The organism is Pseudomonas eutrophicaquae, assembly GCF_023544715.1.
Lineage (GTDB): Bacteria > Pseudomonadota > Gammaproteobacteria > Pseudomonadales > Pseudomonadaceae > Geopseudomonas.
The window spans coordinates 55,932-112,153 of record NZ_JAMJEZ010000004.1 but is presented as its reverse complement, the minus strand read 5'-3'; the positions used below and the strand labels follow the sequence as shown (position 1 = coordinate 112,153).

Sequence of the window (56,222 nt, the reverse complement as noted above, 5' to 3'; positions counted from 1 at the left end):
GGTTGATCCAGCGGTGCTGGAGGGCGAGTTGTTCGGTTATCAGCAGGGTGCATTTGCGGGCGCCCTGCATGAGCGGCCCGGGCGGTTGGAAATGGCCGCCGGGGGCACGCTGTTCCTGGACGAGATCGGCTGCCTGCCGCCCTCGGCGCAGGGACGTCTGCAGCGTCTGCTGCAGGAGGACTGCTTCGAGCGCCTAGGCGACAGCCAGCCGCGGCCCCTGAATGTCCGCATTGTCGCTGCCTCGCAACCCGGGCTTGAGCCGCGGATTGCTGTCGGACAGTTCTCCAGTGATCTCTATTACCGGCTGAGCCGCTTCACCATCGAGCTGCCGCCGCTGCGTGAGCGGGTCGAGGATATTCCGCTGCTGATCAACGAGCTGACCGCCCGTCTGGAGCATGAAAAGCGCGGCTCGATTCGCTTCAACTCCGCAGCGCTGCTCTCGCTGTGCCAGCACGACTGGCGCGGCAACGTGCGCGAGCTGGCCAATCTGGTCGAGCGTCTGGCCATCATGCATCCCTATGGAGTGGTCGGGGTGGGCGAGCTGCCGAAGAAGTATCGCTACCTGTCCGAGGAGCTGGACACGGCGCTTCCGGTGGCGGCCAGCAGTCAGGCCAGCCTGCCGGGGCTGGATTCGCCGGTTTTGCTGCCGGTGGGCGGGCTGGACCTCAAGGCCTATCTGGGCAACCTTGAACAGGTGCTGATCCAGCAGGCGATGGACGATGCCGGTGGGGTCGTGGCCCGGGCGGCCGAGCGGCTGCGCCTGCGGCGTACCACGCTGGTGGAAAAGATGCGCAAATACGGCATGCAGCGCCGTGACGAGGAGGACGAGGCATGAGCAAGCCACTGAGCCCGGTCCAGGTGATTGCGCTGGCCAGTGGCAAGGGCGGCGTCGGCAAGACCCAGGCGGCGATCAACTTGGCCTTCTCGCTGGCCGCCCGTGGCCGGCGGGTGATGCTGGTCGATGCCGCCTTTGCCCTGCCGGAGGTGGCCGTCAGTCTGGGCCTGGCGCCGCCGCGCACCCTGGCGCAAGTGCTGGCCGGTGACTGCACGCTGGCCGAGGCAATCCAGCCGGTTGGCGAGCTGCAGCTTCTGGCCGGCAGCAGCCTGGACCCGCTGCCCGACGCCCGCCAGCTGGCCGGGCTGATTCAGGCCTTCAGCACGCTGGCGCAGCCCCCGCAGGTCTTGCTGATCGACTGCTCGCCGGGGCTCGGGGCGGATGTGCGCTGCCTGCTGCGCGCGGCCAGCGAGGTGCTGCTGGTGGTCAGTGATGAGCCGGCAGCCCGGGCCGCTGCGCTGGCCTTGTTGCGCCGCCTGAACAGCGCTCAGGGGCTGCGCCGGGTGCGCCTGCTGGCCAGCATGACGCAGAACGCTGCCGAGGGCCGGGCGCTGCATGAGCGCCTGCTGCAGCAGATCGATGACCTGGACGGCATCGCGCTGGATTACCTCGGCGCAGTGCCCCAGGACGACACCCTGCGCCGCGCCGTGCAGCGCCAGGGGGCGGTCTGCGAGCTGCAGCCGCGCAGCCGCATCGCCCAGACCTATGCCCGGCTGGCCGAGACCATCGATGGCTGGCCGCTGCCGGCCAATCCGCGCGGGCACCTGGAGTTTTTCATCGAGCATCTGGTGGCGGCCCAATACCAGCCGCGTCCACGGCCGGCCTGAGCCGATTCGGCCCGCAGCGCCGGTCACACACTGTTGAAAAATCCGCGCATCGGGCCGTTGGGTGGCTATGTATAATGCGCGCCGACCCGGCCGGCAGACGGCCGGCCTCCCCGGAGCGCCGACGGATAGCCATGCTGTGACCAGTCCCTTCCTTGAAGCCTGCGAGCTTGCCTGCGAGCGTGACCAGCGGCTGCTGTTCGAGCAGCTCGACATGACTTTGCGCCCGGGCGAAATGGTGCAGATTGCCGGCCCCAATGGCAGCGGCAAGACCAGCCTCTTGCGCCTGCTGGCCGGGCTGATGCAGCCGAGCGCCGGCGAAATCCGCCTGAGCGGGCAGGCGCTGGAGCAGCAGTGCGATACCCTGGCCCGCAATCTGTTGTGGATCGGCCATGCGGCCGGCATCAAGGGACTGCTGAGCCCCGAGGAAAACCTCGCCTGGCTGTGCGCCCTGCAGGTGCCGGCCAGCCGTACCGCCATCTGGCAAGCGCTGGCTGCCGTAGGGCTGCGGGGCTTTGAGGATGTGCCCTGCCACACTCTGTCGGCCGGTCAGCAGCGCCGCGTGGCGCTGGCGCGTCTCTATCTGGATCCGCCGCCGCTGTGGATCCTCGATGAGCCCTTCACCGCCCTCGACAAGCAGGGCGTGGCCCAGCTCGAAGCCCACCTCGCCCGGCACTGCGAAGCCGGCGGCATGGTGGTGCTGACCACTCACCACACCCTCGGGCAGCGCCCGTCCGGTTATCGCGAGCTGGATCTGTCGCGGCGGGGGATGGCCTGTGAGTAACGTCTTCACACAGCTGCTGGTGCGCGAGACGCGCCTGCTGTTTCGCCGTCCGGCCGAGCTACTCAACCCGCTGGTGTTCTTCGCCATCGTCATTGCCCTGTTCCCGCTGGCCGTCGGCCCCGAGAGCCAGCAGCTGCAGACCCTCTCGCCAGGGCTGCTCTGGGTTGCGGCGCTTCTGGCAGTCTTGCTGTCGTTGGATGGACTGTTTCGCAGTGATTTTGAGGACGGCTCGCTTGAGCAGTGGGTCCTTTCGCCGCACCCGCTGCCTCTTCTGGTTCTGGCCAAGGTGCTGGCACACTGGCTGCTCTGTGGCCTGAGCCTGGTACTGCTGGCGCCGCTTTTGGCATTGATGCTGGGCCTGCCCGGACGCTGCCTGCCGGTGCTGCTGGCCACGCTGCTCCTTGGCACGCCGATCCTGAGCCTGCTGGGCGCGGTCGGTGCGGCGCTGACCGTGGGCCTCAAGCGCGGTGGTCTGCTGCTGGCGCTGCTGATCCTGCCGCTGTACATCCCGGTGCTGATCCTTGGCAGCGGCGCGCTGCAGGCAGCCCTGCAAGGCCTGCCGGCCGCAGGCCACCTGCTCTGGCTGGCCAGCCTGACGGCGCTGGCCGTGACCCTGACTCCCCTTGCCATCGCAGCCGGCCTGAAGATCAGCGTCGGCGAATGAAGTGAGCATTCCCATGAACTGGACATGGTTTCACAAGCTGGGTTCGCCCAAGTGGTTCTACGACATCAGCGGTCGCTGGCTGCCCTGGCTGTCGGTGGCGACCGTGCTGCTGCTGGCGGTGGGGCTGGTCTGGGGACTGGCTTTTGCACCGCCGGATTACCAGCAGGGCAACAGTTTCCGCATCATCTATATCCACGTCCCGGCAGCCTTCCTTGCCCAGTCCTGCTACATCATGCTGGCGGTGGCCGGCATCGTTGGCCTAGTGTGGAAGATGAAGCTGGCGGATGTGGCCCTGCAGTGCGCCGCACCGATCGGCGCCTGGATGACCTTCATCGCCCTGTTCACCGGCGCGATCTGGGGCAAGCCGACTTGGGGCTCGTACTGGGTCTGGGATGCCCGCCTGACGTCGATGCTGATCCTGCTGTTTCTGTACTTCGGGGTGATTGCCCTCGGCCAGTCGATCAGCAATCGTGACAGCGCCGCCAAGGCCTGTGCGGTGCTGTCGATTGTTGGGGTGATCAATATCCCGATCATCAAGTACTCGGTGGAGTGGTGGAACACCCTGCACCAGCCGGCCACCTTCACCATCACCGAAAAGCCCGCCATGCCGCCGGAGATGTGGATTCCGCTGCTGATCATGGTGCTGGGGTTCTATGCCTTCTTTGCCGTCAGCCTGCTGCTGCGCATGCGCCTTGAGGTGCTGCGCCGCGAGGCACGAGCCAGCTGGGTCAAAGCCGAAGTGGAGCGCCATCTGTGAGTTTTGAATCCTTTAGCGATTTTCTCGCCATGGGCAAGCATGGCGTGTACGTATGGACCTGCTTTGCCGTCAGCCTGGCGGTCCTGGCACTCAATGTGGTGCTGCCGCTTCTGGCACGCCGCCGCTACCTGCAGCAAGAGGCGCGTCGTCTGCGCCGGGAGGGCAAGCAATGAATCCGCAGCGCAAGAAGCGCCTGTTCATCATCCTCGGCCTGCTCACAGGCCTGGCCGTGGCCGTGGGGCTGGCGCTCAGCGCCCTGCAGCAGAACATCAACCTGTTTTACACGCCCACCCAGATCGCGGCTGGCGAGGTGCCGGACGGTGCGCGGATCCGCGCCGGCGGCATGGTCAAGGAGGGCTCGGTGAGCCGCTCCCGTGATTCGCTGGAGGTGGACTTTGTGGTCACCGACTACGCCGCCGATGTGACCATCCGCTATAGCGGCATCCTCCCGGACCTGTTCCGTGAAGGGCAGGGCATCGTCGCCCTCGGTCGGCTGAACGCGGACGGCGTGCTGATTGCCGACGAGGTGCTGGCCAAGCACGACGAGAACTACATGCCGCCGGAAGTCACCCAGGCCCTGGAGAAAGCCAGCCAGCAAGGCGGGGCCGCTGCGGGCAGCGCCTACGGCAACTACGGTGCCAGCAAACCGTCTGCAGCCGGGCAGGACGCCACCGGTACAAAGGTGCAGGATGCGGCCCAGCAACCGTCCTCCTCGCAAGGAGATGAGCAATGATCCCCGAGCTCGGCCATCTGGCCATGATTCTCGCCCTGTGCCTGGCGGTGGTGCAGGGCACCCTGCCGCTGATCGGTGCCTGGCGCGGTGACCGCCTGTGGATGGGGCTGGCCCAGCCGGCGGCTTGGGGGCAGTTCGGCTTCCTGCTGTTTGCTTTCATCTGCCTGACCCATGCCTTCCTGATCGATGATTTCTCGGTGGCCTATGTGGCCAGCAACTCCAACTCGGCGCTGCCCTGGTTCTACAAGATCAGTGCGGTTTGGGGCGCGCATGAGGGCTCGCTGCTGCTCTGGGCGTTGATCATGGCTGGCTGGACCTTTGCCGTGGCGGTGCTGTCGCGCCAATTGCCGGAGGAGATGCTGGCCCGGGTGCTGGGCGTGATGGGCCTGATCAGTGTCGGCTTCCTGCTGTTCATGATCATCACCTCCAACCCGTTCGAGCGCCTGCTGCCCAATGCCCCGGCCGATGGTCGGGACCTCAACCCGCTGCTGCAGGACTTCGGCCTGATCGTGCATCCGCCGATGCTCTACATGGGTTATGTCGGGTTGTCGGTGGCATTTGCCTTCGCCATCGCGGCGCTGCTGGGTGGGCGTCTGGACGCTGCCTGGGCGCGCTGGTCGCGGCCGTGGACCATCGTGGCTTGGTCGTTCCTCGGCATCGGCATCGTGCTCGGTTCCTGGTGGGCCTATTACGAGCTGGGCTGGGGTGGCTGGTGGTTCTGGGACCCGGTCGAGAATGCCTCGTTCATGCCCTGGCTGGTGGCCACTGCGCTGATCCACTCGCTGGCGGTGACGGAGAAGCGCGGCGTGTTCAAGAGCTGGACCGTGCTGCTGGCGATTGCCGCCTTCTCGCTGAGCCTGCTCGGCACCTTCCTGGTGCGCTCCGGCGTGCTGACTTCGGTGCATGCCTTTGCCAATGACCCTGAGCGTGGCACCTTCATCCTGATCTTCCTGCTCTGCGTGGTCGGCAGCTCGCTGGCGCTGTTTGCCCTGCGCGCGCCGGTGGTCAAGAGTCAGGTGGGCTTTGCCCTGTGGTCGCGGGAGACGCTGCTGCTGGCCAACAACCTGATCCTGGTGGTGTCCTGCGCGACCATCCTGCTCGGCACCCTCTATCCGCTGGCACTCGATGCCCTGACCGGCGCCAAGCTCTCGGTCGGCCCGCCGTACTTCAATGCGCTGTTCCTGCCACTGATGGCCTTGCTGATGCTGACCCTTGGCATCGGCGTGCTGGTGCGCTGGAAGGACACCCCGGTGCGCTGGCTGGGCGGCATGCTCCGTCCGGTGCTGGTACTGGCTGCTGTGCTCGGCTTTGTCGCCGCCTGGCTGCTGGGCGACTTCCACTGGGCCGTCCTGGCCACCACGCTGCTGAGTGCCTGGGTGGTGCTGACCGGTGTGCGTGACATCCTCGACAAGACCCGCCACAAGGGGCTGCTCAAGGGCCTGCCGGTTCTGTCGCGCAGTTACTGGGGCATGCAGATGGCGCATGTCGGAATCGCGGTCTGTGCGCTGGGGGTGGTGCTGTCCAGCCAGTACACCGTCGAACGTGACCTGCGCATGGCGCCGGGCGAATCGGCGGAGCTGGGTGGCTATCAGTTCGTCTTCGAGGGTGCCCGTCCTCATCAAGGCCCCAACTACACCGCTGACAAGGCCACCGTGCGGGTGATCGAGGCGGGCCGCGAGATTGCCGTGCTCTATCCCGAGAAGCGTCTGTACACCGTGCAGCAGATGCCGATGACCGAGGCGGGCATCGATGCCGGTTTCTGGCGTGACCTGTATGTTGCGCTGGGCGAGCCGCTGGATGAGGGGGCGTGGGCCGTGCGCCTGCACGTCAAACCCTATGTGCGCTGGATCTGGCTGGGCGGGCTGATGATGGCCTTCGGTGGTCTGCTGGCCGCGCTGGATCGCCGCTACCGGGTCAAGGTCCGCACGCGGGTCAGCGAAGCGCTGGGCGGCGAGGTGCGCGCATGAACCGTCGCCTGCTGCTGATCCTGCCGCTGCTGGGCTTTCTGGTGCTGGCGGGCCTGCTCTACAAGGGGCTGTTTTTGGATCCCCGTGACATCGGCTCGACGATGATCGGCAAGCCGCTGCCGAGCTTTGCGCTGCCCTCACTGGAAGACCCGCAGCGCACTGTGCGTGCCGAGGATCTGCGGGGCCAGCCGGCGCTGCTCAATGTCTGGGCCACCTGGTGCCCGACCTGCCGCGACGAGCACGAAATGCTCAACCGTCTGGCCGCTCAAGGCGTGCTGGTGTATGGCGTCAACTACAAGGATGACAGCGAGCTGGCGCGGCGCTGGCTGGCCCAGCTGGGCAATCCGTATCGCCTGAACGTTGCGGATCCGCAAGGCAGCCTCGGCATCAACCTGGGTGTCTATGGCGCGCCGGAAACCTTCCTGCTCGACAAGGACGGCATCGTCCGTCACAAGTACGTCGGGGCCATCGATGAGCGCGTCTGGCGTGAACAACTGGCGCCGCTGTACCGCGCATTGCTCGATGAGGCTGGCCAATGAAGCACATCCTGCTGGCTGCCAGTCTGGGGCTGGGCGTGCTGCTCAGCGCCCAGGCGGCAGTGGATACCTACGAGTTTCGGGATGACGCCGAGCGCGCCCGCTATCGCACGCTGGTCGAGGAGCTGCGCTGCCCGAAATGCCAGAACCAGAACATTGCTGATTCGGATGCGCCGATCGCCATGGATCTGCGCCGCGAGATCTTCCGCATGCTCGGCGAGGGGCAGAGCAACGAGCAGATCGTCGATTACCTGGTCGATCGCTACGGTGACTTCGTGCGCTATCGCCCGCCGGTCAATGCGCGCACCTGGCTGCTCTGGTACGGGCCCTGGCTGATGCTGGGCGGTGGCCTGCTGGTGCTGGGCGGCATCGTCCTACGTCGGCGCCGCGCCAGTGCCGCGGGGGCCGCAGCGCCGGCAGCCCATGATCTTTCCGCCGAGGAGCGTGCGCGCCTCGACCACCTGCTCAACCACAAGGCTGATCGCTGATGACCACGTTCTGGCTGGCTGCCGCCGTTCTGCTACTGGCGGCCCTCGCCCTGTTGCTGATTCCTGTACTGCGCGGCCAACGCGCGCAGGCTGAAGAAGACCGCACTGCCCTCAATGTAGCGCTCTATCAGGAGCGCATTACCGAGCTGGATGCCCAGTATGCGGCTGGCGCGCTGGACAGCACCCAGCTGGAGCAGGGCCGCAGCGAGGCGGCCCGCGAGCTGCTGGCTGATACCGAAAAGGGCGGTTTGCAGGTGCGCAGCCCGCTCGGGCGCTGGCTGCCGCTGGCACTGAGCCTGCTATTGCCGGTGGTGGCCGCCGGCCTTTATCTGCAGTGGGGGGCCAGCGCTGCGCTCACGCTGCGTCAGGAGATGGCCCAGGCGCCGCAGACCCTGGAAGAGGCGGTGGCGCGCCTGGAGGCAACGGTCAAGGCGCAGCCGGATAACGCTGAGGCCTGGTACTTCCTTGGGCGCAGTTACATGAGCCAGCAGCGTCCACAGCAGGCCGCGGGTGCCTTTGCCCAGGCCGTTGACAAGGCTGGCCGGCATCCTGAGCTGCTCGCCCAGTGGGCGCAGGCGCTGTACTTTGCCGGCAACCAGCGCCTGACCGCGGAAATCCGTCAGCTGGGTGAGGAAGTGCTCGCGCAGGACCCTCAGGATGTGACCGTGCTCGGCCTGTTCGGCGTGGCTGCCTTTGAGGAGCAGCGCTTTGCCGAGGCCATCGAATACTGGGGGCGGCTGGCGGCGCTGCTGGCGGCCAATGATCCATCCCGCGCCGCCATCGAGGGCGGCATCGCCCGCGCCCGCGAGGAGCTGATTGCCCGTGGTGAGTCTGTACCGGAGCCTGCGGCGGCGGTGCCAGCGGTGGAACTGAAGGTCAAGGTCAGCCTGGCTGCTGAGCTGGCTGACAAGGTGCAGCCGGGCGATACGGTGTTCGTCTTTGCCCGCGCCGCCTCCGGCCCGCCGATGCCGCTGGCAGCCAAGCGCCTGACGGTGGCGGACCTGCCGGCGGAGGTCAGCCTCTCCGACAGTGATGCGATGATGCCGCAGCTCAAGCTCTCCGGCTTCCCCGAAGTGCAGCTGGTCGCGCGCATCTCCCGCGCCGGCAGCCCGACTGAAGGGGAGTGGTTCGGCGACCTGCCACCGGTCAAGACCGCTGAGAGCAGCACCCAGGTGCTGGTGATTGATACGCCTGAGGTGCGGTAGGTTTACGGCAGCGGGTAATGTCCCGGCACAACGTCAGGTCGCTCTGTGGGCGAGCGACCTGGCGTGGTCGTCATGGCAACCACTCATGCCCTGCATAGGCTTTTTCGGAGGAGTCCAGCGGTGATCTATCTGAATACCGAGCACCTTGAGCGCTGTATCCGCACCTTGCGCTCCTCCCTCGACCTGTATGCCCGTGCTGAACCTGGCAGCATCGAGCAGGAGGTTTTCCGCAATGCCATTGTCAAGGGTTACGAGCTGGTTCAGGAAACAGCCTTCAAGCTGTTGCGCAAGGCATTACGCGAATTTGGTCATGGCGCGCGCAAGCTCAATGACTTGCCGATCAAGGATGTCTTGCGGCTGGCTGCCAGCCACGGGCTGATGGGTGTTGAGGCGGTGGAGCGCTGGTTTGCCTACCGCGACAATCGCAACAATACCGCCCACGACTATGGCGAGGGCTTCGCCAAGGAAACACTGGTACTGCTACCGGCCTTTCTCGACGATGTCAGCGAACTGGCCGCGGTGCTAGATGACCGGCTCGGTAAGGACAGCGAGCATGCCCAGGCTTGATCGCAAGCAGCTAGAACTGCCACCGCGCTATTTGGCGATGGTGCAGCAGATTCTGCGCCAGCATGTGGCTGATGCTGAGGTCTGGGCCTATGGCAGCCGGGTGAACGGCGGCAGCTACGAAGCCAGTGACCTTGATCTGGTGCTGAGCCATCCTGCGGCGCCCGATCAGCCAGATACCCGCCTCGGCGCACTTCGTGAAGCCTTCTCCGACAGCAACCTGCCGATCATTGTCCAGGTGGTCGACTGGGCGCAGATTCCTGAGGCTTTCCGCCGCGAGGTCGAAGCGGGGTATGTGGTGGTGCAACGAACGCCTTAGCGACTCAACTCATACGCACACAGGCTGACCGTCGAGGCCAGGTTCAGTGACTCGATGCTGCCGCAGCCGCCAATCGTGAAGGGCCGGGCGCCGAGTGCAGCGAGCTGCTCGCGGGGCACGCCGCGGGCTTCGTTACCGAACAGGTAGCAATCAAAGTCGCGAAATGCCGCGGACTGCACAGGCTCACCCTGCATGTCCAGGCAGGCAATCCGTGGGAAGCGCGCGTGCAGTGCCTCCAGCGTCACCTCCAGCTCCAGCGGGGTGTGGAAGATCGCGCCCATGCTGGCGCGCACTACCTTGGGGTTGTATGGATCGACACTGCCCGGGCTCAGCAGGCAGCGAAAACCGCCGAACCAGGCCAGGCTACGCAGGATGGTGCCAAGGTTGCCGGGGTCCTGGATTTCATGCAGGTAGATGGCGCGCTCACCTGCCGCCGGGGCGCCGGCTGGCGTGCCGGCATCCGGCAGCGGCACCACGGCCAGAATCCCTTGCGGGGTCTGGGTGCCTGCAATCTGCGCCATCTGCCGATCAGTGATCAGGTGACGGCGCAGCGGGCTGGGCCAATGCTCATACGCAGCGGTCACGTACAACTGGCTGCGCAGCAGGCGTGGGTCGTGCGCTGCGGCCTTGTACAACTCCAGCAGCAGGTGCTCGCCTTCGACCAGAAAATGCCCGAACTCGCTCCGGTACTTCTTCTGCTGTAGCTTCTTGATGTCGTCGAGTTTCATCAGATCGGCACTCAATGGCTCTGCACGGGGGCTGCTTCGAGCGCGGCCAGCATCGAGCGGGCGACCGCTTCGGCGACCTTGATGCCGTCTACCCCTGCCGAGAGGATGCCGCCTGCGTAACCGGCCCCTTCGCCGGCCGGGTACAGGCCGCGCAGGTTGAGGCTCTGCAGGGTTTCCGGGTCGCGGGTGATGCGCACCGGCGAGCTGGTGCGGGTCTCAATGCCGGTCAGGACCGCATCGTCACAGTCAAAGCCGCGGATCTGCTTGCCAAATACCGGCAGGGCTTCACGGATCGCCTCGATCGCGTAGTCCGGCAGTGAGGGCGCCAGATCACCGAGGCGCACGCCGGGCTTGTAGGAGGGCTCGACCTCGCCGAACTCGCGCGACGGCACGCCGCGGATAAAGTCGCCGACCAGCTGTGCGGGTGCGCAGTAGTCACGCCCGCCCAGCTCGTAGGCGCGCGACTCCAGGTGCTCCTGGAATTCCACGCCGGCCAGCGGGCCGCCCGGGAAGTCCTGCTCGGGGTTGATGCCGACGACGATGCCCGCGTTGGCATTGCGCTCGTTGCGCGAGTACTGGCTCATGCCGTTGGTCACCACGCGCTCCGGCTCGGAGGTGGCGGCCACCACGGTGCCGCCCGGGCACATGCAGAAGCTGTATACCGCGCGGCCATTGCTGGCCTGGTGCACCAGCTTGTAGTCGGCGGCACCGAGCCCCGGATGACCGGCGTACTTGCCCAGCCGCGCCTGATCGATCATCGACTGCGGGTGCTCGATGCGGAAGCCCACGGCAAACGGCTTGGCTTCGAGGAACACGCCCTGGCGGTGCAGCATGCGGAAGGTGTCGCGCGAGCTGTGGCCGAGCGCCAGCACCACATGGCGGCTGTGCAGCTGCTCGCCGCTTTCCAGCACCACGCCCTCAAGCTGGCCATCCTCGATCAGCAGGTCGCTTACCTTGCTCTCGAAGCGCACCTCGCCGCCCAGGGCGATGATCTCCTCGCGCATGGTGGACACCACACCGGTCAGGCGGAAGGTGCCGATGTGCGGCTTGCTGACATACATGATCTCTTCCGGCGCCCCGGCACGGACGAATTCGTGCATCACCTTGCGGCCGTAGAACTTCGGGTCCTTGATCTGGCTGTAGAGCTTGCCGTCGGAGAACAGGCCGGCACCGCCCTCGCCGAATTGCACGTTGGATTCGGCGGTCAGGGTCTTCTTGCGCCACAGCGCCCAGGTGTCCTTGGTGCGCCGGCGCACGTCCTTGCCGCGCTCCAGCACGATCGGCTTGAAGCCCATCTGCGCCAGCAGCAGGGCGGCAAACAGGCCGCAGGGACCAAAGCCCACCACCAGCGGCCGCTCGCTCAAACCGTCCGGGGCCTGGGCCACCGGGTAGTAGTGGGTGTCCGGGGCCGGGCGGATGTTTCGGTCATCGGCGAGGCGCGCGAGGATCGATGCCTCGTCGCGGGCTTCAAGGTCGATGATGTAGATGAACAGGATGACGCTGTTCTTCTTGCGCGCATCGTAGCTGCGTTTGAAGACGCTGAAGTTCAGCAGGTCGGCATCCGGGATGCCCAGACGCTTGACAATGGCCTGGCGCAGCGCCTCGGGTGAGTGATCGAGGGGCAGGGACAGTTCGGTGATGCGGATCATGACGGTAGGCCTGGCCGGTGACTCCGGCAAAGGAAGAGGGGCGGGGTGAGGCGCGGATTGTAGCGATCGCCGCTGCCCCTGTCAGGCCGCGCGGCAGCGGGCGCTGCCTCGCACCGTCCGCTCGGCGTATACTTGCAGCCATTTTGCGGTCCGCTGCCTGAGGCGCTGGCCGGCTTCTCACCCGATTTTTCTGGTTGATCCCCTCATGAAACGCTCCAAAAGCAGTAGCCGCTGGCTGAAAGAACACGTCAACGATCCCTACGTCAAACAGGCGCAGAAGGACGGCTACCGCTCGCGTGCCGCCTACAAGCTGCTCGAGCTGAGCGAGAAGGACAAGCTGATCCGCCCCGGCATGCTGGTCATGGATCTGGGCTCGGCGCCCGGCGGCTGGTCGCAGGTGGCGGGGCGCGTCGTCGGCGACAAGGGCCGGGTGCTGGCCAGCGATATCCTGCCGATGGACTCGCTGGAGAACGTCGATTTCATCCAGGGCGACTTCACCGATGACAAGGTCTTCCAGCAGCTGCTCGACAAGCTCGATGGCCGCCAGCCGGACCTGATCATCTCCGATATCGCGCCGAACATCAGTGGCGTGGCCGCTGCCGATCAGGCCGCCTCGATGTATCTGGTCGAGCTGGTGCTCGACATGGTGCGCCGGGTGCTCAAGCCGGGCGGCAACTTCGCGGTCAAGGTGTTCCAGGGCGAAGGCTCGGATGCCTACCTGAAAGACGTGCGCAGCTCCTTTGAGAAAGTCGTGGTGCGCAAGCCCGATGCCTCGCGCTCGCGCTCCAGCGAGGTGTACTTCGTCGCCAAGGGCTTCAAGGGCTGACGGGCCTCAGCCCTCGCGCCGATGCCGGGATACCCCGGCCACAAAGGTTTCCTGCACCACCCGGTCATCGCCCAGGGTCAGTAACACCGCAAGACGCTCGGCCAGATCCTGGCACTCCTCCAGCCGAAAACGCAGCAGCGGTGTGGCCTGCACATCCAGCACCACAAAGTCCGCCTCGTGACCGGGCGCCAGGCTGCCCACCTGGCCCTCCATGCCCAGCGCGCGAGCACCGCCCAGGGTAGCCAGGTACAGGGCCTTGAACGGATCGAGGCTACGGCCCTGCAGCTGCTCGACCTTGTAGGCCTCGCCCAGCGTGTGCAGCAGCGAGAAGCTGGTGCCCGCGCCGATATCACTGCCGATGCCGACCTTGAGCTGCAGACGTTCGGCCCGCGCCAGATCAAACAGGCCGCTGCCAAGGAACAGATTGGAGGTCGGGCAGAAGGCCACGGCCGCCCCGCATTGGCCGAGGCGTTGGCAGTCATGCTCGTCGAGGTGGATGGCGTGGGCGAACAGTGAACGCGGGCCAAGCAGGCCGTGGCGGGCGTAGATGTCCAGGTAGCTGTCGCAGTCGGGGAACAGGCTTTCGATCCAGGCAATTTCTGCGCGATTTTCTGCCAGATGGGTGTGCAGGCGCACGCTGGGAAATTCCTCGAGCAACTGCGCGGCGCGGCGCAGCTGTTCGCTGCTGCAGCTGCCGGCAAAGCGCGGGGTGACGGCGTAACCCAGGCGACCATGACCGTGCCAGCGCTCGATCAGCGCACGGCTCTGCGCGTAGCCGCTGTCGGCGCTGTCACACAGCTCGGGCGGTGCGTTGCGGTCCATCAGCACCTTGCCGCAGAGCATGCGCAGGTTCAGTTCGGCGGCGACGGTAAAAAAGGCCTCTACCGACTCGGGATGCACACTGGCGAACACCTGGGCCGTGGTGGTGCCGTTGCGCAGCAGCTCGGCGATAAAGAGCCGCGCCACCCGCTCGGCGTAGGCATAGTCGGCAAAACGCTGCTCGGCGGGGTAGGTGTAACGGGTCAGCCAGTCAAGGAGCTGCTCGCCGGCGGCGCCGATCATCCCGGTCTGCGGGTAATGGATGTGGGTGTCGATGAAGCCGGGCACGATCAGCCCCTCCGGCCAGTGCTGGACCAGGGTGCCGGGCGGCAGACTGGCCAGCAGCTCATCGGCCGGGCCGCAGGCGTGGATCAGGCCGTCCTCGACCAGCAGCAGACCGTCCTCCAGGTAGCGGTAGCTGGCTGCCCGCCCGACCTTGGCCGGATCCTCCAGGCTGTAGAGCAGGGCGCTGCGATAGGCCGTGGGCATGCGGGGCTCCTCGGGGCTTGAGTGCAGAGGGTCGCAGTCTCCATTGCCCGCGGTGGCACTGCAACCTGTTGCAGCCGGCGTGGTCGAATCGTCCAGCATCGTCAGGGCCACGGCCGTGGCGGATGCCCCTTTCAACGCATCAGGCAGGGCAACCTGCCATGGAGCCGGATTCGTGAAGCCCCTAGCCCTTTCCTGCCTGCTGGCGCTGGTCCTGCCGCTGACCGCGTGCACTGTGCCGGCCGCCGATTACCGCATGCATTACGGTGATGACGGTGTCTATTCGAGCGAGCTGCGCCGCAGCTACGCCGGCTACTATCCGCCGCCGCCGAGCGGGCGCTGGATCTGGCAGCCGGATCTGCGTCTGTATACCAGTGCCCGCGAGCCAAGCCTTTATTACCGCGACGATGGCCTGTTCCTGCGCTGGAGCAACGGCCGCTGGGGGCAGGCACCGCGGATGCAGGGACCGTGGCGCAGTCTCGATGCCCGGCACCTGCCCGCGCCGCTGCGCCACCGGCATGGCCAGTACCGCGAAGCCGAGCGCCGCTCGCTGCACGGCCTGCAGCATGAGCGCCAGCGTCTGCATCGTGAGCGGGAATGGCAGCGTCAACAGCAGGATGCCGAACGGCGTCAGTTGGAGCATCAGCGCCGACAGGTTCACCAGCAGCGCCTTGAGATGCAGCGCGAGCGCCAGCGTCTGGAGGAGCGTCAGCGCCAGCTGCGTCAGGTGCAGCATCAGGAGTCCGAACGCTGGCGTGCACAACACACGGACCGGGAGGCCCGCCGTGAAGCTCGGGAGGCTCGCCGCGAGGCCTACCGTGAGCGGCGCCAGCGCGATGAGATGCCGCATCACGAAGGCCGCGAGGAGCGTCGCGGGGAGTGGCGCCGCGACTGAACAGTCCATAACGCTCGGCGGGGCGAGCCGGGCGGCAGTCCGTGATGCCGCCCATCCGGCGTGCGGACTCAGCCGAGCAGCACACCGCCCAGCGCCGTGAGGCCCACCACCAGCCAGGCCGGCAGCTTCCATACCGTCAGCGCCATGAACGCCGCGAGACACAGCGCAAAATCGTGGGCCTCCCGGATGCTGCCGGTCCAGACCGGCTGATAGAGGGCGGCCAGCAGCAGGCCGACCACCGCCGCGTTGATCCCGGACAGCGCCGCCTGCATCCGGGCATGGCGGCGCAGCCCTTCCCAGAACGGCAGCGCGGCGTTGACCAGCAAAAAGCCCGGCAGAAAGATCGCCACCAGACACAGCAGCGCGCCGCGCCAGCCACCGACCTCACCCTCGAGCACCGCGCCAAGGAAAGCGGCAAAGGTGAACAGCGGGCCGGGCACCGCCTGTGCGGCGCCGTAGCCGGCGAGGAAGGTTTCAGCCGCTACCTGTCCACTGGGCACCACCTCGGCCTGCAGCAGCGGCAGCACCACATGCCCGCCGCCAAACACCAGCGAACCGGCGCGGTAGAAGGTGTCGGCGAGCTGCAATGCCGCGCTGTCACTACTCGCGGCCAGCAACGGCAGACCGAGCAACAGGGCGAAAAACAGCAGCAAATTGAACAGCGCATTGCGCCGGCCCAGACGGATCGGCAGCGGCTCATGGAAGCCGTCCCGATCGCTGCGCGGCAGCAGTAGGCCGACAAGTGCGGCGGCGAGGATAATGGCGATCTGCCCGCCGGCATGCGGCCAGAACAGCGCCGCGCAGCAGGCCATCGCCATCAGCGACAGGCGCGGTGCATCCGGGCACAGGCTGCGCCCCATGCCCCAGACCGCCTGCGCCACCACGGCCACCGCGACCACCTTGAGGCCCTGCACCAGCCCGGCGGGCAGCAGGTCGCCCCACAGCGCCAGCCCCTCGGCAAAGGCGATCAGCAGCAGCGCCGAAGGCAGGGTGAAGCCGAGCCAAGCCGCCAGCGCCCCGGCCTGCCCGGCCCGCGACAGCCCAATGGCCATCCCCACCTGACTGCTGGCCGGACCCGGCAGAAACTGGCAGAGGGCGAGCAGATCGGCATAGCTGCGCTCATTGAACCAGCGGCGGCGCTGGACAAATTCCTCGCGAAAATAGCCCAGATGCGCCACCGGGCCGCCAAAGGAAGTGAGTCCAAGACGCAGGAAAATCAGAAAGACCGGCCACGCACGGGTGGCCGAAGAGGAGGGCGTTGACATGCGGGCAGGCTCCTGAAATCACGGGCAGCGACACAGTCTAGGCAGCGTCGATGACAGTCTAAATCGGCCGGCCTGCGCGCAGGCACTTGGCGCCTCGGGCGCTGTGCTAGACTGCAACGCCCGCCGATTCGACCCCTCTGGCCCGATGCTTTCGCCCTCCGTTTCTGCCGCTGCGCTGTCCCTGTCGCCTTGTTGCTGCCCTGCGGCTAGGGAGTTTGCGTGCGCCTGAAATGCATCCGTCTGGCCGGCTTTAAGTCGTTCGTCGATCCGACCACGGTGAGCTTTCCGAGCAACATGGCGGCGGTGGTCGGCCCGAACGGCTGCGGCAAATCCAACATCATCGATGCGGTGCGCTGGGTGATGGGCGAGAGTTCGGCGAAGAACCTGCGTGGCGAGTCGATGACCGATGTGATCTTCAACGGCTCAAGCAGCCGTAAGCCGGTCGGTCAGGCTTCCATCGAGCTGGTGTTCGATAACAGCGACGCCAGCCTGGGCGGTGAATACGCCGCCTGGAGCGAGATTTCCATCCGCCGCCGGGTCACCCGTGATGGGCAGAACACCTATTTTCTCAACGGCACCAAGTGCCGGCGCCGCGACATCACCGACATCTTTCTTGGTACCGGGCTCGGTCCGCGCAGCTACTCGATCATCGAACAGGGGATGATTTCCCGGCTAATCGAGGCCAAGCCGGAGGAGTTGCGGCATTTCATTGAGGAAGCGGCGGGTATCTCCAAGTACAAGGAGCGCCGCCGCGAGACCGAGAACCGCATCCGCCGCACCCAGGAGAATCTGGCGCGGCTCACCGATCTGCGTCAGGAGCTGGAGCGCCAGCTCGAGCGCCTGCAGCGTCAGGCGCAGGCGGCGGAAAAATACCGTGAATACCGCGCCGAGGAGCGTCAGCTGCGTGTCGAGCTGACGGCTCTGCGCTGGCGGGTGCTGGATGCCCAGGTGCTGGCGCGTCAGGCGGTGATCGGCGATCAGGAGGTCGCGCTGGAAGCGCTGGTGGCCGAGCAGCGCAGTGCCGATGCGCACATCGAGCGGCTGCGCGACGGTCATCATGAGCGCGCTGAGGCGTTCCATCAGGTGCAGGCGCGCTTTTATGGCGTCGGCGGCGATATCGCCCGCCTAGAGCAGGCCATCCAGCATGGCCAGCAGCGTCTGCGCCAGTGGCAGGAGGATCTGCGCGAGGCCGAACAGGCCCGTCAAGCCACCGGAGCAGACCTTCGTCACGACCATGAACTGCTGGCTCAATTGGATGAGGAGCTGGCGCTGCTCGAGCCGGAGCAGGCGCTGGCCCAGGCCGCGGCCGAGGAGGGCCATGCCGCGCTTGAGGAGGCCGAGGCAACGATGCAGGCCTGGCAGGAACAGTGGGAGGCGTTCAATCAGCACAGCGCCGCGCCGCGCCGCGAGGCTGAGGTGCAGCAGGCGCGCATCCAGCAGCTTGAGCAGGCGCTGGAGCGGCTGTTGGAGCGGCAGCGCCGGCTGGAGGATGAGCAGCGCCAGCTCAGCGATGATCCGGCCGCCCTGCAGATGGATGAGCTGCGCGAGCTGCTGGCCGAGACGGGGGTGCAGCTGGAAGCCCTGCAGGAGGCCGAGCAGCAGATCGAGGATCTGCAGCAGCTGCGTGAAGCGCTGCAGCAGGCGAGCCGGGCGCAGCAGCAGATCCAGGGCGAGCTGCAGCGCCTCGATGGTCGCGCCGCCTCGCTGCACGCGCTGCAGCAGGCAGCACTTGACCCCGGCAGCGGGGTGGCCGACTGGCTGGGGGCGCAGGGGCTGCTGGAACGCCCCCGGCTGGCCGAGGGGCTGCGGGTGGAGCCTGGCTGGGAGCTGGCGCTGGAAACCGTGCTGGGCAGCGATCTGCAGGCGGTATGGCTGGAGGATTTTGCCGCGCAGGATCTGGCCACCTTCGCCCAGGGTGAGCTGCGTTTGGGCTCTGCTGCGGGCAGCGCCGTCGTGCCGGGCAGTCTGCTGGACAAGGTGCAGGCACCGCGGGATCTGTCGGCCTGGCTGGGCCGGGTACGCACGGTCGAGTCGCTTGATGAAGCGCTGGCGCGGCGCGTGGAGCTGGCCGGGGGCGAGAGTCTGGTCAGTCGTGACGGGTACTGGGTAGGCCGGCATTTTTTGCGGGTGCGCCGTGGCCGTGAGGCCAATGATGGCGTGCTGGCGCGTGCCGAGGAGCTGGCCCGTCTGCAGGATGAGCGTGAGGCCCTGCAGGCGCAGCTGGCCGCGAGCGAGCAGCAGCTGGCCGCCTTGCAGGAGCGCCAGCGTCACGCCGAGCAGCAGCGTGACCAGCTGCGCCGCGAGATTCAGGACGTCTCCCGTTTGCAGGGGGAGCAGCGCGCCCGGCTTTCCGCCCTGCAGGCCCGTCATGAACAGCAGGCGCTGCGTCGCCAGCGACTCGCGCAGGAGCTGGCCGAGCTGAGCGAGCAGCATGCGCTCGAGCGTGAGCTGCTGGGCGAAGCCCGCCTGACGCTGCAGGAAGCGCTGGAGGCGATGGCCAGTGACAGCGAGCGACGTGAGGGACTCTTGGCGCGCCGTGAGGGACTGCGCGAGCAGCTGGAACACCGGCGGGCCGAGGTGCGTCACGCTCAAGAGCAGGCGCAGCAGCGCGCGGTGCGCCTTGGTGCGGTACAGGCCCAGCACGCCTCGACCCGCCAGGCGCTGGAGCGGCTGGCGCTGCAGGAAGCGCGGCTGGTAGAGCGCTGCGAGCAGCTCAGCCTCAACCTGGAGGAGGGCGATGAGCCGCTACAGGAGCTGCGGCTGCGCCTTGAGGAGCTGCTGGAGCGGCGTCTGGCCGTGGATGAGGAGATGCGTCTGGCGCGTCTGGCCCTTGATGACGCGGACCGCGAACTGCGTGATGCCGAGAAGCGCCGCAGCAGTGCCGAACAACAGGCCCAGCTGCTGCGTGGGCAGCTCGAGGCCCAGCGGCTGGACTGGCAGGGCCTGAGCGTCCGGCGCACGGCGCTGGAGGATCAGTTGCAGGAGGAAGGCGCTGAGCTCGCCGAGCTGCTAGCCGGGCTGGCGGAGGAGGCGCACGAGGCAGAATGGGCGCAGCGTCTGGAGCAGCTGGCCACGCGCATCCAGCGCCTCGGGCCGATCAACCTGGCGGCCATCGAGGAGTATCAGCAGCAGTCCGAGCGCAAGCGTTATCTGGATGCGCAGAATGAGGATCTGGTCGAGGCGCTGGAGACGCTGGAAAACGTGATCCGCAAGATCGACCGGGAAACCCGCAGCCGCTTCAAGGACACCTTCGAGCGGATCGACGAGGGGCTGCGTACGCTGTTCCCCAAAGTGTTCGGCGGTGGCCAGGCCTGGCTGGAGCTGACCGGTGAGGATCTTCTGGATACCGGGGTGGCGATCATGGCGCGCCCGCCGGGCAAGAAGAACAGCACCATCCACCTACTCTCCGGTGGCGAAAAGGCGCTGACCGCGATCGCGCTGGTGTTTGCGATCTTCCAGCTCAACCCGGCTCCCTTCTGTATGCTCGATGAAGTGGACGCTCCACTCGACGATGCCAACGTCGGCCGCTATGCGCGGCTGGTCAAGGAGATGTCGCAGACCGTGCAGTTCATCTATATCACCCACAACAAGATCGCCATGGAGATGGCCGATCAGTTGATGGGGGTCACCATGCATGAGCCGGGCTGTTCACGGCTGGTGGCGGTGGACGTCGAGGCCGCCGTGGCATTGGCGGAAAGCTGACGTAACGACCATGCAGGGCCGGCCGTATATAGATTTGTGACGGCGTGTTAATTTATGCCGCAAAAGAAGCATCCGGGTATATAACCCTTGACCAATGAGTCGGGGCTGCCCGCGTTTCAACCCATTGCTGAGTTGGGGGAAAGTGTCTTTCATGGACTTCGGTTTGCGCGAATGGCTGATTGTCGCCGGTATCATCGTGATCTGCGGCATCCTTATCGATGGATGGCGCCGCATGCGCGGCAGTCGCAATCGGCTCACGCTGCGGGTTGACCGCTCGGCCACGAAGCTCTCGGAGAGCAGCGCCGAGCCTGAGCTGCTGGGCCCGTCTCGCGTGGTTGAGCGTGGCCGCGAAAAAGCTGCAGAAAAGCATGAGCCACGGATCGAGCCAGCCCCTCGCCGTGAAGCGCCGGTGCGCCGCGAGCCGCTGGTGCCGGCTGAGCCGGCGCTCGAGGATGACGCACCGAGCGCTGCCGCGCCGCTCAGCGGCGCGGCTCGCCCGCCAGAGCCTGCGCTGGCTGTGCCACCGGCCGAGGCTGCGGTGGCCTCTCCTGCGCCGGTCTCGGCCCGCCCGGTGACCGAGCCGGCACCCCAGGCGCCCACCGCGCCGATGCTGCCGCTGCGTCCCGCTGCCGATGTGTCCGCTCCCGAGCTCGAGCGCGCACGGACAGAAGAGGGGCGTCCGCAACCGCTTGGCAGTGATTTGCCCAGTCGTAGCAGTGCTTTGCGCAGCGATGCGCCTGCAGCGGCCGAGCGGTGTCAGGAGCGCACCCCACGCAGTGAGGCAGCACCAGCTCCGGTCCCGGACGATGTGCTGGTGATCACGGTGGTCTCCCGCGACAGCACAGGCTTCAAGGGGCCGCAGCTGCTGGATAACATCGTTGCCAGTGGCCTGCGTGCCGGTGATCCGCTGGGTGAGCGTGATGTTTTCCATCGCTATGAGAGCTTGGGTGGTACCACGCCGCTGTTCTCGATGGTCAATGCGCTGAAACCCGGCACCTTCGACATGGACAATCTGGAAACCTTCAGTACCCGTGCCGTGACCTTCTACCTCACCCTGCCGGGGCCGCGTCATCCCAAGGAAGCCTTCAACATGATGCTGGAGGCAGCCCGCCGGCTAGCCGAGGGTCTGCAGGGCGACCTCAAGGATGAGCAGCGCAGCGTGCTGACCGGCCAGACCATCGAGCACTACCGCCAGCGCATCGCCGATTATGAGCGACGAGCGCGGATGAACCGGCGCTGAGTCCTCTGCTCCCCGCGACCGCCTGACCAGACAGCCCTGCCCATGCAGGGCTGTGTTCTTTTCTACGGAGGCCTGCCCATGACCACTGCCGCCCAGCGCATCGCCGCCCTGCGAGCCGAACTCGACCAGCATAACCATCGCTATTACGTGCTCGATCAGCCGAGTATTCCGGATGCCGAGTACGATCGGCTGTTCAGCGCACTCAAGGCGCTGGAAGCCGAGCATCCCGAGCTGATCACGGCGGATTCGCCCACGCAGCGGGTGGGTGGGCAGGCGCTTGCCGAGTTTGGTCAGGTGCGTCATGAGGTGCCGATGCTGAGTCTGGGCAACGCCTTTGCCGAGGACGAGCTGCGTGACTTTGACCGTCGGGTGCGCGAAGGACTGGGTGAGCAGCTGCCGGCGGGCGATCTGTTTGGCGCGGGTGCGGAGGTGGCCTATGTCTGTGAGCCCAAGCTCGATGGCCTGGCGGTCAGCTTGCGTTACGAAGATGGCGTGCTGGTGCGCGGCGCGACCCGTGGCGACGGCAGCACCGGTGAAGACATCACCGCCAACGTGCGGACCGTGCGCAACATCCCGCTGCGCCTGCTGGACAGTGGCTGGCCGCGCGTGCTGGAGGTGCGTGGCGAGGTCTATATGAGCCGTGCGGGCTTTGATGCCCTCAATGCACGGGCGCTGGAAAGCGGCGGCAAGACCTTCGCCAATCCGCGCAATGCTGCGGCTGGTAGCCTGCGTCAGCTTGATCCAAAGATTACGGCCAGCCGTCCGCTGAGCTTTTGTGCGTATGGAATTGGTCAGGTGGAGGGCAGCCTGCCGGATACCCAGAGCGGTATCCTCGCGGCGCTGAAAGGCTGGGGGGTGCCGATCAGTGCCGAGCTTCAGCAGGTGCAGGGCATCGAGGCGGCGCTGGCCTACTACCGGCGCATCGGGGAGCAGCGCGATGCGCTGCCCTATGAGATCGACGGGGTGGTGTTCAAGGTCGAGCGTCTCGACTGGCAGCGCGAACTGGGCTTTCGGGCGCGCGAGCCGCGCTGGGCCATCGCCCACAAATTCCCGGCCCGCGAAGAGCTGACCGAACTGCTGGACGTGGAGTTTCAGGTGGGCCGCACCGGCGCGGTGACCCCGGTGGCGCGCTTGAAGCCCGTGCAGGTGGCGGGGGTCACGGTATCGAACGCCACTCTGCACAACATGGACGAGGTGCTGCGCCTTGGGTTGATGATTGGCGACACGGTGATCATTCGCCGCGCCGGTGACGTGATTCCCCAGGTGGTGCAGGTGGTGCGGGAGCGTCGTCCGGCGGATGCGCGGGCGGTGCATATTCCGGAGCAGTGCCCGGTGTGCGGCTCGGCCGTGGAGCGCACCCAGTTGCTCAAGCGCAGCAAGGGGCGCGCGCAGGTCAGCGAGGGAGCGATCTATCGCTGCGTCGGCCGCCTGCGCTGTCAGGCGCAGCTCAAGCAGGCGATCATCCACTTTGTATCGCGGCGGGCCATGGATATCGACGGCCTGGGGGAGCGGATCGTCGAGCAGCTGGTGGAGGCGGAGCTGGTGCAGTCGCCGGCTGATCTCTACACCCTGTCTTTCGAGCAGGTGCTGGCGCTGGAGGGCTTTGCCGAGCTGTCGAGTCGCAACCTGCTGGCGGCGATCGAGGCCAGCAAGCGGCCGACGCTGGCGCGCTTCATTTACGCGCTGGGCATTCCCGATGTCGGTGAGGAAACCGCCAAGCGCCTGGCCCGGGCGCTCGGTTCGCTGGCGCGTCTTGACGTGGCGCTGCCCGAGGTGCTGGCCTGGCTGCCGGACATCGGTCTTGAGGTGGCCCATGAGATTCACAGCTTCTTTGCCGATGCCCACAACCGCACCGTCATCACTCAGCTGCTGGCGCGCGGCGTGCTGCTGCAGGAGGAGGGCGAACTGCAGGCCGAGTTTGCGGCCTGTGCCCGCCTGGCTGAGTTGCTCGCTCGGCTGGAGATTCCCGGCGTAGCGGCCACCGGCGCGAAGCGCCTGGCCGCCGCGGCGGGTGAGGATCTGGAAGCGCTGATCGCGCTCAGTCAGGACTGGCTGAGCCTCAAGGCGATCAAGGGTCTGACGGAAAAGGCCCGCGAGGGGTTGCGCGGCTTCTTTGCTGTGCCCGCCAACACGGCGCGCGCGCGGGCCATCGAGGCGCAGTTGCGTGACTTTGGCATGCACTGGCAGAGCGAGCGGCGCGCAGTGGCGGGTCTGCCGCTGGCCGGGCAGACCTGGGTGCTCACCGGGACCCTGGAGAGCATGAGCCGCGATGAGGGCAAGGCAAAGCTGGAAGCGCTGGGCGCCAAGGTAGCGGGTTCGGTGTCGGCCAAGACCCACTGCGTGGTCGCCGGCCCCGGTGCCGGCTCCAAGCTGGCGCGGGCGAATGAGCTGGGGATTGCCGTGCTCGATGAGGCAGGCTTTATCGCCCGGCTGGCTGAGCTGGGCGGCTGAGTGAGCGGCCGCCAAGGGTACGCACCGCGCGCCTGCGCCGCGGTGCTGCGCTCTTGGGTGAGTCGGATGCGCAGGCGTCTGCCATGCGTAACCTGCTGCCAGCGCAGCGCGAGCGGCGTATAATCGACGGCTTTTCTCCAGTCCTTCCGCGAGTGACGCCTGCCATGGAAATCAATCCGATCCTCAACGCCATCAAGGACCTGACCGAACGTACCCAGGCCATCAGGGGGTATCTTTGACTACGATCTGAAAGCGGATCGTCTGATCGAAGTCAACCGTGAGCTGGAAGATCCGAACGTCTGGAACAATCCGGAGTACGCGCAGAACCTCGGGCGTGAGCGTTCGACCCTGGCGCAGATTGTCGAGACCCTCGATGAGCTGACCGGTGGGCTGGCCGACTGCGGCGACCTGCTGGATATGGCGGTCGAGGAAAGCGACGAAGGCGCGGTGGCCGATGTCGAGGCTGAAGTCGCCCGCCTGCGTGAGAGTCTCGAGAAGCTCGAGTTCCGCCGCATGTTCAGCGGTGACATGGATGCCAGCAACTGCTACCTGGATATCCAGGCCGGCTCCGGCGGCACCGAGGCGCAGGACTGGGCCAATATCCTGCTGCGCATGTACCTGCGCTGGGCCGACAAGCACGGCTTTGATGCCGAGATTGTCGAACTCTCCGAGGGCGAGGTCGCCGGGATCAAGAGCGCGACCGTGCATGTGCGCGGCGAGTATGCCTTTGGCTGGCTGCGTACCGAGATTGGTGTACACCGCCTGGTGCGCAAGAGCCCGTTCGACTCCGGCAACCGTCGCCATACCTCGTTCTGCGCGGTGTTCGCCTCGCCGGAAATCGACGACAACATCGAGATCGAGATCAATCCGGCCGACCTGCGTGTTGATACCTACCGCTCCTCGGGTGCCGGTGGTCAGCACGTCAACACTACCGACTCGGCGGTGCGGATCACTCACGTGCCGACCAACACGGTGGTCAGCTGCCAGAACCAGCGCTCCCAGCACGCCAACCGCGACACCGCGATGAAGATGCTGCGCGCCAAGCTGTACGAGCTGGAGGTGCAGAAGCGCCGCGAGGCCTCGCAGGCGCTGGAGGAGACCAAGTCGGACATCGGCTGGGGCCACCAGATCCGCTCCTACGTGCTGGATCAGTCGCGGATCAAGGATCTGCGCACCGGCGTTGAGCGCAGTGACTGCGACCGCGTGCTGGACGGTGACCTGGACGAGTACCTCGAAGCCAGCCTCAAGCAGGGACTCTGAGTCCCTGCCACCCGTCCGCCTGCGGGCGGGTGCCCCTTGCTATCCGCGCCCGGCGCGGCCACGAATCAGTGATGGAAACCCAACGATCATGAGCGAACAACCGCTGAACGAGCATGCCCTGCGCGAGGAAGAAAACAAGCTGATCGCCCTGCGCAAGGAAAAACTGGCTGCCGTGCGCGAGCGCGAGGCGATTGCCTTCCCCAATGATTTTCGCCGCGACGCCCTGTGCGGTGACCTGCAGCAGCAGTACGCCGAGGCCAGCAAGGAAGCACTCGAAGGCCAGCAGATCAAGGTCAGCGTGGCCGGGCGCATCATGCTCAACCGCGGTGCGTTCATCGTGATTCAAGATTGCAGCGGGCGGATCCAGCTGTATGTCAACCGCAAGACCCTGCCGGCCGAGACGCTGGAAGCGATCAAACATTGGGACATGGGCGACATCATCGCCACCACCGGCGTGCTGGCGCGCTCCGGCAAGGGCGACCTGTATGTGGACATGCAGGAAACCCGCCTGCTGACCAAGTCGCTGCGCCCGCTGCCGGACAAGTTCCACGGCCTGACCGACACCGAGACCCGCTACCGCCAGCGCTACGTTGACCTGATCATGAACGAGGAGGTGCGTCACACCTTCCGCGTGCGCTCGCAGGTGATCGCCCATATCCGCCAGTTCCTCAACCAGCGCGGCTTCCTTGAAGTGGAAACTCCGATGCTGCAGACCATCCCCGGCGGCGCGGCGGCCAAGCCGTTCGAGACCCACCACAACGCGCTGGACATGCCGATGTTCCTGCGTATTGCGCCGGAGCTGTACCTCAAGCGCCTGGTGGTCGGCGGCTTCGAGAAGGTCTTCGAGATCAACCGCAACTTCCGCAACGAGGGCGTGTCGACCCGGCACAACCCCGAGTTCACCATGCTGGAGTTCTACCAGGCCTACGCCGATTACGAAGACAACATGGACCTCACCGAGGAGCTGTTCCGCGAGCTGGCCCAGGCAGTGCTCGGCAGCACCGATGTGCCCTACGGCGACAAGGTGTTCCACTTCGGTGAGCCGTTCGTGCGTCTGTCGGTGTATGACTCGATCCTCAAATACACGGACGTCACCGCCGACGACCTCAATGACGTCGAAAAGGCGCGTGCGATTGCCAAGAAAGCCGGTGCCAAGGTGCTTGGTCACGAAGGGCTGGGCAAGCTGCAGGTGATGATTTTCGAGGAGCTGGTCGAGCACCAGCTGGAGCAGCCGCACTTCATCACCGAGTACCCCTTCGAGGTATCGCCGCTGGCCCGCCGCAACGATCACAACCCGAATGTCACCGACCGCTTCGAGCTGTTCATTGGCGGGCGCGAGATTGCCAATGCCTACTCCGAGCTGAATGACGCGGAAGATCAGACCGAGCGCTTCCACGCCCAGGTGGCGGAGAAGGATGCCGGTGACGATGAGGCGATGCACTTTGATGCCGACTTCGTCCGCGCCCTGGAATACGGCATGCCGCCGACCGCCGGTGAGGGCATCGGCATCGACCGTCTGGTGATGCTGCTGACCAACTCGCCGTCGATCCGTGACGTGATCCTGTTCCCGCACATGCGTCCGGAGCAGTAAGCGTCACACTGCCAGCGCAGCGGCGGGCCTGGCTCGTCGCTGCGCAACCGACCCATGCCGCAGGAGCCGCGTCCATGAGCCGCAAGGCGGATCGCCAGTATCAGCAGACCATCCGTGCGCTGTCCGACCGCCTGGTCGAGGCACAGACGCCCATCCGCGTGCTGGATGCCATCAAGTGGGATGAGGGGGTGCGTCTGCGCTTTCTCGCCGCAGGTGGTCGGGCCTTGCCGGAGGTGGGCCGCGAGTATTATCAGCGCCGGCCCCTGTCCTTTGATGCCGACGAGCGCAAGCAGCGCTTCCAGCAGATCGAGCGTGACATCACCCGTCAGCTGGGGCAATTCAGTCCGGTCGGGCAGATCATGCGGCGCATGTGCCGGGAATACCGCATGGTGATCCGTATGCTGGAAGCGCGCGGGACGGCGGATTTCGGCTTGATCTCCCAGGAGTTGTACGGCTCGGCCTCGGACGCCTTCCATGCCGGTGACCCGACGCTAGCGGATCTTGGCCTGATGTTCTCGACCTTCCTCGACAACATCGCTGGGCGTGGGGATCTGCGTGAAGAGGCGCGCAATCTGTCGGCCAGCGAGGCGGTGGCGTTGCTGCAGGCGCGCCTGAATGGCGTGTTCGGTGAGGCGGATGAGCCGGTGGTGCGGGTCTTTGAGTCCGACGGGATCCTGGCGGATGCGGCGGCTGGCGCCGATTACATTAAGATTCGCGCTGATGCCCGCTTCAGCGAGCGGGATTTGCGCGCGCTGGAGGTGCACGAGGGGCTGGTGCATGTGGCCACCACCCTGAATGGCAAGAACCAGCCGATCTGCACCTTTCTGGCCAAGGGGCCGCCGTCCTCGACCATCACCCAGGAGGGGCTGGCGATCCTCATGGAGGTGATCGCCTTCACCTCTTATCCGACCCGCCTGCGCAAGCTGACCAACCGTACCCGGGCTATTCATATGGCCGAGGAGGGTGCGGACTTCCTGCAGGTGTTCGGCTTCTACCGTGATCAGGGCTATAGCGCCGAGGACAGCTATTCCAACAGCATCCGGGCGTTTCGTGGCTCGACGCCCCAGGGGTTGCCCTTTACCAAGGACCTCTCCTACCTCAAGGGCTTTATTCTCACCTATAACTATATCCAGCTGGCGGTACGCAAGGGACGTCTTGAGATGATCCCGCTGCTGTTCTGTGGCAAGACCACCCTGGAGGATATGCGTACCTTGCGCCAGCTGGTCGATGAGGGGCTGGTGGTGGCGCCGCGCTATCTGCCGCCGCAGTTCAGCGACCTTAATGCCCTGTCGGCCTGGATGTGTTTCTCCAATTTTCTCAACCACCTGAGTCTGGACCGGGTCGAGGCGGATTACGCCAACATCCTCTGAGGGTCCGGACCTTCTGCTGCGGAGTTCATCAATGCGCGAAAGCAATCCCGTTCACCTGATCCTGACCGGTGTCGGCAGCGTACTGGCCACAGTCGCGGCACTGGGTTACTACGGTTATCTGCACATCGCCAAGCCTGAAGATGCCCTGCTGCTGGCAGACTACACCATGCTCAAGACGCTACCGGGCGAGGACTATCGCGTTTCGCTGAAGCCTGCCGAGCAGACCGCGCAGTGTATCGATGGTGTGCTGGTACTGTTCGATATCCGCCAGCCGGGCCTGACCGGTGTGCTGGTGGATAACCGCAAGCGTGCCGTGCGCTGCATGGGGCAGGAAGTCCCCCGCGCCGAATGAGCGGTGAGGGCGGCAGAGAGCATTTTCTGATTCGTTGAAAAGCAGAAACCCCGCCGAAGCGGGGTTTCTGTCAACGCCATGCGGGTGATTAGATCACCTGCACTTCGTCGGCCTGCAGACCTTTCTGGCCTTGAACAACCAGGAAGGACACGTTCTGGCCTTCTTTCAGGCTCTTGAAGCCGTCGGATTTGATGGCGCGGAAGTGAACGAACACGTCCGGACCGCTTTGCGGAGTGATGAAGCCGAAGCCTTTCTCATCGTTGAACCACTTGACGGTGCCAGTTTGACGATTGGACATGGGAGTCTCCTTGAACAGAGTTGACTGCGACGCCGGAACAGCCCGAGGTCGGAACTGAGTGCAAGGAGCCAGGAAAACCGCGATGGGATTGGATCAAGATCTAAACCAGTCGATTACGATGACACTGCAACACAGTGCGCTCACCCTACGCGGTAATGCCGCAACGTGCAAATGCTTTCTGCGTAGCTCGACGAATGTCGAGGACGAACGGTGCCGTCTGCTCTGGGGCACAGACCGGGCGCGCTGCCAGGCTTGTCGGCTAGAATGGCGTTTCATCGCTATTCAGGGTACAGGGCATGGCTCAGGTCGGACGTTTCAATAGGCTGCAGATCGTCAAACATACCGATTTCGGTCTCTATCTGGACGGTGGTGACGAGGAGATCCTGCTACCGCGTCGTTATATTCCGCGCGATCAGCGCTGCGAAGTCGGCGACTGGCTGGAGGTGTTTGTCTACCTGGACAGCGAGGACCGCATCATCGCCACCACCCAGCGGCCCCGGGTGCAGGTCGGCGAGTTTGCCAGCCTCAAGGTGGTAGCGATCAATTCGGTGGGTCTGTTCCTCGACTGGGGGCTGCCCAAGGATCTCTTTATGCCGCATTCCGAAGAGCGTCGGCCGCTGCAGGTCGGCGATTACTGCGTGGTGCATGTCTACCTTGACCCGCGCACCCGGCGTATCACCGCCACGGCGCGTCTTGATCGTTACCTGGATCGCGCCCCCGCTGCCTACCGTGCCGGGCAGCCGGTCGAGCTGCTGCTGGTGGAGCGCACCGATCTTGGCTTCAAGGTGATCATCGAGGGGCGTCACTGGGGCTTGCTGCACAAGAATGAGCTGTTCAAGTTCGTGCGCCCTGGCATGCGCGAGAAGGGCTATATCCGTGAGCAGCGTGCAGACGGCAAGATCAGTCTGAGCCTGCAGCCGATTGGCCGGGAAGCGGGGGATCAGCTGGCCGAGCAGATTCTGGCCCGCCTGCGTGAGGCAGGTGGCCGACTGGCACTGGGCGATCGTAGCCCGCCCGAGGAGATCGGTCGGTTGTTCGGGGTCAGCAAGGGCAACTTCAAGAAGGCGATTGGTGGGCTGTACCGGCAAGGGCTGATCACGCTCGATGAGCAGGGTATTGCACTGACCTGAGTGCCACTCGAATCCTGCTGCGGCCCTCAGTCGGTGGTGTTGTTGCATTCGCCGCTGAAGGTCAGCGCGGTGCGGCAGCGGCGGCACAGGTAGCGTCGTCCCTCGAGCACCAGAGCATGCCGGCGAGCGGTGAACGGGAACTGGCCATCCGGACACGCGCAGCGGTACAGATAATGTACGCGCTGCGGGCGCTTGACCGCGTAGTGGTGGCAGCGCTCGGCCGGCAGGCCATAAACCCGCGTCATGATCGCCTGCCATTGCGGGCCGTGGGGGCGGATGCTGGCGCCATACAGCTGGTGGGCGATCAGGTGGGCGACCTCATGCGCCACCGTCTGCTGCAAGAAGTGCACGCGATTTTCCCGGTACAGCTGGGCGTTGAAGCGCAGATGGTTTTCCTGCAGATGGGCGACTCCGGCCTTGAGTCCGCGCAGGCGCAGGCTCACGCTGGGGCGTGCAAAGGATCGGGTGAAGAAGCGCTCGGCTTGCTGATAGCACGCTTCGACGCGGGCCAGCAGTTGATCAGGCATTTATCGACTCCTTGGGTGGGAGCCGGGATTATGCCAGTGCGGTGCGGCAGCGCGGGGAAGTGAAGGGGCTGCCGATCGGCAGCCCCGGGTGCCCTTGCAAGGATCAGCTGGTGTAGACCGGGCCGATGCCAAAGCCCCACAGCAGTACGGAGATGGCCAGCATCGCGACCAGTACGACCAAGCCAACGGCGAGGATCGAGCTGGAGAACATGAAGCCTTCTTCCTTGGGGATGTTCATGAAGGCCGGTATGCCCACATACAGCAGATAGGCGGCATACCCGAAGGCCGCTGTACCGACCAGCAGGGTCAGCCACAGGTCCGGGTAGAGGGCGACCAGCCCGGCCAAAAGCAGCGGTGTTGCACAGTAACCGGCGAAAATCACGCAGTCACTGAGGCTCGGATTGGCGTCGTAGGTGCGTGACATCCAGTGGATGAATGCGCCCATCACCGCTACACCACTGAGCATGGCTAGGTAGGAGAGTACCGCCATCGGCAGGGCGCTACTCACGGTCAGGCGAACGGCCTCGCCACCGCCGATCGACCAGCCGACCTGGGTCGTACCGATATAAGCAGACAGCACCGGAGTAGCGGCCAGTATCAGCACATGATGCAGGTACAGGTGGCTGATGCTCTCGTGCTCGCCACGAATCTGTTGCCATTCCCGTTCGGGGTGGGCCAGCAGGCCCCAGACATGACTGATCATCTCGTGCACCTCTTTGCGGTGGGTGAGTGACGATCGCGGCGTCGGCCGGTGATGCAGAGTGGTCGGTGCCGCATCTCGAATCACGGCTTCAGTATAGTCAGTGCATGGGGTGCGACAAGCTGTCGCAGAGTGTGGGCTTTGTAACCGGATGTGCTGGTCGGGTGGCGAGTGGTGTGGCGGGTGCGGTGAAAGGGGCTGGGGCCGACCGGTGTTTGTGCGTAAAATCGCCGCCTTTCGCAACTCCCCGGACTCCAACGCTCATGGGCACCCTCTCGGTCAACCAGAACAAGCTGCAAAAGCGCATCCGCCGCCTGGCCGGCGAAGCCATCACCGACTTCAACATGATCGAGGATGGCGACAAGGTCATGGTCTGTCTGTCCGGTGGCAAGGACAGTTACACCATGCTCGACGTGCTGCTTTATCTGCAGAAAGTCGCGCCCATCAAGTTCGAGATCGTGGCGGTGAACATGGATCAGAAGCAGCCAGGCTTCCCCGAGCATGTGCTGCCCGAGTACCTCAAGGCCATCGGCGTCGATTACCACATCATCGAGAAGGATACCTACTCGGTGGTCAAGGAAAAGATTCCCGAGGGCAAGACCACCTGCTCGCTGTGCTCGCGCCTGCGCCGCGGCACCCTGTACACCTATGCCGATGAGATCGGCGCAACCAAGATGGCGCTTGGCCATCACCGCGATGACATCCTCGAAACCTTCTTCCTCAACATGTTCTACGGCGGCACCCTCAAGGCCATGCCGCCCAAGCTGCTCTCCGATGACGGGCGCAATGTGGTGATCCGCCCGCTGGCCTACTGCAGCGAGTCCGATATCGAGGACTACTCACGGCTCAAAGAGTTCCCGATCATCCCCTGCAACCTGTGCGGCTCCCAGGAAAACCTGCAGCGCCAGGTGGTCAAGGAGATGTTGCAGGAATGGGAGCGCAAGTCGCCGGGGCGCACTGAAATCATGTTCCGCGCCCTGCAGAACGTGCATCCCTCGCAGCTGGCTGACCGTAACCTGTTCGACTTCAAGAGCCTGCGGATCGACGACAGCGCCACGCCGCGCTTCATTGATGTGATGAGTCTCTGAGTCTTCAGAGGGGCAGGGCGAGGCACGACGCTGGGGCACGGGCAACAAGTCACACCTTGGTCGATAAAATTTGCAAATGAGGGGTATAGGCGGCATAGTCGCGCTCCATTCATTTTTCAACGACACGGTTGTGCCCATGCTTAAACGCCTAGCACCCCTCGTGCCACTGTCCCTGGCCCTGCTTCTGACTGCCTGCGCCAGCAGCGGTCCACAGCACATCTCCACGTTGCCTCAGGCGACCACCACGACCTCGACCGCTGCGCTGCAGGACTCCCGCTCGGTCTTTGAAGAGGGCGTGCTGATCTACGACGCCCCCCTTGAGGAAGAGGACGAGGCAACCTTCCGGCTCGATGAGCAGCCCTATGAGCTGCCGGCACTGAGTGCAGTGCTCGAGCGCGGTCACAAGCTGATTGGTACCCCCTATCGTGCGGGCGGTAGCAGCCTGAATGGCTTTGACTGCAGCGGATTTGTCAACTTCCTGTTCCGCGAAGAAGCCGGCATTCGTTTGCCGCGCTCGACCCGCGAAATGATCAAGATCGAGGCCCCGCGAGTGGCCCGCCACGACCTGCAGCCGGGCGATCTGATCTTCTTCGGTGATCGTGGTCGGGTGAATCACGCCGGTATCTACGTTGGCGACGGTGAATTTATCCACTCCTCCAGCAAACGCAGTGGCGGTGTGCGCATCGACAAGCTGGCCAGTCGCTACTGGAACAGCCGCTACCTGCTGGCCAAGCGTGTCCTTGAGGGCGATAGCCAGTAAGCCTTCGCGCATCCGCTGACCCTCAAAGCCCATCCCCGTTCGCGGTGATGGGCTTTGTGCATCTGGGCAGGGCCAGATGGTCTTGTCGCTCTGGCGTGGGCTTGCGGTCGGCCAGGCCGCGCGGCAAAGTAGCGACTGATTTTGTGTCCGAGTCCACAGCTGATGCGCCTGCCCGTTCGCCTTTGCCTGATTGCCTGCCTGCTGCTGTTGGGTGCCTGCGCCTCAAAGGCGCCGCCGCAAGCCCCGCAAGCTGTGCGGGCGCTGCCTTCTTCCGGCGTCGCCGAAAATGTCCTGATGCATGCCATCGGTCTGGTGGGCACACCCTATCGCTGGGGCGGAAACACGCCCGACAGTGGTTTTGATTGCAGTGGGCTGATCGGCTATGTGTATCGCAATGCCGCTGACCTGCAGTTGCCCCGCACGACCCGCGAGATGAATGCGCTGCCGGTGCCACCAGTGGCACGTACCCAGCTGCGCTCCGGGGATCTGCTGTTCTTTGCCACCGCTGGTGGGCGTGCGGTCAGCCACGCGGGCATCTACGTCGGCGATGGCCGCTTTGTGCATGCCCCGCGCGCTGGCGGCACCGTGCGCCTTGAGCGGCTGGACAGCCAGTATTGGCAGCGCGCCTACCTGGGCGCGCGCCGGGTACTGGCGGCAGGGCAGCTGGCCAGCAATCCCTGAGACTGGCCAGCGCCGCGATCAGTTGCGTTGCCAGGTGACGTCCAGATACACCTCGCTGTCGTTATAGCGGTAGGTGCAGGTGCCATCCCATGCGGCCTCCAGGGCGTGGCCCATGCGATTGGCCAGGTGCGTACCGGTGGTGGTCACGATCAGCGTCTCACCTTCGTCACGCAGCGCGATCAAGCGCTCCAGCGGATGTTCACTTTTCTCGCGGGCTTCGGTGTGCTGCAGCAGGCTGATGATTTCGCTGCGGTGCGCGCTAACAAAGCCGCCACTGAGCACCAGCCGGCCGGCCTCTGCGCCATCAGCGATCCGGCGACAGGCCGGGCAGGTGTGTGCAGGCAATGCGGCCGCCGTGTCCGCATCCGGCCAGTGCCAGTGGCCGCCGTGGTAGACCGCCGTACAGTGCGGGCACTGCGCAGCGCCTGCCGGACGCTGACTGTCCAGATAAGGGTCATGGGGCGTGCCGTGCAGCAGTTTGTGATCTTTTGTGTGTTCCATGATCGTCTCCTCGGGGTCGCCAAAATAACGGCTCAGCCCGCCATGGGCTGTCACCTCCATCCTTGCCCCTGGCCGCAGCCCGCCCTTGATGTCGATCAAGTCGCCGCCATTCTCTACGCGACATGCTCACAGGCAATGACCCGCGGGAGCACCTCGCGGGCCTGAGTGAGGGAGATCATCATGCGACACGCCTCTTCAGCGACGCGGCTGGCCGATCGCGAGGCGGCCGGAGCGTCTCTGGCCGAGCAGTTGAGCGACTGGCAGGGCCGCGCCAATGTGCAGGTGCTGGCCCTGCCGCGCGGTGGCGTACCGGTCGCCTGGGCAATTGCCCGGCGCTTGCAGCTGCCCTTGGATGTGCTGGTGGTGCGCAAGCTCGGCCTGCCCGGTCACGAGGAATACGCCATGGGCGCGATTGCCGCCGGAGGCGTGCAGGTGCTCGACGAGGCGCTGGTGCGTGCGATGGGCGTCACGCCCGCGCAGCAGGCCGCGGTGCTGGCGCGTGAACAGCGGGAGCTGGAGCGCCGCGAGCAGCTGTACCGAGATCAGCAGCCAGCGCTTTGGCTGCAAGGGCAACAGGTGCTGCTGGTCGATGATGGGCTGGCCACCGGCGCCACGATGCACGCGGCACTGCTGGCGGTACGGCGTCAGCAGCCGGCGAGTATTGTGCTGGTGGTACCGGTCGCCTCGCAGGAAGCGCTGGATCGCCTGCAGCCACTGGTCGATCAAATCGTCTGCCTGCAGATTCCGGCCTGTTTGTCGTCAATCGGCGAGTGGTACGGGGATTTCTCCCAAGTCAGCGATGCCCGGGTGCTGGAAATCCTCGCCGCCGCCCGGGCCCGCTGAGCCGCGTCAGTCCCAGCGTCCCGGCTGGTAGGAGAACACCGGCAGCGACCACGACCAGCGAATCGCGGCCAGGCGCAGCGCCAGACCAAAGCTGAAGGCCGCCAGCAGGTTGAGGTCATGGTTGATGCCGAGCTTTTCCATCAGCAGGTAGAGCATCGCCACCAGCATCGACACGCTGGCATACAGCTCATGGCGCAGCACCACCGGCACGCGCTGGCAGAGAATGTCGCGCAGAATGCCGCCGAAGATGCCGGTGATCATCCCGGCCATGATCACCACCGGGGTCGAGTACTCCAGCGCCAGCGCCACGTTGCAGCCGATCACCGTGAAGGCAATCAGGCCCATGGCATCGAGCACCAGGAAGATCTTGTGCAGATGGTGCATGAAGCGCGCCACCAGCATGGTGAACAGGCCGGCACCGATGGTCAGGTAGATATAAGGCGGGTGCTGGGTCCAGCCGACCGGGTAGTTGCCGAGCAGCATATCGCGCACAGTGCCGCCGCCCAGGGCGGTGATGAAGGCGATCAGCCCGACGCCAAACATGTCCATGTTGCGCCGCCCGGCGGCCAGCGCGCCGGACATGGCCTCCGCCGTGATGGCGATGATGTAGATATAGGTGAGCACAGGGAGACTCCTCGTGTGTGGATCGCCTCTCCCTCTGTCCTCGGTACCTGAGAGTTTTCACGGCTGCTGGGCCGCTTTGCCCCTTCGGTGGGCTGCTCGGGGCAGCCGCTCTCCAGTTGGCGTAATCGGTGCCTTGCAGTTCATGGGCCTGAGCGATTATGGGAGTTTGCGCCTTCGGCGGAGCGGCTGGGATGACCAGCCGACTCGCTCTCCTGCAAAGTGGCCGGATTATACGGTCTGGCGCCAGATTGTGCAGGCGCCGCTCAGCGTGCGGGGCGCAGCAGCTCGATGCCCCATTGCGCCTCGTAGGGCGGGACATGGCACTCGATCACGTCACCGCTGGCCACCTGCAGAGACAGACCGACCACATCCGCCTGTACCGGCTGGCGATGCACTTGCCGGTCGACCAGCACGACCGGGCGGATCTCCCGCGCGCCGATACTCGCCAGCCAGGCGCAGGCGCGCAGCAGCGAATGCCCCTGATAGAGCACATCATCGACCAGTAAGAGGGTGGTGTTAGCCAGATCGAGTGCGGCGATTTCCGGATTTTCAGTGAGGGCCGTTTCGGGGTGCAGCAGGCGCAGATCGTCGCTGTAGCGTTTGAGCTGCAGCGGGTAGCAGGGCCAGTCTGGGACGCCCAGCGCCTTCAGATGCACTTGCAGACGCTGGGCCAGCGGCAGGCCGCGGCGCAGAATGCCGACCAGCACCACAGAGCGCCTATCGGCATAGCGGGCCGCGATCTGCCGGGCCATGCCGGCCAGCACGGCGTCCAGCTCAGGGCCGTCATACAGGCAAAAACGCTCACCCGTCACCGGCTGATCCATACCATCCACCTCTCTGTGTACAAGCCTGCCGGGCGCTCGGTCATCCGGCTCCCCGGTTCTGCCGTTCAGCGTAGACCCTGATGAATGGCGCGATCCAGTGCCACGCGCAGGCGCTCGTCCGCGTGGTAGAGGTCAGGGCGAAAATGCAGGGCATCGTCCTCGACGCTCGCGGTCCAGTAGGCCATCAGGATCGGCAGGGCGCGCGGCAGATTGACGTTGCGGGTCTCGCCACTGTCCTGCCACTGGGCGATGCGTTGCCGCTGTGCGGCGCTGCTGCTGTCCAGCAGCAGATCGGTCAACTGCGCCGCTCGCTCGACCCGCACACAGCCGGAGCTGAAGACCCGTGGCAGCTTGTCGAACAGCGCCTGGCTCGGCGTGTCGTGCAGATAGACCGAAAACGGATTGGCGAAGCGGATCGCCACCCGCCCCAGCGGGTTATGGCTGCCGGCCGTCTGGCGCAGCAGGATCGGCCCGGGGCGTGACCAGTCGATCTGCTGCGGGTCGAGACGATTGCCGGCGTAATCCAGCACCTGCATATGGTTGCGGGTGAGATACCCCGGATCGTTACGGATTTGCGGCAGCTTGTCCTTGGTGAAAATGGTCGGTGGCACGGTCCAGGTCGGGTTGAGGGTCAGGTGACTCAACCGCGATTTGAGCGGCGGTGTCGGGCGCTCCGCCCGACCGACCTGGCTGCGCGCCTGCCAGAGCAGGCGCCCCTCCCGGTACAGCTGCAGCTGGGCGCCGGCGATATCGACCAGCAGCAGATCCGGCTCCAGCTCGCGGGCCAGCCAGCGCCAGCGCTCCAGATTGACGCGCAGCTGATCGCGGCGCTGCAGCGGCGAGACGTTCAGCTCGCGCAGGGTCGCTGGGCCCAGCACCCCATCATCCTGCACGTGATGCGCCCGCTGAAACGCCTTCAATGCCTCGACCAGTGCGCTGCTATACAGCGTCTCCTCTTCAAGGGGATCGCGCTCGGCCAGATAGCCGCCGGCTTGCAGGCGCTGGGCGAGGGCCGGTACCCGTGGGTCGTGCCGCCCCGGCCGCAGTAGCGGTCCTTGTTCCAGCGGCTCCCACTGGGCCAGCGGCTGCTGGCGGACGGCCGCATAGGCCGCGCGCAGCGCCTGGTACTGCGGCGCGGCCGGGCGCGCCTGGGTGAAGGTGGCGGGCAGATCTTCCAGCCCGGCCAGGGCGTGCGCCGGATCGGGGAGCGCGCGCTTGGGTACGGTCACGCTGGGTGCGTGCCAGAGTGGCTCGCTCTGCTGCGGGTCCAGTCGTCCCTGGGCCAGATGCTGCAGAGCGCGCAGGTAAGCACTGCTGGTCAGCAGCTCCTGGCAGGAACGGGCGGTTTGCGCCGGCGCCTCGCGCAGTAGATCCAGGGCATATTCGCGGGGCTCCAGGCCATCATCGGCCAGTGCCGCAAGCTCTGTGTGCAACGCCTGCAGACGCGCCGGCGTCCACTGCGGTTGCTCGCCAGCCGCCTGGTAGAAGCCGCGCAGCGTCTGGTGCAGCGCCTCGTCCAGGCGCAGGGGCAAGGGCTGGCAGGTCGCCGCCAGTTCGGTACTCGGCTGCTTGAGCAGATCCCCCAGCGTGGCCGGATCCGGCGCTGCATGGGCGCTATGCAGATGGCTGATCAGCAGCAGGCTGGCCAGCCAGGGGAGGTATTTTTCGGACAAACGCACCACTCCACAGGCATTTCGCTGAGTAGAATGCCCGAACTTTGCGTCGCGAGCATGTCTTGTCTGCCGCGCCGTAGACTGTCCGGGACGACGCCTTAACGACAGGATGCCCCGCCGCAGCAGCGTCGCCGCGCCATGGCCGCCGCCGCTCTGCCGATCACCGAGGACCGCCCAGCCATGACCCGACGCCTGCTGCGCATGCTTGCGCTGACCGCCGGCCTGTGCACCTTGCTTGCGCCTGCCCTGAACCACGCCGCCGAGCGCCCCCGTATCCCCGCCACCCTCGATCCCACCTTCACACGCCTGGCCCGTGCGGCGCCAGATCTGGATCGCCGGGTCCTGCGCCATGCACTGGCCGCCATGCGCTGCGCGATCAACAACGGCGCTGATCCGGCCGAGCGTCTGGCCGTGATCGACTATTCGCGCCCCTCGACCGAGCGCCGCCTGTGGATCTTCGATCTGGCCAGCCAGCGCCTTTTGCTGCAGGAGCTGGTGGCGCACGGCAAACAGTCCGGCGATAAGCACGCCACGCGCTTCTCCAATACCGAGGGCAGTCACCAGTCGAGCATTGGCCTGTTCCGCACTGCCGAGAGCTATCACGGCCAGCACGGCTACTCACTGCGCATGGACGGCCTTGAGCCCGGCATCAACGACCGCGCCCGCCAGCGGGCCATCGTCATTCATGCGGCTGACTACGTCGATCCGGCCTGGATCAGCCGTCACGGGCGCATCGGCCGCAGCCAGGGTTGTCCGGCGGTGCGCCCGGAAGTCGCGCGTCGGGTGGTCGATAGCCTCAAGGGCGGGCAGTTCATGTTCTCCTGGTACCCCGACCAGCGCTGGCTGCAATCCTCGGCCTATCTGAACTGTCAGCCACAGCGCGTGGCGGGCATCCTCGCCCGATACGGCAACACGTCGGGCTGACGCACCGTGGTTTGCCGGGTCGCGACACGTTTTGTCGTGGCCCGGTGGCACAATGCCTGCCTCTGTCGGTTGAGGGAGCAGGACATGCAGGACAACGAACTGACGCCGGGTCTGATGGTGATCCACGGCAATCGCCTGGAGACGCTGCGCGAACTGGCGGTGGAGTGGATGCGCCGCCATCCGCTGGCGCCGCTGGAAAACGACGTGATGCTGGTGCAGAGCAACGGCATCGCCCAGTGGCTGAAGCTGGCGCTGGCCGGGCAGCAGGGCTTGGGGATCGCCGCCGCCGTGCAGGTCGAGCTGCCGGCACGCTTTCTCTGGCAGAGCTACCGCACGGTACTCGGCAGCGACAGCATTCCCCGCGAGTCGCCGCTGGACAAGGCGCCGCTGACCTGGCGCCTGCTGCGCCTGCTGCCGGATCTGCTGGCCGACGACGCCTTCGCACCGCTGCAGCATTTTCTTGATGGCGACCACGACCTGCGCAAGCGCCACCAGCTGGCCGAACGGCTCGCTGACCTGTTCGATCAGTACCAGGTGTACCGCGCCGACTGGCTGGCCGACTGGTCCGCGGGCCGCGATCAGCTACAAGATGCCCGCGGGCAGGTGCGGCCGCTCGACGAGGCGCTGCGCTGGCAGCCGGCGCTGTGGCGCGCGCTACTGGCCGATGTCGGTCGTGATCAGGCGGCCGAGAGCCGCGCCGGGGTGCATCCGCGCTTTCTGGAGGCGCTGCGCGGCGCCGAGCAGCGGCCACACGGCTTGCCGCGCCGGGTGATCGTGTTTGGCATTTCTTCGCTGCCGGCCCAGGCAGTCGAAGCGCTGGCGGCGATGGCGCGCTTCAGCCAGGTGCTGCTCTGCGTCCACAACCCCTGCCGGCATCACTGGGGCGACATCGTTCCCGATCAGGATCTGCTGCGTCACCAGTACCGTCGCCAGCAGCGCAAGGGCGGCCGGCTGCCGAGCCTGTCGGCTGACGCGCTGCACCAGCATGCCCACCCGCTGCTGGCCGCCTGGGGCAAGCAGGGGCGTGACTACATCAACCTGCTTGATCAGCACGATGATCCTGAGCACTACCGTGAGCGTTTTGCCGCCATCGGTCAGCGTATCGACCTGTTCGACGAGGACGAGGCGCCGGGTCATCTGCTCGGCCAATTGCAGAGCGACATCCTCGAACTGCGCAGCCTTGAGGAAACCCGCACGCAGTGGCCCGCCGTCGATCCGGCCTGCGATCACTCGCTGCGCTTTCACATCGCCCACAGCGCCCAGCGCGAGGTGGAGATTCTCCATGACCAGCTGCTGGAGGCCTTCGCCACCGACCCGGCGCTGCGCCCGCGCGACATCATCGTCATGGTCCCCGACGTCAACACCTACGCGCCGCACATTCAGGCGGTGTTCGGTCAGTATGCTCAGGAGGACTGGCGTTACATCCCCTTCACGCTGTCCGATCAGGGGCAGCGCGGCTGCGAGCCGCTGCTGATTGCGCTTGAGCATCTGCTGAAGCTGCCGGAGAGCCGCCTGAGTGTCAGCGAAGTGCTCGATCTGCTCGATGTGCCGGCGCTGCGCGCACGCTTTGGCATCGATGAGCGCGAGCTGCCGACCTTGCAGCGCTGGATCGAGGGCGCCGGCATTCGCTGGGGGCTGGATGCCGAGCGCCGTGCCGCCCTTGGCCTGCCGGGCGATCTGGAGCAGAACACCTGGCGTTTCGGCCTGCGCCGCATGCTGCTTGGCTACGCGGTGGGGCAGGGCGCGGCCTGGGGCGAAATCGAGCCGTTCGATGAGATCGGCGGTCTGGACGCGGTGCTGATCGGCCCGCTGGTGCGCCTGCTCGATGCGCTCGATGCGCTCTACGCGCGTCTGGCCCAGCCGGCCCCGCCCGCCGCCTGGGGCGAGATCCTACGCGAGTTGCTCGCAGGTTTCTTCAGTGCCGGGGAGGCCCGCGATGAGCTGCTGCTCGGCCAGCTGCAGGAAGCGTTGGACGACTGGCTGGCGCTCTGCGAGGGCGTGAACCTTGAGGAAGCGCTGCCGCTGAATGTGGTGCGCGAGGCCTGGCTGGGCGCACTGGATCAGGGTCGCCTCAGCCAGCGCTTTCTCGCCGGCGCGGTGAACTTCTGCACCCTGATGCCAATGCGCGCCATCCCGTTCCGCATGGTCTGTCTGCTCGGCATGCACGATGGCGAATACCCGCGCAGCGTCACCACGCTGGACTTTGACCTGATGGCCGGCGACTACCGCCCCGGCGACCGCTCACGCCGCGAGGACGACCGCTATCTGCTGCTCGAAGCCCTGCTGGCGGCCCGCAAGCGGCTGTACATCAGCTGGGTGGGGCGCAGCGTGCGCGACAACAGCGAGCGGCCCGCCTCGGTGCTGATCGGCCAGCTGCGCGACCATCTGGCCAGCGGTTGGCAGCTGGTCGAGACCGATCCGGCCTGCCAGCCGGACCCCTTGGACAAGACGCCGCCGCTGCTCAAGGCGCTGACCACCGTGCATCCGCTGCAGCCGTTTGGCCGCGCCTATTTCATGGGCGAGCACTTCATGGACAAGCAGCCGGCGCTGTTCAGCTATGCCCGCGAATGGGCGACGCTGCACGAGGCGCCGCTGGACAGCCCTGCAGCAGCGGCTGACGCGCCGCTACCGCCCTTGCAGGAGGCACTGGCGCTGACCCCGGAAAGCCTGCAGGGTTTTCTGCGCGATCCGGTCAAGTTCTTCTTCACCCGCCGGCTTGGCGTGCATCTCGACGAGGATGCCCGCGCCCAGCTCGACGAGGAGCCGTTCGGCCTCGATGGTCTAGAGCGTCACCAGCTGCGCCAGGAACTCTTGGAAGCCGCCTGTCTGGCGCTGGATGAAAGCGGGGCGCAGGTCGAGCAGGCACTGCAGGCGGCGGCCGCGCGTCTGGCGCGCAGTGGCCGCCTGCCACTGGCCGGCTTTGGCGAGCGCCTCGGCGCGCACCTGCGTCAGCCGCTGTCCGCTCAGTTGCAGCGCCTGCAGGCGCTCAGTGCACAGTGGCCGCAGCGCCTTGACTCACCGCGCCCGCTGCACTGGTCGCAGCGCGTGAGCCTTGGCGCGGATCAAGGCACGGTCGAACTGACCCTGGACGGCTGGCTCGGCCAGCTGCGCCGCAACCCGGCGGACGCACTGGCACGCATCGAGCTGCAGGCCGGTGCGCTGCGCCACGGCAAGGACTGGAAATGGCACCGCCTGCTGCGCCCCTGGGTACTTCATGTGCTGGCCTGTACCTGCGGCGAATCGCTGACCACTTTGCTGGTCGGCGAGGATGTCAGCGTGCAGATCGCCGCACTGAAGCCGGAGGCCGCAAAGCAGGTGCTCAAGTCCTGGCTGGAGAGTTACGCCGCCGGCCTCAACGCACCGCTGCCGGTGGCGCTGAAGAGCGCCTGCGCCTGGCTCGGCGCGCTGGGCAAGGGCGAGGACAAGGCCGCGAGCGCAGCTGGCAAGGCTTATGACGGCGACGAGCATCAGGGCGGCGGCGAGCGCTATGAGAGCGCCAGCCTGCGCCGCCAGTACCCGGACTTTGCCGCGCTGAGTGCTGACGGCGACTTCGCCGAATGGAGCCAGACGCTGTACCAGCCCTTGATCGCCGCCCCTATTACCATCCTCGAGGAGCAGGAGTGCCCATGAGCCAGCCCACCGCCCCTTCGCGCCCGCTGGCGCTACAACTGCCGCTGCAGGGCAGCCGGCTGATCGAGGCCAGCGCCGGCACCGGCAAGACCTACACCATCTCCGCGCTGTACCTGCGTCTGGTGCTCGGCCACGGCGAGGCGGCCGCCTTTGGTCGTGCGCTGCTGCCGCCGCAGATCCTTGTGGTGACCTTTACCGATGCTGCCACCCGCGAGCTGCGCGACCGCATCCGTGCCCGGCTGGTCGAGGCGGCGCGGGTCTTTCGTGGCGAGGAGCCGGGCGATGACCTGCTCCAGCAGCTGCGCGGCGATATCGATCCGGCCGACTGGCCGGCCCGTGCCCGCGATCTGGAGCTGGCTGCGCAGTGGATGGACGAGGCGGCCGTCTCCACCATCCACAGCTGGTGCCAGCGCATGCTGCGCGAACATGCCTTCGACAGCGGCAGCCTGTTCACCCAGACCCTGCAGACCGACCACAGCGAACTGCTCGCCGAGGTGGCCCGCGATTACTGGCGCCAGCACTGCTATGCATTGGACGGCGCGGCGCTGGACTGGGTGATCAAGCAGTGGCAGCACCCCGGCAGTTTGCTGGGCCAGGTGCGCCCGCTGCTCGGCGAAGGGCTGGCTGCGCCCGGTGAGCCGCTGAGCGAGCGGCTCGGGCGCAATCTGGCCGCGTGCGAGGCGGCGCTCGATCGCCTCAAACAGCCCTGGCGCGATTGGCTACCCGAGGTGCGGACGACCTATGAGCAGGCCAGCGCAGCCGGGCAGTTCAACGGTACCAAGCTCTCCGCCAGCAGCCTTGCAGCGCGCCTGCAGATGCTCGACGACTGGTGCAACGGTACGGGTGAGCTGTCATTCAAGGGCGACTATTTCAAGCGCTTTACGCAGCAGGGTTTAAAGGATGCCTGTGCCAACGGAGTGACTCTGGCAGACCTGAGTCTGAGCGAGCGCGTTCTCGCCGCCCTCAACGATATGCAAACCCTCGAGTCGCGCCTCGCCGCCCTGGCCGGGCCGGGCGACAGCGCCCTGCAGCATGCTGCCGGCTGGATTGCCGCGCGCTTTGAGACGGAAAAGCGCCGCCGCGCGGAAATGGGCTTCGACGACATGCTGGTGCGCCTCGATGCCGCCCTGCAAGGCCCCAATGGCGAGCGTCTCGCCGCGGTGATCCGCGAGCAGTTCCCGGTGGCGATGATCGACGAGTTCCAGGACACCGACCCGCTGCAGTACCGCATCTTTGATGCCATTTACCGCATCGAGCGCAATGCGCCGGATACCACGCTGCTGTTGATCGGCGATCCCAAGCAGGCGATCTACGCCTTCCGCGGTGCCGACATCCACACCTACCTGAAGGCCCGCCGCGCCACCGCTGGGCGGCATGCCAACCTCGATACTAACTTTCGCTCCAGCCATGCGCTGGTCGAGGCGGTCAACCAGGTATTCCTGCACGCCGAGCAGCGCCCGACGGGGCGCGGTGCCTTCCTGTTCCGCGAGCCGGATGACAACCCGCTGCCGTACCTTCCGGTACGGGCGGCCGGGCGCAAGGAGGTCTGGCAGGTCGAGGGCTCTGCGCAGCCGGCGCTGACCTTCTGGCACCTGCCCAGCGAGGCGGCGCTGGCCTCCGGCCACTACCGCACCGAGATGGCTGCGCGCAGCGCCAGCGAGATCGTCCGCCTGCTCGAGCGGGGGCAGCGGGGGCAGGCTGGTTTCCAGCGTGCCGACCGCTTTGAGCCTCTGGCCCCCGGCGACATCGCCGTGCTGGTGCGCGATGGCGGCGAGGCGCGGGCGATCCGCGAGGCGCTGGCGCAGCGCGGGGTGCGCAGTGTCTACCTGTCCGACAAGGACTCGGTATTCGCCAGCCAGGAAGCCCACGACCTGCTGCTTTGGCTGCGCGCCTGCGCCGAGCCGGATGTCGATCGTCGCCTGCGCGCTGCGCTGGCCACCCGTACCCTGGGCCTGAGCCTGGCGCAGCTCGATGAGCTGAGCCGCGATGAGCGCCGCTGGGAGCGGTGGGTCATGCAGTTCCGTGACTACCGCCAGCGCTGGCAGCGCCAGGGCGTGCTGCCGATGCTGCATCGCCTGCTCCACGAGTTGAAGCTGCCGCAGCAGCTGATGAGCCGCCGCGACGGCGAGCGCGCGCTGACCAACCTGCTGCATCTGGCGGAGCTGCTGCAGCAGGCCGCCACCACCCTCGACGGTGAACAGGCGCTGATCCGCCATCTGGGCGAGTTGCTGGAAGGCAGCGGCGATGCGGCCGACGAGCAGGTGCTGCGTCTGGAGAGCGATGCGGCGCTGGTGCGGGTGGTGACCATCCATAAATCCAAGGGGCTTGAATACCCGCTGGTGTTTTTGCCCTTCGTCTGCGCCTTCCGCCCGGCCGAGGCGGGGCGGCCGCAGCAGATCCATGATGGTCAGCAGCGCCGCCTGGTGCTACAGCCGGACGCCGAGCAGCTCGCCCAGGCCGAACAGGAGCGCCTCGCTGAAGACCTGCGCCTGCTCTATGTGGGGCTGACCCGCGCCCGGCATGCCTGCTGGCTGGGCGTTGCCGACATCAAGCGCGGCAACGGCAAGAGCTCCCAGCTGCACCGGTCCGCGCTCGGCTATCTGCTCGGCGGCGGCGCGGCATTGACCGACAGCGCCGCGCTGCCCGGCTGGATCGATCCGCTGCTGTTGCCCGCGGCCAGCGTGCGCTGCCCGGCGCCGGCGGCAGATCCCCAGCGCCTGTGCGATGTGGCAGCCGCGCCCGGTGCGGTGCAGTGGCGCACGCCGGCGCGCAAGGCGGCTGAACACTGGTGGATTGCCTCCTACAGCGCCCTGCGTACCGATGAAGCGCCGGCACCGCTGCAGCGCTTCGAGGACGCCGCCCCGGACAGCCCGGCCGCGCAGAAGATCGCCGACGATGAGCGCGAGCACGTTGCCATGCCGCTGGCGGCCAGCGAGGTGCCGAGCCTGCACCGCTTCCCGCGCGGTCCCAATCCCGGCACCTTTCTGCATGGCCTGCTGGAGCTGGCCGGCCGCGAGGGCTTTGCGGCCTGCGCCGCAGACCCGGCGCGGCTGCGTGAGCAGATCGCCCGGCGTTGCCAGCGGCGCGGCCTCAATGTCTGGATCGAGCCGCTCGGCGACTGGCTGCAGGCGCTGATCGCCCAGCCGCTGGCGCTGGACGCGGGCCGCGCCGTGGCGCTGGCTGAGCTGCAGCATTACCAGCCGGAGCTGGAGTTCTGGTTCGAGGCCCGTGCGGTCGATGTGCCGCAGATCGACCGGCTGGTCTGCCAGCATGTGCTGCCCGGTGTGGCGCGTCCGGCGCTGAGCCGCGACACCCTCAACGGCATGTTAAAGGGCTTCATCGACCTGGTGTTCGAGCACGACGGGCGCTACTACCTGATCGACTACAAATCCAACTGGCTGGGCGAGGGCGATGCCGCCTACAGCGCTGAGGCCATGCAGGCCGCCGTGATGGCGCGGCGCTACGATCTGCAGTACGTGCTGTATCTGCTGGCGCTGCACCGTCAGCTGCGCCTGCGTCTGCTGGACTACGACTACGACACTCACATCGGTGGTGCGCTCTACCTGTTCCTGCGCGGCAGCCGCGGGGCAGCGCAGGGTATCCACCATGCCCGTCCGCCACGGGCGCTGATCGAGGCGCTGGATGCGCTGTTTCGTGGAGCTCAACAACCGATGCCGGAGGCCATAGCATGAGCGAATTACCCTCCCTGTCCAGCGGCCTTGGCCGTGCAGAGCCACTGCAGGATGCCGCCAGTCTGCTGGCACTGCTGGAGGCCTGGGTCGACAAGGGCTGGCTGCGGGCCCTCGACCAGGCACTGGTGACCTTTTTCCACGAGCTGGACGAAGGCAGCCCGCCGCTGGTGCTGCTGGCCGCGGCGCTGGCCAGCCACCAGCTCGGCCACGGCCATGTCTGCCTGGATCTGGCCGCCACCCTGGCCAGCCCGGACTTTGCCATGTCGCTACCGCCAGAAGGCGAGGATGCGGCGCGTGCGACCCTGCTGCCCTCACAAATTCTGACCGGCGTGTCGCTGGCCGACTGGCAGGTGGCACTACAAGGCAGCGCACTGGTGAGCGTGGACGGTCTGGCCTCGGCTGCGCCGCTGGTGCTGCGTGGCGAGCGGCTGTACCTGCGCCGTTACTGGGATTACGAGCAGCGCGTGGCAGAGGCCATCGCCACCCGGCTGGGTGAGTCCAGCGCAGCTCCAGCTGATCTGGAAGTCCGGCTTGCGGGTCTGTTCGGCGAGCCGCCGACGCTTGCCGGCCAGGTGCTGATCGACTGGCAGAAACTCGCCTGCGCGCTGGCCGTGCGCGGGCGCTTCAGCCTGATCACCGGCGGCCCCGGCACCGGCAAGACCACCACGGTGGTGCGCCTGCTGGCGCTGCTGCAGGGGCCGGCGCTGACGGCCGGTCAGCCGCTGCGCATCCGCCTGGCCGCGCCGACCGGCAAGGCTGCGGCGCGCCTCACCGAATCCATCGGTGCCCAGGTCGCCTCGCTGCCGGTGGCGGATGCGGTACGGGCGGCGATTCCCAGTGAAGTCACCACCTTGCACCGCCTGCTTGGCAGCCGGCCGGATAGCCGGCACTTCCGCCACCACGCCGGCAATCCGCTGCCGCTCGATGTGCTGGTGATCGATGAAGCCTCGATGATCGACCTGGAAATGATGGCCTGCGTGCTCGACGCGCTGCCGTCCCATGCCCGGCTGATCCTGCTCGGCGACAAGGACCAGTTGGCCTCGGTGGAGGCCGGCGCCCTGCTCGGTGATCTGTGCCGCGATGCCGAGGACGGCTGCTACACGCCGCAGACCCTGGCCTGGATGCAGGCGCTGCTGCCAGAGGGTGCGGGCGATCTGCTGGCGCTGGCCCGCGCCCAGGGCAGTACGCTGCGTAGCGTCCCGGCCGGGAGCCACCCGCTGGCGCAGCGCACGCTGATGCTGCGCCACTCGCGGCGCTTTGGCAGTGATTCGGGGATCGGCCAGCTGGCCCGCGCGGTGAATACCTGCGATGTACCGCGGGCGCGGGCGATTCTTGCCGCCGGGGGAGCGCTGTTGTCGTCTTCGAGTGAGCCGCCCGCCATGCTGCCTGCGGCCCGCCGTGACCTGCATGCCCTGCGCCTGCGCGGCGAGCAGGACGCCGCGCTGGAGCGCCTGCTGCTGGGTGGCCTGCCGGCCCGTGAGGCCGGTACGCCCCACGGTTATGCCCACTATCTGCAGGTGCTGCAGGCACAGCGCCCGGCCGAGGACTGTCCGCCGACCGATGCCGCGTGGTCGGACTGGGCCCGCCAGGTGCTGGCGGCCTTCGACGAATTTCGCCTGCTCTGCGCGCTGCGCAAGGGCGCCTGGGGCGTTGAAGGCCTCAACCCGCGCATTGCCGCGGCGCTGCAGCGCGCGGGGCTGCTGGAAAACGATCAGGGCTGGTACGAGGGCCGCCCGGTGCTGGTGACCCGTAACGACTACAGCCTGGGCCTGATGAACGGCGACATCGGCATCGCCCTGCGCCTGCCTGAGCCTGCAGAGCCCGGCAAGGCGCCGCGCTGCGTGCTGCGGGTCGCCTTCCCGCGTAACGATGGCTCGGGCGAGCTGCGTTATATCCTGCCCAGCCGCCTGGGTGCAGTGGAGACGGTTTTTGCGATGACCGTGCACAAGTCCCAGGGCTCGGAGTTCACCCACACCGCGCTGATTCTCCCCGATCGCCTGAGCCCGGTGCTGACCAAGGAGCTGCTCTATACCGGCATCACCCGGGCCCGTCGGCACTTCAGTCTGATCGAGAGCCGCCCGTCGGTGTTCGATGAGGCCGCACAGCGCCGGGTGCAGCGGCGCAGTGGCTTGCTGGAGCGTTTGCAGGGGGCATAAAAAAGCCCTTGGTTTTCACCAAGGGCTTTTGAATCTGGCTCCGCGACCTGGACTCGAACCAGGGACCCAATGATTAACAGTCATTTGCTCTACCGACTGAGCTATCGCGGAACAACGGCGCGTATCTTACTGATCAGTAACGGGAAGTCAACCCTTGGCGGGCTGGCTTCCCGACTGGCTCAGAGCACCTCGACGATGGCGCGGGTCACCACGTCAAGGTTCTGGCTGTTCAGCGCGGCCACACAGATGCGCCCGGTGCCAACGGCGTAGATCCCGAACTCGTTCTTCAGGTGCTCGACCTGCTCGGGCGTAAGGCCGGAGTAGGAGAACATGCCGCGCTGCTCGTTGACGAAGGCAAAGTCGCGCTTGGCGCCGAGGGCGGCCAGTTGCTCGACCATGCTGCTGCGCAGTTGCTTGATGCGCTGGCGCATCTCACCCAGTTCTTCTTCCCAGAGGGCGCGCAGTTCCGGGCTGTTGAGCACCGCAGCCACCACGCTGGCACCGTGGGTCGGCGGGTTGGAGTAGTTGGTGCGAATCACGCGCTTGACCTGCGACAGCACGCGGCCGGCTTCTTCCTTCGAGGCGGTGACGATCGACAGCGCGCCGACGCGCTCGCCATACAGCGAGAACGACTTGGAGAAGGAGCTGGCGACAAAGAACGCCAGTCCCGAGGCGGCAAACAGGCGCACCGCTTCGGCATCCTCGGCGATGCCATCGCCAAAGCCCTGATAGGCGATATCGAGGAACGGCACGTGGTTGCGCTCGCGCACCACCTCCAGCACCTGTTGCCAGTCGGCCGAGGTCAGGTCGGCACCGGTCGGGTTGTGGCAGCAGGCGTGCAGCAGGACGATGGAGCGCTCTGGCAGGGCACGCAGATCTTCCAGCATGCCGGCAAGATTCAGGCCCTGGGTCGCGGCGTCGTAGTAGCGGTAGTTCTCGACCGTGAAGCCGGCGGACTCGAACAGCGCGCGGTGGTTCTCCCAGCTCGGGTTGCTGATCGCCACCACAGCGTCAGGCAGCAGGCGCTTGAGGAAGTCTGCGCCGGTCTTCAGCGCGCCGGTGCCGCCGAGCGACTGGGTGGTGACCACGCGGCCTTCGGCCAGCAGCGGCGAGTCTTCGCCAAACAGCAGCTTCTGCACGGCGCTGTCGTAGGCGGCGATGCCCTCAATCGGCAGGTAGCCGCGTGGTGCGCGGGCTTCCAGGCGGGCCTGCTCGGCCAGGGTCACGGCGCGCAGCAGCGGGATGCGGCCTTCCTCGGTGAAGTACACGCCCACGCCCAGGTTGACCTTGTGTGGACGAGGGTCGGCATTGAAGGCTTCGTTGAGGCCCAGGATCGGATCACGGGGCGCCATTTCGACGGCAGAGAACAGGCTCATGTACGGCAGCTCGCAGGGGAGAGGGTTGGCGGGATGGCACCCGGCTGCTCGGCAGGCTGGGGGTGCGCAGAATGGGGCGGTATTATAGACAGCCCCATCCCGGTGCGGCGATATGCAGCACCGGCTAAATCCGTGCGCAGGCGGCGGTTGCCGGTCGCCTGCGCATGCCGGTCCCGAGGTGTGCATGTCTTCGTTCAAGCTCGTTACCCGTTTCACGCCGGCAGGCGATCAGCCCGAGGCGATTCGCCAGATGGTCGAGGGTCTGGAGGCGGGGCTGTCGCACCAGACCCTGCTCGGGGTGACCGGCTCGGGCAAGACCTTCAGCATCGCCAACGTGATCGCGAAGGTGCAGCGCCCGACGCTGATCCTCGCCCCGAACAAGACCCTCGCCGCGCAGCTTTACGGCGAGTTCAGAAGTTTCTTCCCCGATAACGCAGTGGAGTATTTCGTCTCCTACTACGACTACTACCAGCCGGAAGCCTACGTGCCGTCCTCGGACACCTATATCGAGAAGGATGCCTCGATCAACGATCACATCGAGCAGATGCGCCTGTCGGCGACCAAGGCGCTGCTCGAGCGCCCGGATGTGATTCTGGTCGCCACCGTGTCCTCGATCTACGGTCTGGGCGATCCGGCCAGCTACCTGAAGATGGTGCTGCACCTGGATCGGGGCGATCGGATCGATCAGCGCACCCTGCTGCGCCGCCTGACCGAGCTGCAGTACACCCGCAACGACATGGATTTTGCCCGCGCGACCTTTCGGGTGCGTGGCGATGTGATCGACATCTACCCGGCCGAATCGGAGCTGGAGGCGATCCGCATCGAGCTGTTCGATGACGAGGTGGAGAGCATCGCGGCGTTTGATCCGTTGACCGGCGAGGTGATCCGCAAGCTGCCGCGCTTCACCTTCTACCCCAAGAGCCACTACGTGACCCCGCGCGAGACGCTCTTGGAGGCGGTCGAGCATATCAAGGTCGAACTCAAGCAGCGCCTGGAATACCTGCGCGCCCACGACAAGCTGGTCGAGGCGCAGCGGCTGGAGCAGCGCACCCGCTTTGATCTGGAGATGATTCTGGAGCTGGGCTACTGCAACGGCATCGAAAACTACTCGCGCTACCTGTCCGGTCGTGAGCCGGGCGCGCCGCCGCCGACCCTTTACGACTACCTGCCGGACAACGCGCTCTTGGTGATCGACGAATCCCACGTCAGCGTTCCGCAGGTCGGCGCCATGTACAAGGGCGACCGTTCACGCAAGGAAACCCTGGTGGAATACGGCTTCCGGCTGCCCTCGGCGCTGGATAACCGGCCGATGAAGTTCGAGGAATGGGAGGCGGTCAGCCCGCAGACCATCTTCGTCTCCGCCACCCCCGGCCCCTACGAGGCCGAGCATGCCGGGCGGGTGGTCGAGCAGGTGGTGCGCCCGACCGGGCTGGTCGATCCGCAGATCGAGGTGCGCCCGGCCAGTACCCAGGTGGACGATCTGCTCTCGCAGATCCGCCGCTGCGTGGCCGCCGAGCAGCGGGTGCTGGTCACCACCCTGACCAAGCGCATGGCCGAGGACCTGACCGATTACCTGAGCGATCATGAGGTGCGGGTACGCTATCTGCACTCGGACATCGACACCGTCGAGCGGGTGGAGATCATTCGCGATCTGCGCACCGGGGTGTTCGATGTGCTGGTCGGCATCAACCTGCTGCGCGAGGGCCTGGACATGCCCGAGGTGGCGCTGGTGGCGATCCTTGATGCCGACAAGGAAGGCTTCCTGCGCAGCGAGCGCTCGCTGATCCAGACCATCGGCCGTGCGGCGCGTAACCTCAATGGCCGGGCGATCCTCTATGCCGACAACATGACCGGCTCGATGCAGCGCGCTATTGATGAGACCGAGCGGCGCCGCGCCAAGCAGATCGCCTTCAACGAGGCGCATGGCATCGTGCCGCGCGGGGTGAAGAAGGACGTGCAGGACATCCTCGAAGGGGCGGTGGTGCCGGGTGCACGCAGCCGCAAGCGGGTGGCCAAGGCCGCGCAGGAGGGCGCCGAGGAGGCCGCCAAGCTGCGCTCGCCGAGCGAAATCACCAAGCGCATCCGCCAGCTCGAGGAGCAGATGTATGCGCTGGCGCGCGATCTGCAGTTCGAGGAGGCGGCTGCGCTGCGTGATGAGATCCAGAAACTGCGCGATCAGCTGCTCAAGCTGTGACGCGCGCCGGGCAGGGCGCTGATATACATCCTGCCCGGCGGCTCTTGGCCGCGCCTCAGCGCTGGCTCAGGGTCAGCTCGTGGGGGTCGAGCAGCGGGCGCGGGTTGCCCAGTTTTTCCCCGTAGATCACCGCGTAGGTCAGCACATTCTGCACATACTGGCGGGTCTCATCGAATGGGATGGTCTCGATCCACACATCAAAGGGCAGCTGCTCATGGCCCCGCAGCCACTGGCGGACCCGGCCGGGGCCGGCATTGTAGGCGGCCGAGGCGAGGATCCGGTTGCTGCCGAACTGGCGGTAGACCTGACTGAGATAAGCCGCGCCGAGCTGGATGTTGACTTCCGGGGCGTAGGCCTGCTGCGGCGAGCGCAGCGGGATGCCAAAGCGCTGCGCGGTTTCCTTGGCGGTCGCCGGCATCAGCTGCATCAGGCCCATGGCGCCGACATGGGAGCGGGCATCGGCCATGAAGGCACTTTCCTGACGAGTGATGGCAAATACCCAGCTCGGGTCCAGACCCCGGGTCTGCGCTTCGCGGTCCATGCTCTGGCGATGGGCCATCGGGAAGCGCACCTCCAGATCGTCCCAGTACTGCGCCTGGGTGATGGCGCGGATCGCTGGGAAGTGCCAGCCGAGTTCATGGCCGAGCCGGGCCTGGGCGAGCAGTTCCTCGCGGTTGAACAGGCGGCTGGCGTGCAGCCATTCGCGGCGACTGTCGGCGATCAGGCCGCGAGCATGCAGCTCCACGGCGCGGCGGATCGCCGGGCTGTGGCGGATCCGCTGTATCACCTGTGTATCCACGCTGGCCGGCTTGTGATTGAGCCGGTAGGGCACGCGCAGCTGGTCAGCGGCGAGAAAGCCGTAGAAGTCCCGCTCCTCAGCCACCTGACGGTACAGCGCCAGGGCCTCGCGCTGACCGGGGCGCGACAGTTGCAGGGTGCGCGCCTGCCAGTAGCGCCAGCGGTTGCTGGCGGCCAGCTCAGCCGGGATGCGCTGGGTCAGCTGATGGGCTTCGGCAAAGCGCTGCTGGCGCAGCAGCAGGCGGATGCGCCACTCACTGAGCGCGCTGTCACGCAGTTGCGGGTCGTAGCGCTCCATCACCGCCAGCGCCTGGGGATCAAAACGACGCGCCAGCACCAGCCCGATGTCGCGGGCCACGGCCAGGCGCTGTACTTCATCGAGAGGCAGGGCGCGGCTGTAGACCTCAAGCAGCGTCAGGGCCTGCTGGGGATTCTGCCGGGCCAGCCGGCGCAGGCTGAGGGTGACGATCTCGCCACTGGCCGGATGGCCCGGCGCGAAGCGCTCGCGCTGCGCCAGCAGTTCCGGCTTGCGGCCTACCTCGATCAGCTGCTGGGCCGCCGCGGCGCGTTCCGCCCCCAGCCCCTTGTGCAGAAAGCCCGCCAAAGCGTAATTGCGCGCCTCGACCGCCAGCACCAGACGCTGCCAGCGCAGCGATTCTGTGAGCCCGCCGCTGCTCCGCCAGAGGCTGAACAGCCGGTCGCATGACTCGGGCTGTGACTGCCCGGACAGCCACAGGCGCTGGGCGGTGACCGCGCCATCAGCGGCCTGACCGTGGTGGTACTGGTACTCGCCGAACATGCAGTCCAGCTCGGCGAACTCCAGCGCCGGGTCGTAATGGCGGATGAAGGTCGGCCAGTCCCCGCGCTCGGCCAGGCTGCGCAGCCAGCGCAGCTTCAGATGACGGCTTTGCGGCAGGTCCGGGTGTTCGATGAGAAAGCGCTCGATCTCGGCGGCGCTGGCGCTGGCCTCGCGCAGGGTCAGGGCTTCATAGGCGAGGTATGGCTCCAGCACATAGCCCTCAAGGGCCTGGCGATGGCGCAGGTAGGGCGCGGGGTCCTGCTTGGCCAGCGCCCGCTTGGCTTCGTCATAGAGCAGGCGTTGCTGGGTGAGAGCGCTGTTGGCCCATGTCTCGCTGCTGATGCCAAGAAGCGGGATCAGCAGGCCGGCGAGCAGGGCAGGAAGGCGGGTACGCATGGCAACTCCAGGGCGTTGCAGCCGTGACAGGCGAGGTGACGCCGGCGCACACAGGTGCCGACGGTTAACGCCACGATTGTCCCCCGCCGCGGGCACGGGCGCTAGAATGCGCATCGCCTTTAGCCTTGAGAATCCGCCATGACGTTGCTGAAATTCACCGATGTATCCCTTGCTTATGGCACCACGCCGCTGCTGGACGGCGTGTCCTGGCAGATCGCCCGCGGCGAGCGGGTGTGCATCATCGGCCGCAACGGCACCGGCAAATCCAGCCTGCTCAAGCTGGTCAAGGGCGAGCAGCGTCCGGACGATGGCGAGATCTGGCGCGCGCCGACCCTGCGCATCGGCGAGCTGCCCCAGGAGTTGCCGCCCGCCGATGCGCGCACGGTGTATGACGTGGTCGCCGAGGGGCTGGCCGAGGTCGGCGCGCTGATCGCCCGTTACCATCACCTGTCCCAGCATATCGAGGGCGAGGACGACCTTACCGAGCTGTCGCGGGTGCAGCAGGCCCTGGAAGCCCGTGACGGCTGGCGTCTGCAGCAGCTGGTGGAGAACACCCTGAGCCGCCTGCAGCTGCCGGCCGACAAGACGCTGGCCGAGCTGTCCGGTGGCTGGCGCCGCCGCGTGCTGCTGGCCCAGGCACTGGTCGCCGAGCCGGATCTGCTGCTGCTCGACGAGCCGACCAACCATCTGGACATCGGTGCCATCGCCTGGCTGGAAGAAGCGCTGCTCGGCTTCAACGGCGCGGTGCTGTTCATCACCCACGACCGTGCCTTCCTGCAGAGCCTGGCCACGCGCATCCTCGAACTGGACCGTGGCCACCTGATCGACTGGAACGGCGACTACGCCAGCTTCCTGCTGCACAAGGAGCAGCAGCTGGCCGCCGAGGAAGCCGCCAACGCGCTGTTCGACAAGCGTCTGGCCCAGGAGGAGGTGTGGATCCGCCAGGGCATCAAGGCGCGGCGTACCCGCAACGAAGGCCGGGTGCGCGCGCTCAAGGCGATGCGTGCCGAGCGTGCCGAGCGCCGCGAGCGCCAGGGCAAGGCGAACATTCAGCTGGAAACGACGGACAAGTCCGGCAAGCAGGTGATCGTCGCCGAGCAGGTCGGTTTCGCCCATCCGGGCGGCGAGGCGCTGATCCGCGATTTCTCCATGGTCATCCAGCGCGGCGACCGCATTGGTCTGCTCGGTGCCAACGGCACCGGCAAGACCACCCTGCTCAAGCTGCTGCTCGGCGAACTGCAGCCGACTTCCGGCAGCGTCAAGGCTGGCACGAAGCTGGAAGTGGCCTACTTCGACCAGCTGCGCAACCAGCTCGACGGCGAGAAGACGGTGATCGACAACATCTCCGAAGGCCGCGACTTCATCAGCATCGATGGCCAGAACCGCCATGTGCTGAGTTATCTCGGCGACTTCCTGTTCAGCCCGCAGCGCGCCCGTTCGCCGGTCAAGGCACTGTCCGGCGGCGAGCGCGCCCGCCTGCTGCTGGCCAAGCTGTTCAGCAAGCCGGCCAACCTGCTGGTGCTCGACGAACCGACCAACGATCTGGACGTGGAAACCCTCGAACTGCTCGAGGAAGTGCTGCTCGGCTTCCCCGGCACCGTGCTGATGGTCAGCCACGACCGGGCGTTCCTCGACAACGTGGTGACCAGCACCCTGGTGTTCGAGGGCGAGGGCCGGGTGCGCGAGTACGTCGGCGGCTACCAGGACTGGCTGCGCCAGGGCGGCTCGCCGCGTCTGCTCGGGGTCGGCAAGGAGGAGGGCGACAAGCCGGTGCGCGAGCCGTCTGCGGTCGCTGCCGAGAAACCCGCCGAGCCGGCTCCCGCGCCCGCTGCGGCGCGCAAGAAGCTCAGCTACAAGGAGCAGCGCGAGCTGGACGCGCTCCCGGGGCAGATCGAAGCACTGGAGCTGGAGCAGGCCGCGCTGCAGGAGGAAACCGCCACCCCGGCGTTCTACCAGCGCCCGGCCGAGGAAACCCGCGCCGCGCTGGCGCGTCTGGATGCGCTGGCGGCCGAGCTGGATCGTCTGCTGGAGCGCTGGGCCGAGCTGGACGGCTGAACCCCCCGTAGTCCCTTACGGGCGGTCGCGGACTGACAAGGCCGGTGGGTGTCAGTCCTTTTTCAGATGCACCGCCAGCACATCGCAGGGGGCGGCGTGCAGCAGGTCGTTGGAGGTCGAGCCGAGCAGCAGGGCCAGACCATGACGACCGTGGCTGCCGGTGACGATCAAGTCGCACGGCAGCTCGCGGGCCAGGCGGTGGATTTCCTGACGCGGCTGGCCGAAGACCAGATGGCAATCGTC

The 56,222-nt window shown here is 66.4% G+C and carries 47 protein-coding genes, 1 tRNA gene, 1 pseudogene and 2 riboswitches (2 of these 51 cut by a window edge); of the genes and pseudogenes, 34 read left to right on the top strand and 15 right to left on the bottom strand.

Translation table 11 applies throughout. The annotated features are described in order from the left end of the window. From MXC11_RS03155 to MXC11_RS03095, 13 genes and pseudogenes are all read left to right on the top strand, one after another. A protein-coding gene (locus MXC11_RS03155; protein ID WP_250005153.1) for a sigma-54-dependent transcriptional regulator crosses the window boundary here: on the top strand, nucleotides 1–835 show its 3' portion. Its footprint begins 608 nt before the window's first position; only the last 835 of its 1,443 coding nucleotides appear in the window; its start codon lies off the left edge, out of view; its stop codon occupies nucleotides 833–835. Next, nucleotides 832–1,662 (top strand): nucleotide-binding protein, encoded by an 831-nt coding sequence (locus MXC11_RS03150; RefSeq protein WP_250005152.1) that lies wholly within the window; start codon nucleotides 832–834, stop codon nucleotides 1,660–1,662. The genes MXC11_RS03155 and MXC11_RS03150 overlap by 4 nt, the downstream gene beginning before the upstream one ends. Nucleotides 1,663–1,798: 136 nt before the next feature. Beyond that, on the top strand, nucleotides 1,799–2,443 hold the full coding sequence (gene ccmA / locus MXC11_RS03145) for a cytochrome c biogenesis heme-transporting ATPase CcmA (protein ID WP_250005151.1): 645 nt from the start codon (nucleotides 1,799–1,801) through the stop codon (nucleotides 2,441–2,443). Then, on the top strand, nucleotides 2,436–3,107 hold the full coding sequence (gene ccmB, locus MXC11_RS03140; RefSeq protein WP_250005150.1) for a heme exporter protein CcmB: 672 nt from the start codon (nucleotides 2,436–2,438) through the stop codon (nucleotides 3,105–3,107). Before ccmA ends, ccmB begins: the two co-directional genes overlap by 8 nt. 13 nt (nucleotides 3,108–3,120) lie before the next feature. Then, complete coding sequence (locus MXC11_RS03135; RefSeq protein ID WP_250005149.1) at nucleotides 3,121–3,864, top strand: heme ABC transporter permease; 744 nt, start codon at nucleotides 3,121–3,123, stop codon at nucleotides 3,862–3,864. After that, a complete protein-coding gene (gene ccmD, locus MXC11_RS03130) occupies nucleotides 3,861–4,037 on the top strand; it encodes a heme exporter protein CcmD (protein ID WP_250005147.1) in 177 nt (58 codons plus the stop codon). The genes MXC11_RS03135 and ccmD overlap by 4 nt, the downstream gene beginning before the upstream one ends. Then, nucleotides 4,034–4,453, top strand: a pseudogene (gene ccmE, locus MXC11_RS03125) (cytochrome c maturation protein CcmE); the annotation flags it as partial. The gene ccmD and the pseudogene ccmE, both read left to right, overlap by 4 nt. Before the next feature lie 140 nt (nucleotides 4,454–4,593). After that, nucleotides 4,594–6,564 carry a heme lyase CcmF/NrfE family subunit gene (locus MXC11_RS03120; protein ID WP_250005145.1) on the top strand — a complete coding sequence of 657 codons (1,971 nt, stop codon included), beginning with the start codon at nucleotides 4,594–4,596 and terminating at the stop codon, nucleotides 6,562–6,564. Continuing rightward, nucleotides 6,561–7,103, top strand: coding sequence for a DsbE family thiol:disulfide interchange protein (locus tag MXC11_RS03115; protein ID WP_250005143.1), 543 nt, complete (start codon nucleotides 6,561–6,563; stop codon nucleotides 7,101–7,103). The genes MXC11_RS03120 and MXC11_RS03115 overlap by 4 nt, the downstream gene beginning before the upstream one ends. Continuing rightward, nucleotides 7,100–7,588: a cytochrome c-type biogenesis protein gene (locus MXC11_RS03110; protein ID WP_250005141.1), complete on the top strand. Its 489-nt coding sequence runs from the start codon at nucleotides 7,100–7,102 to the stop codon at nucleotides 7,586–7,588. The genes MXC11_RS03115 and MXC11_RS03110 overlap by 4 nt, the downstream gene beginning before the upstream one ends. Then, nucleotides 7,588–8,793: a c-type cytochrome biogenesis protein CcmI gene (gene ccmI / locus MXC11_RS03105; protein ID WP_250005138.1), complete on the top strand. Its 1,206-nt coding sequence runs from the start codon at nucleotides 7,588–7,590 to the stop codon at nucleotides 8,791–8,793. The genes MXC11_RS03110 and ccmI overlap by 1 nt, the downstream gene beginning before the upstream one ends. Nucleotides 8,794–8,913: 120 nt before the next feature. After that, nucleotides 8,914–9,360, top strand: coding sequence for a nucleotidyltransferase substrate binding protein (locus MXC11_RS03100; RefSeq protein ID WP_250005136.1), 447 nt, complete (start codon nucleotides 8,914–8,916; stop codon nucleotides 9,358–9,360). Beyond that, entirely contained in the window at nucleotides 9,347–9,676 is a 330-nt protein-coding gene (locus MXC11_RS03095; protein WP_250005134.1) for a nucleotidyltransferase domain-containing protein, read from the top strand. Before MXC11_RS03100 ends, MXC11_RS03095 begins: the two co-directional genes overlap by 14 nt. Here MXC11_RS03095 and MXC11_RS03090 read toward each other — a convergent pair. Both MXC11_RS03090 and MXC11_RS03085 read right to left on the bottom strand, forming a co-directional pair. Next, nucleotides 9,673–10,404: a TrmH family RNA methyltransferase gene (locus MXC11_RS03090; RefSeq protein ID WP_250005132.1), complete on the bottom strand. Its 732-nt coding sequence runs from the start codon at nucleotides 10,402–10,404 to the stop codon at nucleotides 9,673–9,675. The genes MXC11_RS03095 and MXC11_RS03090 overlap by 4 nt on opposite strands. Before the next feature lie 11 nt (nucleotides 10,405–10,415). Continuing rightward, complete coding sequence (locus tag MXC11_RS03085) at nucleotides 10,416–12,053, bottom strand: NAD(P)/FAD-dependent oxidoreductase (RefSeq protein WP_250005130.1); 1,638 nt, start codon at nucleotides 12,051–12,053, stop codon at nucleotides 10,416–10,418. Between the two features lie 205 nt (nucleotides 12,054–12,258). On the opposite strand from MXC11_RS03085, the gene rlmE reads away from it, so the two are divergent. After that, the gene (rlmE, locus tag MXC11_RS03080) at nucleotides 12,259–12,879 is read left to right on the top strand and encodes a 23S rRNA (uridine(2552)-2'-O)-methyltransferase RlmE (RefSeq protein ID WP_250005128.1); all 621 of its coding nucleotides are present in this window, start codon (nucleotides 12,259–12,261) and stop codon (nucleotides 12,877–12,879) included. Between the two features lie 6 nt (nucleotides 12,880–12,885). Here the strand turns inward: rlmE and guaD are convergent, their stop codons facing one another. Then, a complete protein-coding gene (guaD, locus tag MXC11_RS03075; RefSeq protein WP_250005125.1) occupies nucleotides 12,886–14,187 on the bottom strand; it encodes a guanine deaminase in 1,302 nt (433 codons plus the stop codon). Nucleotides 14,188–14,359: 172 nt separating this feature from the next. On the opposite strand from guaD, the gene MXC11_RS03070 reads away from it, so the two are divergent. Then, a complete protein-coding gene (locus tag MXC11_RS03070; protein ID WP_250005110.1) occupies nucleotides 14,360–15,079 on the top strand; it encodes a hypothetical protein in 720 nt (239 codons plus the stop codon). Nucleotides 15,080–15,147: 68 nt separating this feature from the next. On the opposite strand, the gene chrA is transcribed toward MXC11_RS03070, so the two are convergent. Further along, on the bottom strand, nucleotides 15,148–16,344 hold the full coding sequence (gene chrA / locus MXC11_RS03065) for a chromate efflux transporter (RefSeq protein ID WP_250005107.1): 1,197 nt from the start codon (nucleotides 16,342–16,344) through the stop codon (nucleotides 15,148–15,150). Between the two features lie 219 nt (nucleotides 16,345–16,563). Between chrA and smc the strand changes: the two genes are divergently transcribed. From smc to MXC11_RS03025, 8 genes are all read left to right on the top strand, one after another. After that, entirely contained in the window at nucleotides 16,564–20,046 is a 3,483-nt protein-coding gene (gene smc, locus MXC11_RS03060) for a chromosome segregation protein SMC (protein ID WP_250005105.1), read from the top strand. A gap of 151 nt (nucleotides 20,047–20,197) precedes the next feature. Continuing rightward, nucleotides 20,198–21,286: a cell division protein ZipA gene (gene zipA / locus MXC11_RS03055; protein ID WP_250005102.1), complete on the top strand. Its 1,089-nt coding sequence runs from the start codon at nucleotides 20,198–20,200 to the stop codon at nucleotides 21,284–21,286. A gap of 78 nt (nucleotides 21,287–21,364) precedes the next feature. Then, the gene (ligA, locus tag MXC11_RS03050; RefSeq protein ID WP_250005099.1) at nucleotides 21,365–23,737 is read left to right on the top strand and encodes an NAD-dependent DNA ligase LigA; all 2,373 of its coding nucleotides are present in this window, start codon (nucleotides 21,365–21,367) and stop codon (nucleotides 23,735–23,737) included. Between the two features lie 83 nt (nucleotides 23,738–23,820). Continuing rightward, complete coding sequence (locus MXC11_RS03045) at nucleotides 23,821–23,976, top strand: hypothetical protein (RefSeq protein ID WP_250005267.1); 156 nt, start codon at nucleotides 23,821–23,823, stop codon at nucleotides 23,974–23,976. After that, nucleotides 23,902–24,997, top strand: a protein-coding gene (prfB, locus tag MXC11_RS03040; protein ID WP_250005260.1) for a peptide chain release factor 2 whose coding sequence is annotated in 2 segments (ribosomal slippage) — nucleotides 23,902–23,973 and nucleotides 23,975–24,997 — 1,095 coding nt in all. Because the reading frame shifts where the segments join, the coding sequence is not laid out codon by codon here. The genes MXC11_RS03045 and prfB overlap by 75 nt, the downstream gene beginning before the upstream one ends. An 88-nt stretch (nucleotides 24,998–25,085) precedes the next feature. Next, nucleotides 25,086–26,588, top strand: a complete 1,503-nt coding sequence (lysS, locus tag MXC11_RS03035) for a lysine--tRNA ligase (RefSeq protein WP_250005096.1) — start codon at nucleotides 25,086–25,088, stop codon at nucleotides 26,586–26,588. Between the two features lie 74 nt (nucleotides 26,589–26,662). Next, nucleotides 26,663–27,958, top strand: a complete 1,296-nt coding sequence (locus MXC11_RS03030) for a flavohemoglobin expression-modulating QEGLA motif protein (RefSeq protein WP_250005093.1) — start codon at nucleotides 26,663–26,665, stop codon at nucleotides 27,956–27,958. 31 nt (nucleotides 27,959–27,989) lie between these two features. Continuing rightward, nucleotides 27,990–28,310, top strand: a complete 321-nt coding sequence (locus MXC11_RS03025; RefSeq protein WP_250005090.1) for a hypothetical protein — start codon at nucleotides 27,990–27,992, stop codon at nucleotides 28,308–28,310. Nucleotides 28,311–28,398: 88 nt separating this feature from the next. Here MXC11_RS03025 and MXC11_RS03020 read toward each other — a convergent pair whose 3' ends face one another. Further along, nucleotides 28,399–28,608 (bottom strand): cold-shock protein, encoded by a 210-nt coding sequence (locus MXC11_RS03020; RefSeq protein WP_250005087.1) that lies wholly within the window; start codon nucleotides 28,606–28,608, stop codon nucleotides 28,399–28,401. Nucleotides 28,609–28,904: 296 nt separating this feature from the next. Here MXC11_RS03020 and MXC11_RS03015 point away from each other — a divergent pair, with 296 nt between their 5' ends. After that, complete coding sequence (locus MXC11_RS03015; protein WP_250005084.1) at nucleotides 28,905–29,738, top strand: CvfB family protein; 834 nt, start codon at nucleotides 28,905–28,907, stop codon at nucleotides 29,736–29,738. Nucleotides 29,739–29,764: 26 nt separating this feature from the next. On the opposite strand, the gene MXC11_RS03010 is transcribed toward MXC11_RS03015, so the two are convergent. Then, on the bottom strand, nucleotides 29,765–30,265 hold the full coding sequence (locus tag MXC11_RS03010) for a SprT family zinc-dependent metalloprotease (RefSeq protein WP_250005080.1): 501 nt from the start codon (nucleotides 30,263–30,265) through the stop codon (nucleotides 29,765–29,767). A gap of 103 nt (nucleotides 30,266–30,368) precedes the next feature. Next, a complete protein-coding gene (locus MXC11_RS03005) occupies nucleotides 30,369–30,968 on the bottom strand; it encodes a Yip1 family protein (RefSeq protein ID WP_250005077.1) in 600 nt (199 codons plus the stop codon). Nucleotides 30,969–31,228: 260 nt separating this feature from the next. Between MXC11_RS03005 and ttcA the strand changes: the two genes are divergently transcribed. The 3 genes from ttcA (at nucleotide 31,229) to MXC11_RS02990 (ending at nucleotide 33,494) form a co-directional block, all read left to right on the top strand. Beyond that, entirely contained in the window at nucleotides 31,229–32,053 is an 825-nt protein-coding gene (ttcA, locus tag MXC11_RS03000; protein WP_250005074.1) for a tRNA 2-thiocytidine(32) synthetase TtcA, read from the top strand. A 130-nt stretch (nucleotides 32,054–32,183) separates the two neighbouring features. Further along, nucleotides 32,184–32,813, top strand: coding sequence for a C40 family peptidase (locus MXC11_RS02995; protein ID WP_250005071.1), 630 nt, complete (start codon nucleotides 32,184–32,186; stop codon nucleotides 32,811–32,813). Nucleotides 32,814–32,975: 162 nt separating this feature from the next. Then, on the top strand, nucleotides 32,976–33,494 hold the full coding sequence (locus tag MXC11_RS02990) for a C40 family peptidase (RefSeq protein WP_250005068.1): 519 nt from the start codon (nucleotides 32,976–32,978) through the stop codon (nucleotides 33,492–33,494). Nucleotides 33,495–33,512: 18 nt separating this feature from the next. On the opposite strand, the gene MXC11_RS02985 is transcribed toward MXC11_RS02990, so the two are convergent. After that, on the bottom strand, nucleotides 33,513–33,995 hold the full coding sequence (locus MXC11_RS02985; RefSeq protein ID WP_250005065.1) for a BCAM0308 family protein: 483 nt from the start codon (nucleotides 33,993–33,995) through the stop codon (nucleotides 33,513–33,515). Between the two features lie 180 nt (nucleotides 33,996–34,175). On the opposite strand from MXC11_RS02985, the gene MXC11_RS02980 reads away from it, so the two are divergent. Beyond that, the gene (locus MXC11_RS02980) at nucleotides 34,176–34,838 is read left to right on the top strand and encodes a phosphoribosyltransferase (RefSeq protein ID WP_250005063.1); all 663 of its coding nucleotides are present in this window, start codon (nucleotides 34,176–34,178) and stop codon (nucleotides 34,836–34,838) included. Nucleotides 34,839–34,844: 6 nt separating this feature from the next. Here the strand turns inward: MXC11_RS02980 and MXC11_RS02975 are convergent, their stop codons facing one another. From MXC11_RS02975 to MXC11_RS02965, 3 genes are all read right to left on the bottom strand, one after another. Then, entirely contained in the window at nucleotides 34,845–35,462 is a 618-nt protein-coding gene (locus tag MXC11_RS02975; protein WP_349665490.1) for a trimeric intracellular cation channel family protein, read from the bottom strand. Between the two features lie 24 nt (nucleotides 35,463–35,486). Further along, a riboswitch (glycine riboswitch) is annotated at nucleotides 35,487–35,588 on the bottom strand. After that, a riboswitch (glycine riboswitch) is annotated at nucleotides 35,589–35,687 on the bottom strand. 38 nt (nucleotides 35,688–35,725) lie between these two features. Beyond that, complete coding sequence (locus tag MXC11_RS02970) at nucleotides 35,726–36,286, bottom strand: phosphoribosyltransferase family protein (RefSeq protein WP_250005060.1); 561 nt, start codon at nucleotides 36,284–36,286, stop codon at nucleotides 35,726–35,728. Between the two features lie 65 nt (nucleotides 36,287–36,351). Beyond that, complete coding sequence (locus tag MXC11_RS02965) at nucleotides 36,352–37,959, bottom strand: L,D-transpeptidase family protein (RefSeq protein ID WP_284060341.1); 1,608 nt, start codon at nucleotides 37,957–37,959, stop codon at nucleotides 36,352–36,354. Between the two features lie 180 nt (nucleotides 37,960–38,139). Here MXC11_RS02965 and MXC11_RS02960 point away from each other — a divergent pair, with 180 nt between their 5' ends. From MXC11_RS02960 to recD, 4 genes are all read left to right on the top strand, one after another. Then, nucleotides 38,140–38,883 (top strand): murein L,D-transpeptidase catalytic domain family protein, encoded by a 744-nt coding sequence (locus tag MXC11_RS02960; protein ID WP_250005056.1) that lies wholly within the window; start codon nucleotides 38,140–38,142, stop codon nucleotides 38,881–38,883. A gap of 84 nt (nucleotides 38,884–38,967) precedes the next feature. Continuing rightward, entirely contained in the window at nucleotides 38,968–42,513 is a 3,546-nt protein-coding gene (gene recC, locus MXC11_RS02955; protein ID WP_250005054.1) for an exodeoxyribonuclease V subunit gamma, read from the top strand. Beyond that, nucleotides 42,510–46,205, top strand: a complete 3,696-nt coding sequence (gene recB / locus MXC11_RS02950; RefSeq protein ID WP_250005052.1) for an exodeoxyribonuclease V subunit beta — start codon at nucleotides 42,510–42,512, stop codon at nucleotides 46,203–46,205. The genes recC and recB overlap by 4 nt, the downstream gene beginning before the upstream one ends. Beyond that, on the top strand, nucleotides 46,202–48,361 hold the full coding sequence (gene recD, locus MXC11_RS02945) for an exodeoxyribonuclease V subunit alpha (RefSeq protein ID WP_250005050.1): 2,160 nt from the start codon (nucleotides 46,202–46,204) through the stop codon (nucleotides 48,359–48,361). The genes recB and recD overlap by 4 nt, the downstream gene beginning before the upstream one ends. Nucleotides 48,362–48,396: 35 nt before the next feature. Here recD and MXC11_RS02940 read toward each other — a convergent pair. Then, nucleotides 48,397–48,472, bottom strand: a tRNA-Asn gene (locus MXC11_RS02940). 68 nt (nucleotides 48,473–48,540) lie between these two features. Further along, the gene (locus MXC11_RS02935) at nucleotides 48,541–49,737 is read right to left on the bottom strand and encodes an amino acid aminotransferase (RefSeq protein WP_250005048.1); all 1,197 of its coding nucleotides are present in this window, start codon (nucleotides 49,735–49,737) and stop codon (nucleotides 48,541–48,543) included. A 184-nt stretch (nucleotides 49,738–49,921) separates the two neighbouring features. Here MXC11_RS02935 and uvrB point away from each other — a divergent pair, with 184 nt between their 5' ends. Further along, entirely contained in the window at nucleotides 49,922–51,931 is a 2,010-nt protein-coding gene (gene uvrB / locus MXC11_RS02930) for an excinuclease ABC subunit UvrB (protein ID WP_250005046.1), read from the top strand. A gap of 55 nt (nucleotides 51,932–51,986) precedes the next feature. Here the strand turns inward: uvrB and MXC11_RS02925 are convergent, their stop codons facing one another. Then, a complete protein-coding gene (locus MXC11_RS02925) occupies nucleotides 51,987–53,924 on the bottom strand; it encodes a transglycosylase SLT domain-containing protein (RefSeq protein WP_250005043.1) in 1,938 nt (645 codons plus the stop codon). 138 nt (nucleotides 53,925–54,062) lie between these two features. Here MXC11_RS02925 and MXC11_RS02920 point away from each other — a divergent pair, with 138 nt between their 5' ends. After that, nucleotides 54,063–55,979, top strand: coding sequence for an ATP-binding cassette domain-containing protein (locus tag MXC11_RS02920; protein ID WP_250005040.1), 1,917 nt, complete (start codon nucleotides 54,063–54,065; stop codon nucleotides 55,977–55,979). Nucleotides 55,980–56,030: 51 nt separating this feature from the next. Here MXC11_RS02920 and MXC11_RS02915 read toward each other — a convergent pair whose 3' ends face one another. Next, on the bottom strand, nucleotides 56,031–56,222 hold the final stretch of the coding sequence (locus MXC11_RS02915) for a universal stress protein (RefSeq protein ID WP_250005037.1). It continues 246 nt past the right edge of the window; only the last 192 of its 438 coding nucleotides appear in the window; its start codon lies beyond the right edge, outside the window; the stop codon is at nucleotides 56,031–56,033.

What these genes read in the sequence shown, in the direction of transcription:
- MXC11_RS03150 (WP_250005152.1), top strand. Translation starts at nt 832, where the DNA reads ATGAGCAAGCCACTGAGCCCGGTCCAGGTGATTGCGCTGGCCAGTGGC.
- MXC11_RS03135 (WP_250005149.1), top strand. Translation starts at nt 3,121, where the DNA reads ATGAACTGGACATGGTTTCACAAGCTGGGTTCGCCCAAGTGGTTCTAC.
- MXC11_RS03120 (WP_250005145.1), top strand. Translation starts at nt 4,594, where the DNA reads ATGATCCCCGAGCTCGGCCATCTGGCCATGATTCTCGCCCTGTGCCTG.
- MXC11_RS03115 (WP_250005143.1), top strand. Translation starts at nt 6,561, where the DNA reads ATGAACCGTCGCCTGCTGCTGATCCTGCCGCTGCTGGGCTTTCTGGTG.
- MXC11_RS03110 (WP_250005141.1), top strand. Translation starts at nt 7,100, where the DNA reads ATGAAGCACATCCTGCTGGCTGCCAGTCTGGGGCTGGGCGTGCTGCTC.
- ccmI (WP_250005138.1), top strand. Translation starts at nt 7,588, where the DNA reads ATGACCACGTTCTGGCTGGCTGCCGCCGTTCTGCTACTGGCGGCCCTC.
- MXC11_RS03095 (WP_250005134.1), top strand. Translation starts at nt 9,347, where the DNA reads ATGCCCAGGCTTGATCGCAAGCAGCTAGAACTGCCACCGCGCTATTTG.
- MXC11_RS03090 (WP_250005132.1), bottom strand. Translation starts at nt 10,404, where the DNA reads ATGAAACTCGACGACATCAAGAAGCTACAGCAGAAGAAGTACCGGAGC.
- MXC11_RS03085 (WP_250005130.1), bottom strand. Translation starts at nt 12,053, where the DNA reads ATGATCCGCATCACCGAACTGTCCCTGCCCCTCGATCACTCACCCGAG.
- rlmE (WP_250005128.1), top strand. Translation starts at nt 12,259, where the DNA reads ATGAAACGCTCCAAAAGCAGTAGCCGCTGGCTGAAAGAACACGTCAAC.
- guaD (WP_250005125.1), bottom strand. Translation starts at nt 14,187, where the DNA reads ATGCCCACGGCCTATCGCAGCGCCCTGCTCTACAGCCTGGAGGATCCG.
- chrA (WP_250005107.1), bottom strand. Translation starts at nt 16,344, where the DNA reads ATGTCAACGCCCTCCTCTTCGGCCACCCGTGCGTGGCCGGTCTTTCTG.
- zipA (WP_250005102.1), top strand. Translation starts at nt 20,198, where the DNA reads ATGGACTTCGGTTTGCGCGAATGGCTGATTGTCGCCGGTATCATCGTG.
- ligA (WP_250005099.1), top strand. Translation starts at nt 21,365, where the DNA reads ATGACCACTGCCGCCCAGCGCATCGCCGCCCTGCGAGCCGAACTCGAC.
- MXC11_RS03045 (WP_250005267.1), top strand. Translation starts at nt 23,821, where the DNA reads ATGCGTAACCTGCTGCCAGCGCAGCGCGAGCGGCGTATAATCGACGGC.
- lysS (WP_250005096.1), top strand. Translation starts at nt 25,086, where the DNA reads ATGAGCGAACAACCGCTGAACGAGCATGCCCTGCGCGAGGAAGAAAAC.
- MXC11_RS03030 (WP_250005093.1), top strand. Translation starts at nt 26,663, where the DNA reads ATGAGCCGCAAGGCGGATCGCCAGTATCAGCAGACCATCCGTGCGCTG.
- MXC11_RS03025 (WP_250005090.1), top strand. Translation starts at nt 27,990, where the DNA reads ATGCGCGAAAGCAATCCCGTTCACCTGATCCTGACCGGTGTCGGCAGC.
- MXC11_RS03020 (WP_250005087.1), bottom strand. Translation starts at nt 28,608, where the DNA reads ATGTCCAATCGTCAAACTGGCACCGTCAAGTGGTTCAACGATGAGAAA.
- MXC11_RS03015 (WP_250005084.1), top strand. Translation starts at nt 28,905, where the DNA reads ATGGCTCAGGTCGGACGTTTCAATAGGCTGCAGATCGTCAAACATACC.
- MXC11_RS03010 (WP_250005080.1), bottom strand. Translation starts at nt 30,265, where the DNA reads ATGCCTGATCAACTGCTGGCCCGCGTCGAAGCGTGCTATCAGCAAGCC.
- MXC11_RS03005 (WP_250005077.1), bottom strand. Translation starts at nt 30,968, where the DNA reads ATGATCAGTCATGTCTGGGGCCTGCTGGCCCACCCCGAACGGGAATGG.
- ttcA (WP_250005074.1), top strand. Translation starts at nt 31,229, where the DNA reads ATGGGCACCCTCTCGGTCAACCAGAACAAGCTGCAAAAGCGCATCCGC.
- MXC11_RS02990 (WP_250005068.1), top strand. Translation starts at nt 32,976, where the DNA reads ATGCGCCTGCCCGTTCGCCTTTGCCTGATTGCCTGCCTGCTGCTGTTG.
- MXC11_RS02985 (WP_250005065.1), bottom strand. Translation starts at nt 33,995, where the DNA reads ATGGAACACACAAAAGATCACAAACTGCTGCACGGCACGCCCCATGAC.
- MXC11_RS02980 (WP_250005063.1), top strand. Translation starts at nt 34,176, where the DNA reads ATGCGACACGCCTCTTCAGCGACGCGGCTGGCCGATCGCGAGGCGGCC.
- MXC11_RS02970 (WP_250005060.1), bottom strand. Translation starts at nt 36,286, where the DNA reads ATGGATCAGCCGGTGACGGGTGAGCGTTTTTGCCTGTATGACGGCCCT.
- MXC11_RS02960 (WP_250005056.1), top strand. Translation starts at nt 38,140, where the DNA reads ATGACCCGACGCCTGCTGCGCATGCTTGCGCTGACCGCCGGCCTGTGC.
- recC (WP_250005054.1), top strand. Translation starts at nt 38,968, where the DNA reads ATGCAGGACAACGAACTGACGCCGGGTCTGATGGTGATCCACGGCAAT.
- recB (WP_250005052.1), top strand. Translation starts at nt 42,510, where the DNA reads ATGAGCCAGCCCACCGCCCCTTCGCGCCCGCTGGCGCTACAACTGCCG.
- recD (WP_250005050.1), top strand. Translation starts at nt 46,202, where the DNA reads ATGAGCGAATTACCCTCCCTGTCCAGCGGCCTTGGCCGTGCAGAGCCA.
- MXC11_RS02935 (WP_250005048.1), bottom strand. Translation starts at nt 49,737, where the DNA reads ATGAGCCTGTTCTCTGCCGTCGAAATGGCGCCCCGTGATCCGATCCTG.
- uvrB (WP_250005046.1), top strand. Translation starts at nt 49,922, where the DNA reads ATGTCTTCGTTCAAGCTCGTTACCCGTTTCACGCCGGCAGGCGATCAG.
- MXC11_RS02925 (WP_250005043.1), bottom strand. Translation starts at nt 53,924, where the DNA reads ATGCGTACCCGCCTTCCTGCCCTGCTCGCCGGCCTGCTGATCCCGCTT.
- MXC11_RS02920 (WP_250005040.1), top strand. Translation starts at nt 54,063, where the DNA reads ATGACGTTGCTGAAATTCACCGATGTATCCCTTGCTTATGGCACCACG.